Source organism: Adlercreutzia aquisgranensis (assembly GCF_943193145.1).
GTDB classification, from domain to species: domain Bacteria; phylum Actinomycetota; class Coriobacteriia; order Coriobacteriales; family Eggerthellaceae; genus Xiamenia; species Xiamenia aquisgranensis.
On the sequence record NZ_CALPDA010000003.1, the window covers coordinates 172,282 to 224,018 of the forward strand.

Consider the following 51,737-nt stretch of genomic DNA (forward strand, 5'->3'; position numbering starts at 1 on the left):
GGACAGGAACGTGATGGTTCCCGCCATGACCTCCGTTTTGACCGTGGTCCCGTGCTCTTTCAGCTTGAAGAACTTTTCCATGATCCTCCTTTGCAGGTAGCGTGGGATTGCCGCGCTTTCCGTGCCGTAGAACCCGCCGGCGATTGCGCGCCAGTCCCGTCAACAGTGAAGAGCAGCATCATTGTATGCGCAAATCGGCTGCGCAGGCGCGGAAACTTTCAAGCGCAGCGAACGCGGGCGTGCGCGGGCGGCGGGCTTGGGCCGCTGGGCGCCGATGCGGGCTTCCGTAAGGTTTGGGGAACATGGCCGCGCGGGGAGTTTCGCTGGATTGGGGTGGGGTACAATAGCGCGACCGCCGCCTGAACGTGCCTGCGGGCTGCACGGGCGGTTCGGGATTCTCGCAACTGCGCCACCGTCGGGTCGGATGCTCGGCGGACGCACGATATCGAAGCGGAAGGCGGCATCCATGAAGGCACTCATACCTGCGGCGGGTCTGGGAACGCGGTTTCTGCCCATCACCAAGAGCATTCCGAAAGAGATGCTGCTGGTGGTGGATAAGCCGGCCATCCAATACGTGGTGGAGGAGGGCCTGGCGTCGGGGGCCGACGAGGTCGTCATCGTGAACAGCCGCCAGAAGCAGGCCATCGAGGACTACTTCTCGCCTGCGCCCGAGCTGGCGGCCGAGCTGCGCGAGCGCGGTAAGGACGCTTACGCCGCCCTGGTGGAGCAGGTGGCCTCCTACCCGGTGAGCTACGTCTACCAGGAAGAGGCGCTGGGGCTGGGCCATGCGGTCCGCTGCGCTGCCGAAGCCTGCGGCGACGAGCCCTTCTACGTGCTGCTGGGGGACGTGCTGGTGCCGGGCAACGCCATGCTGCCGGCTATGAAGCGCGTCTCCGACGAGCACGGCGGCGCCAGCGTCATCGCCGTCATGCCCGTGCCTTCCGACCAGGTGAGCCGTTTCGGCGTCATCGCCGGCGCCCGGGTGCAGGAAGGCTCCGGCGGGGACGTGTGGAAGGTGGACGGCCTGGTGGAGAAGCCGGCTGCCGAAGCTGCGCCCTCGAATCTGGCGGTGTTCGGCCGCTATCTGCTCAGCCCGCGGGTCATGGAGCTTCTGGCCGAGGTGCGCCCGGGGGTGGGCGGCGAGATCCAGCTGACCGACGCCCTGGACGCGGTGCTCGCCGAAGAGGAGATGTACGCGCTGGTGGTCAGCCCCGACGACGGCTACGACACCGGCACCGTGGAAAGCTGGCTTGACACGAACAACCGCCTGTACGCCCAGCGTTTCGGCGAAGGACGATAGCCAAACGCGATGGCCGCGTCGCGCGGGCGCGGCTTCGCCTCCGCGCGTCTGCGACCTTTTTAGAAGCAAGGAAAAAGACGGCCCGGGGAGAGGGGAACTCCACCGGGCCACAAGGAGGGGATGATGCGGCGCTTTCGCACCGCTCTGCTTCATAAGGGGATAAAGCAGAAGCAAACTGAAGGAGGGGAATCTTTCGTTTGCTGAGACAGATTATAATAGTTGACATTGCAGATGATATGTGCCACCCATGCACGTTTTGTGAATCGAAAGGATTTCCCCATGCCCGACATTCAGCTGCGTTTCGCCAAGGACATGCTGGTTTTGTCGTCGCCGGTGCAGGCGGCTCTTGAGAACCAGGGCTTCGATACGGCCAAGGACCTGGGGTACGCCTGCTTGGTGGAGCCCGAGCTGGTGCGCGGAGCGCTCATGATGAACAAGGTGGCCGGCGCCCAGGTGATGGTGGCTCCCACGGCCTATCTGACGCCGGCTCGCCTGGCCCACCAGCACCTGGACGGTCGGGCCCAGGAGGTGGCCGAAGCCGCCGTGGCCGTCGCGCGCAAGACCGAGCCCCAGCATCTGCTGCTGGAGATCGCCCCCTGCGGGCTGCCCTTGGACCCGTCGAGCAAGGCGTCGCTGAACGAGAATCGCGCCCAATACGCCGAGGCCGCTCGGGTGCTGGCGCCCTTCGACGCCGACGCGCTGTTCCTGAACGGCTTTGCGAGCGTCGACGACCTGAAGTGCGCCCTCATGGGCGTGCGCCAGGTGTGGGAGGGGCCGCTGTTCGCCTCGGCGGACGTGCGCGGCGACGGCATGCTGGAGGGGGGTCGCCACAGCTTCGAGGAGGCGCTGGAGGCCATGGTCGACCTGGGCGCCGACGTGGTGGGATTGCAGACCGGCGCGCCCCTGGCCGACGCGTTGGCGCTGGCGGGCAAGGCGGCGGCGTGGAACCGCCCGTCGTTGGTGCAGCTTTCCGTGGGCCCGCGCGACGACCGCCAGGGCGCTCCCACGGCGGAAAACCCCTACTACTGTCCGGATACGCTGGTGGAGGCCGCTACGGCTCTGCGCGGCTGCGGCACGCAGTTCCTTCGGGCCTGCGGATGCGCCACCCCCGCCTATACCGGCGCCCTGGTGGCCGCCAGCGAGGGCTTCGACGTGGTGGTGTCCGAATAGGGCGCCGAACCGTCGCGATTATCTGAAGGCTTCGAATCGCTGGGGCGCCGCTGCGCGTTCCGGACGGAAGGACGTTCATGGCGCCAACCGCATCGGGTCGCGAGCCCAGCCCCTACTATGGGGCGTTGCAAGACATGGTGGACTCCCTGTTCCCCGCAACCGACGACGATCCGGCCGCGGCGGTGCTCGCCCAGGCAGGGCTGGGGCCGCAGGTGCGCCGTCTGGACATCGTCATGGCCGCCGAAGCAGCCGACCTGCCCGACGAGCTGCGAGAGGTGGTAAACCTGCTGCCGCCCGGCGACTACACGCGCCAGCGGCTGTGCGTGCAGCTGAACTCCGCCATAGGGGGCCACGCCTGGGGTCAGGTGTACGGCACCGTCGAATAGCCTTGTCCCCGGCGCATCCGCACGTGGCTGCGGCTTGTCCCGAACCCAGCGCGCAATGCGGCGGTTGCGGCATGCAAGGGCCGGTCGGGCGCGAGGCCGCGGGTCTACGGCGCGGGCTCGGCGAGGCAGGCCGCCAGCCTCGCCGCGGCGGCAAAGCTTACGGATTCGCAGCCAATGTGAATAATCGATGAACCCCCCGGCGCTATCCTGCGAAAACGCGGCGATCGCATATGTCAAGCCTTGTCTGCGAACTTTTCTGCAAATACTATATGTGCGCTCTTCAACGAACGAACCCCACTATATATTGTGGATTGCGGGTGGCATTTTCGGGCACGCCGCGTAGCTCATCGGCGCGCGAAAACCCAGATGGTCACGAAGAAGACGACGGACGAAAAACAGCAGGCGAAGCGATTAGGAGATTGGACCTATGGTCACCACCATCATCAAGCGCGACGGGCGCACGGCTCAGTTCGACGAGGGCAAGATCGCCGAGGCGGTGGAGAAAGCGTTCCAGGCCTCCGGCGCCATGCAGAGCCGCAGCGCCGCCGACGAGGTGGCCGCCTGCGTGGTCCAGAAGCTGGAAGACGGCGCCATCGAGGGCATCCCCACCGTGGAGGGCGTGCAGGACATCGTGGAGGAGACGCTGGCCGAGATGGGCTTCGTGCAGACCTCCAAGGCCTACATCCTCTACCGCGCCGAGCGCTCCAAGGCCCGTGACGTGAACAGCCGTCTCATGCAGACCCTGAAGGACATCACGTTCTCCAAGGCCGCCGACTCCGACATGAAGCGCGAGAATGCCAACATCGACGCCGACACCGCCATGGGTACCATGCTCAAGTACGGCAGCGAATCTGCTAAGCAGTTCTACGAGATGTGCGTCATCGACCCGAAGTTCGCTCGGGCGCATCGCGAGGGCGACATCCACATCCACGACATGGACTTCTACACCCTAACCACCACCTGCTGCCAGATCGAGCTGCGCAAGCTCTTCCGCGGCGGCTTCTCCACCGGCCACGGCGTGCTGCGCGAGCCCAACGACATCTCCTCCTACGCGGCCCTGGCCTGCATCGCCATCCAGTCCAACCAGAATGACCAGCACGGCGGCCAGTCCATCTGCGACTTCGACTACGGCCTTGCCGAAGGCGTGCGCAAGACCTACCGCCGCCTGTACAAGAAGCATCTGGCCGAGGCCCTGGAGCTGACCACCGATCTGGACGACCCCCGCGGAGTGGCCCAGGCCGCCTGCGCCGAGGCCGAGGCGAAGACGGGCACGTGGGCTTCCATGGACATGAATTCCGAGTACGAGGACGTGGTCCGCGGCGAGCTGAAGATGCTCGGGCTTGACAAGTCCCACGCCGACAAGGCCATGGGCTATGCCGTCCGCCAGGCCCAGGCCGACACCGACCGCACCACCTTCCAGGCCATGGAGGCGCTGGTGCACAACCTGAACACCATGCACAGCCGCGCCGGCGCCCAGACGCCGTTCAGCTCCATCAACTACGGCATGGACACCAGCCCCGAGGGCCGTCTGGTCATCAAGAACATGTTGTTGGCCACCGAGCAGGGCCTGGGGTCGGGCGAGACCCCTATCTTCCCGGTGCAGATCTTCCGCGTGAAGGAAGGCGTGAACTACAACCCCGAGGACCCCAACTACGACCTGTTCAAGCTGGCCATGCGCTGCTCGGCCAAGCGCCTGTTCCCGAACTTCAGCTTCCTGGACGCACCCTTCAACATCCAGTACTACAAGGGCACGCCGGAAACCGAGATCGCCTACATGGGCTGCCGCACCCGCGTCATGGGCAACGTGTTCGATCCGTCCCGCGAGGTGACCCCCGGCCGCGGCAACCTGTCCTTCACCTCCATCAACCTGCCCCGTCTGGCTATTCGCGCCAAGGGAGACATCGACCTGTTCTTCGACCTGCTGGACGCCAAGCTGGCCCTGGTCACCGCGCAGCTGGACGAGCGCTTCGAAATCCAGGCCCGCAAGCGCGTCTACAACGCCCCCTTCCTCATGGGCCAGGGCGTGTGGATCGACTCCGAGAAGCTGGCGCCCGCCGACGAGCAGCGCGAGGTGCTCAAGCACGGCACCCTCACCACGGGCTTCATCGGCCTGGCCGAGTGTCTGGTGGCGCTTACGGGCAAGCATCACGGTCAGTCCAAGGAGGCCCAGAACCTGGGCCTGGAGATCGTGGGCCACATGCGTAACTACACCGACCGCGTTTCCCGTGAGCGCGGCATGAACTACACGCTCATCGCCACGCCGGCCGAGGGCCTTTCCGGTCGCTTCGTCCGCATGGACCGCGCCCGCTACGGCGTCATCCCCGGCGTGACCGACCGCGACTACTACACCAACGGCTTCCATGTGCCGGTGTACTACGACATCTCCGCCTTCGACAAGGTGGAGACCGAGGCGCCCTACCATGCGCTCACCAACGGCGGCCACATCAGTTACATCGAGCTGGACGGCGACCCCACCGACAACCTGGAAGCTTTCGAAGCGGTCATCCGCCACATGAAGGAGTGCGGTATGGGTTACGGCTCGGTGAACCATCCGGTGGACCGCGACCCGGTGTGCGGTTACAACGGTATCATCGGCGACGTATGCCCCAAGTGCGGTCGCCGCGAAGAGGAGCACGGAACCTCCTTCGAGCGCATCCGCCGCATCACCGGCTACCTGGTGGGCACACTGGACCGCTTCAACGACGCCAAGCGCGCCGAAGAGCACGATCGCGTGAAGCACCAGGTGAAAATGGACTAACCGTCGCTGGCCGCCCGCTGGCGGCAAGCTGCAGGCACGGGGAGGGCGAGGGCGCGCATGCCTTCGCCCTCTTCTTTGAATCGGGAGGAGCGGGTATGAATCAGTGGGTGGACGAACAGGACGCAGGTCAGCTGCCCTGTCTCCTGTACGGGCTGGAGGCCGACTCCATCGTGGACGGCCCGGGACTGCGCTTCGCCGTGTTCGTGCAGGGCTGCACCCACGGCTGCCCTGGATGCCACAATCCCGAGAGCCAGCCTGGCGGCGAGGGGCGCGGAACTGCCTCCACGGTGGAGGCCGTGTGCGCCAAGATCGCCGCGAACCCGCTTACCCAGGGCGTGACGCTTACCGGCGGCGAGCCCTTCGAGCAGGCGCCGGCCTGCGCCGCCATCGGGCGATGGGCCCGGGCGCACGGGCTGAACGTGTGGACCTACACCGGCTACCTCTACGAGGACCTGCTGGCATGCACGGCGGGGGAGCGATTGCTGCCCACCGTGGACTCGCAGGGCGCCAAAGCGCTTCTGGAAGCGACTAATGTGCTGGTGGACGGCCCCTTCGTGCAGTCGCGGCACTCCTACGACCTGAAATGGAAGGGCTCGGCGAACCAGCGGGTGATCGACCTGGACGCCACGCGGGCTGCAGGCAGCGTGGTGCTGTGGGAATCCCGCGACGTGTTTCCCGAAAAGCCCGCTTCCTGGTAGGCCCTCTGCGCGCACCCCGTCCGACGCCGGCGCAGCGTTGGGGCGCTGCGGGCGATGGCGGGCGGAATCCGGCCGGGTGCGGTAACTCCGAGCTGACAATCTTTTGGAGCTTGGGGCCGCTGCGCGCCGTCGTGCTACCATAGCTGTCATGGAATCGCTCATGCAGCATATCGAGACCATCATCCACACCGACTGGATGCTGACGGCCTTGGCCGTGGTGGTCATCCTGGCCATCACGGCCGTCGCGTCGCGGATCGCCACTCACGCCATCCGCAAGATCATGAGCTTCAACAAGCAGAAGAACCTGCCGGCGTCCTCCATCTTCGTGAACCTGGCCCGCGCCACCATCTGGGTGCTGGGCGTGTGCATCATGCTCTCCACGTGCTTCAACGTGAACGTGTCCGCCGCCATCGCCGCCCTGGGAGTGGGCGGCATCGCTATCTCGCTGGGCGCCCAGGATACGCTGGCGAACCTCATCGGCGGCCTGCAGCTGGCGCTGTTTCAGATCGTGAAGCCGGGCGACAATATCACCGTGGGCACCGTCACCGGCAGGATCTTGGACATCACCTGGCGTCATACGCGCCTGAAGAGCAGCGACGGCGACATCATCATCGTGCCGAACAAGATGATGAACACCTCCACCCTGGTGAAGACCGATCCAGCTGGCTTCATCGAGCTGTCCGTGATGCTGTCGGTCTTCAACAATCTGGACACCGTGGCCCAGGCCATTGAAGAGGTGGCGCTGCACGAGGCTTCCCAGGTGGGGCTCGTGGAAGAGGTGCCGCATCTGTATTTCACCAAAATCATCGACGATGCGGTGGTGGGTGTGCTGGAGGTCAAGATGACCAAGCAGGAGTACGTGGACGACGCCACCGACCGCATCGTACGCGCCATCGCCCCGCTCACCCGCCAGGAAACGGCTCTGCAAAGCTCCCAGGACCAGATCGGCGCCCTGAAGGACTTCATGGATAATTACGAGGCCGAGGAGAAGAAGGCCACCACCCGCAAGCGTGCGCGTCGCACAGCCGCCGACAAGCGACAGCCACGGTCGGCCGAATGGAAGGTGCTGCACAAGCTACGCCTGAAGCCGGTGAAGGAATCTGCAGCGCGCAAGGGATCGAGCGGCTCGTAGCAAGAGAGCAGATCGAAGTCTTGCGGCGAAGGGGTGCCGGCACGCTCGAGGTTTCGGGCGGATTGAGGGGCGTTGCTCGCAAGTAGGAAGGAATCAGCATATGGAACGAAGTGTGGCGTGGAAGGGGTACGGCGAGGCCGACCTGGCAGCCGTGGAGGCGCTGGCGGCGGATTACATCGACTTCATCTCCTGCAACAAGACCGAGCGCGAGTGCGTTGCCGCTGCCGTGGGGATGGCCCGGGGTGCCGGCTACGTGGACCTGGCGGCCGCTATCGCCGAGGGGCGGCGCCTGCAGCCGGGCGACAAGGTGTACGCCGTGGAGCGGGGCAAGGCCGTCATGTTGGTACAGCTGGGAAGCGCCCCGCTGGAGCAGGGAATGAACATCCTGGGCGCGCACATCGATTCGCCCCGCATGGACCTGAAGCAGAACCCCCTGTTCGAGGACGGTGACTTCGCGCTGCTCGACACCCATTACTACGGCGGCATCAAGTACTACCAGTGGGTGACACTGCCCCTGGCCATCCACGGTGTGGTGGCCAAGAAGGACGGAGCCGTGGTTGAGGTGACGGTGGGCGAGGACCCGGCTGATCCGGTTTTCTGCGTGACCGATCTGCTCATCCACCTGGCCAACGACCAGATGGGCAGGAAGGCCACGGAGGTGGTGGAGGGCGAGGCCCTGGACGTGCTGGTGGGCAACCGGCCCCTGGTGGTGGCCGAGGGCGAGGAGGCTCCCAAGGAGCCGGTGCGCGCTTTCGCCATGAAGCTTCTGGAGGACAAGTACGGCATCGGCGAGGAGGACTTCCTTTCCGCCGAGCTGGAGGTGGTTCCGGCGGGACGTGCCCGTGACCTGGGTTTCGATAGGTCCATGGTCATCGGCTACGGTCAGGACGACCGCGTGTGCGCCTACACGTCGCTGGCAGCGCAGCTGGCCTTGGCGCCCCAGGGCCTGGCACGCACCAGCGTGTGCATCCTGGTGGACAAGGAGGAGATCGGCAGCGTGGGAGCTACGGGCATGACTTCGCGCTTCTTTGAGAACACCGTGGCGGAGATCATGGAGCTGGCAGGCGAGAGTGGCCCTCGTGCCCTGGCGCGGGCCCTGCGCGCTTCTCGTATGCTGTCCTCCGACGTGTCCGCCGGGTTCGACCCAGGCTATCCCAGCGTGTTCGAGAAGAAGAACAGCGCGTTTTTGGGGCGCGGCCTGGTGTTCAACAAGTACACGGGCGCTCGCGGCAAGAGCGGCAGCAACGATGCGTCGGCCGAGTACGTGGCCCAGGTGCGTCGCATCATGGACGACGCGGGCGTGGCGTTCCAGACCGCCGAGTTGGGGCGTGTGAACGCCGGCGGGGGCGGCACCATCGCCTACATCCCGGCCGAGTACGGCATGGACGTGATTGATTCCGGTGTGCCGGTGCTTTCCATGCACAGCCCGTGGGAGGTTACTAGCAAGGCCGATATTTACGAGGCGTTCAAGGGCTACAAGGCCTTCGCGCTGTCCTAGGCTTCGGGGTTGCGCCGCCCCCCCACAAGAGCGACGTGTTACGAAAAAGCGCCCGCAACCTGGTTGGTTGCGGGCGCTGTGCTGCTAAGGGGCTCCGCTCGACGAAACGTCGGTCGGCGTCGGGATGAGGGGCTCCCGCCCCGCAAAGCGGCAGGCTGGGGCCTGGGGTCTTCGCCAGGTCGGCGAGTTCTTTCCGGGGCGGCCTTTCCTTAAGCGGCTTCGCCCTCGTCCTCCACCAAGGCCACGGCGGCGTCTGCCATAGCGGTGGCGAAGGCGCGCATCTGCTCTTCGCGGGTCTGCTCGCCCATCTTGTCGATGGTACGTCCCATGCGGGCGAACTTGTGCTTATCGGATTCGGCCATGCCCTGGTCGGGGTTGCAGCGACGCTCGTACTGCGGGTCGGACTGGTCGTGCCACAAACAATCGGCCACCGGCGCCCATTCCTCGCAGCGCTCGCGGGTCTTGGCGCACAGGTCGCAGGCGGCTTCCGGATGCTGCAGGTCGGTGCTGTGGGCGCCGGCGCGCTCCACCATCTCGGTCAGGCGACCGGAGTTCTCAAGGATGGGGCAGGGACGCAGCAGGTTGTCGTTGAAGGGCTGGCCGTAGTAGTACTCCATGAAGATGGGGCTCTGCAAAGCCTCCAGCAGCGACACCTCGCGGATGTTGGCGTTGCTGTAGTGGGCGAACACGCAAGGGTCCACGTCCCCGGCCGCGTTGATGTGCAGGTAGCGGCGTCCGCCTGCGATGCATCCGCCCACGAACTCGCCGTCGTTTTGGAAGTCAAGGGTGAACAGCGGCTTCTCCAGGCGCATCTGGCGCACGAAACGGTACAGGTGCTCGCGCTGCTCGGCGTTGGCCATAAGCTCCTTGGGGGCATCCACGCCCACGGGGAAGTAGGAGAAGATCCAGCAGAACAGCACTCCCTGGTCAACCATCCAGTCGAAGTACTCCTCGCTGGCGATGGAGCTGGCGTTCTCGCTGGTGAAGCAGCACGACACGCCGAAGGGAAGCCCGTGCTCGCGCAGAAGTCCCATGGCCCGCTCCACCTTGGCGTACACGCCGTCGCCGCGGCGGGCGTCGGTGGCGTCCTCGAAGCCCTCCACGCTGATGGCCGGCACGAAGTTGCCCACGCGCACCATCTCCTGGCAGAACTCCTCGTCGATGAGCGTGGAGTTCGTAAACGACAGGAAGGCGCAGTCCTGGTGCTTCTCGCACAGCTTGATGAGGTCGGTCTTGCGCACCAGCGGCTCGCCGCCGGTATAGATATATATGTGGCAGCCAAGGGCCTTGCCCTGCTCGATGATGGAGTCGATCTCGTCGAAGGTGAGGTTGAGCTTGTGGCCGTACTCCGCCGCCCAGCAGCCGGCGCAGTGCAGGTTGCAGGCGCTGGTGGGGTCCAGCAGAATGGCCCAGGGGATGTTGCACTGGTACTTGTCGCGCATGCGTTCCTGCTCGGGCCAGGCCATCAGGTTGCCGTCGATGGCGAAGGTTTTCACCAGCTTGTTGCGTACGGCCGGGTTCAGGTCCATGATCTTCATGATCAGCTGGTACCAGTTGTTCTTGGTGTCCAGCGCCGTGCGGAAGGCCTCGCGCTGGCTGGGGAACAGGCCCTCCGGCGCCACCTTGTCCAGGGCGTTCATGATCTTGGTGGCGTTGGTCACGGGGTCGGCCAGGAAGTAGTCGAACGCCTTCTCGTAGGCCATGTGCTTCAGCTGGTCTGTCGCCTTCATCGCATCCTCGCTCTCTGCGGCACCGGCCACCGGTGCCTGTCGGTATCCCTTTTCTGGGCCGGCTTCGCCTTCCGTCCCACCCCGCCCCGGGGTCTCCTGGGCAGGGGAGGCGGTGCCGCGCCAATCGGCACCGTCGTCTCTGGGTGCGAGGCTCCCGAAAACGAGGTCAAGTTGCTCCCCAAATGTGGAGTAACTGGCTTGAGTGGATTATAGGCAATAACGGTGACCTCGTTGCTTTCAGTTTGGAAACAGGCGAAGATGGGCAACACGGAACCGAGGAAGTGGGGAGAAAAACCATGGAAGCTGTCGCACGCACAACCGGACGCGTGGTCGTCCCCGCCTGCCCGGCGCGCCCGGTGGGAGGGGATGTCCTGCGGGACGGCAAGGCGGTTGGGGCGGGGGATTCGGCCAGGGCACGCGCCTTGAGTCCCGCACCCGCGCGGCTCGATGCTGCTGCGGGCGAAGCGTGCAAGCCGGCGCCAGCGGCCGGGGGCGACAGCGTCCGCCCCGTTCGCGCTCGCAAGGAGGACAAGCGCGCCCGGCGCAGCAAGGCGGCTATACGCTCGTCGCTGCTGTCCCTTTTGGAGGAGTGCGACTTCGACAAAGTGTCCGTCACCGCCGTGGCCCGAAAAGCTGGGGTCGACCGCAAGACCTTCTATAAGCACTACGGGTCGGTGGACGAGGTCTTCGACGACGCCGTCCGCGAGCGGGCCCTGGCCATCGCCGAGGCGCTCTCGCGGCAGACTGCCCGCCTTAATCGGCGCATGGACGTGACCGAGATGTTCCAGCTTCTGTCCTACGTGCTGGTCAAAGAGGCGTGGCTGACTGACCGGGCGCTCACGCAGATGCCTTCCGACCTGCTGTTGGACAAGGTCGAGGACCCGCTCATCCGCGTGTTCACCGAACAGGACATACTGGGGCTTTCCGCGCAGATGGGGCAGAACGCCGAGTACGGGGTCGCCTTCTTCGTGGGAGGGCTGCTCGCCTCGTTTCGGCGCTGGCTGGCCGCAGATTCGGAGCTTCCCTTGGAGCAGCTGTCGAGCGCCGTGGGAGCCGCCGTCGCCTCGGGTCTGGAGGGCATCGCCCGCCCGTGACGGGACGGTCCGCGCCGGATGTTTCCGCGCTGTGTGTTTTGGCTGGAAGCCCCCGTCCCTGCGCCGGCTGCGCAGTGGCGGGGGCTATACTGAGCATCCGGTTTTCGAATGCCGTAGGCGGGTAGGGGCGGCGCCAAGTTCCGAACCTGGTCAGGTCGGGGACGAAGCAGCCATAAGGGACCGCTGGCGAGCGTCCCTTCCCGCCTACGGCATTGTTGTATTCTCGGGCGCAGGGCAGAGCTGCCGCCGTGGACGTGCGCCCTTCAGGCCGAAAGGCAGTGCTCATGGCAATCATCGACTTCTTCGTCAACCTCCTGCGCGACCCCCGCGGGTTCATCGCCTCCTGGATTATCGCGCTCGGGCCCGTGTGGGTGTACTCGCCGCTGTTTCTCATCGTGTTCGTGGAGACGGGCCTGGTGTTCTTCCCCTTTCTGCCCGGCGACTCGCTGCTGTTCGCGGCCGGCGTGTTCTCGGCCGACGGCGGTGGGCTGCACCTGGGGGCCACCCTTGTGGTGTTCTACGCCGCGGCCATCCTGGGCAACACCTCCAACTACTGGATTGCCCGCGTGTTCGGCAGCCGTATCATCGACTCGGGCAAGGTGGGGGCCCTCACGCCCGAGCGCATGGCCAAGCTCGACCACTTCTTCGAGCGCTATGGCGGCCTTACCATCGTCATCACGCGCTTCATGCCCTTCTTCCGCACCTTCGCCCCGTTCATCGCCGGCACCGGGCACATGAACTTCGGCCGCTTCACCCTGTGGAACGTCATCGGCGGCGTCTCCTGGGTGAGCCTGTTCGTGTTGGTGGGGTACTTCTTCGGCGGCGTGCCCTTCGTTCAGGAGCATTTCGAGGTCATCGTGATCGGCATCGTGGCGGTGTCGGTGGCGCCGGCCGTGGTGGGGGCCGTGAAGGCGGCGCTGTCCTCCCGCAAGGCCAAGGAGGGCGACCCGGTGGCCCAGGCCGAGGAGCGCGTGCGCGAGGCCGAGTACGACCGCGACGTGGTGCGCGAGAAGGTGATGCGTGCCGAGCATGCCGCCCGCGACGAGGCCCGCGCCAGGGTGCTGGCCGAGCACGGCGCCGAACGGGACGTCCAGCGCGATGCCGAGCAGGCAGCCGATAAGGAGCGCCTGGCGGCTCGGCATGACGACCCCGAGCCGCAGCCCGCGCCTGCGGACAGCGATGCTTCGGATGCCTCGAATGCTTCGGATGCCGCCGAAAGCACAGCCCCCGACCGCGAAGGAGACGCGTAGCCCATGGCAGAGGCCCTCTACCGCAAGTACCGGCCGCAGATCTTCGAGGACGTGGTCGGGCAGGAGCACATCGAGCGCACCATCAAGAACGCCATCGAGCAGGACAAGGTGAGCCACGCCTACCTGTTCTGCGGCCCGCGCGGCACCGGCAAGACCACCACGGCGCGCCTGCTGGCCAAGGCGCTGCTGTGCGAGAGCGGCCCCACGGCCGAGCCCGACGGCACCTGCGAGATGTGCGAGCTGGTTGCCAAGGGCGAGCACCCCGACGTCTACGAGCTGGACGCCGCCAGCCGCACCGGCGTGGAGAACGTCCGCGAGGAAATCATCGGGCGCGTCCATTACGCCCCCACCCGCGGCCGCTACAAGATATACATCATCGATGAGGTGCACATGCTATCGGTCCCCGCCTTCAACGCGCTGTTGAAGACGCTGGAGGAGCCGCCGGCCCACGTGGTGTTCATCCTGGCCACCACCGATCCGCAGAAGGTGCCCGAGACCATCCACTCCCGTTGCCAGCGGTTCGACTTCCGCCGCATCGATTCGGAGTCCATGGTGTCGCGGCTGGGGGCCATCTGCACTGCCGAGGAGGTGGAGTGCGAGCCCGAGGCGCTGGAGCTGATCGCGCACCGGGCCGACGGCGGCATGCGCAACGCGCTCACGTCGCTCGAGCAGCTCATCGTGTTCTGCGGCGGCAACATCACCCTGGATGCCGCCGAGCGTATGCTGGGGGGCGCCGATTCCGACGGTGTGGCGAAGCTTATGAAGGCCGTGGGCGCCCAGGATGCGGCCGCGTGCTTCCAGTTCGTGGACGAGCTTGCCGAAAGCGGATCCGACGTAGCCACCTTCGTGCGCCAGATGGCCCAGTTCGCGCGCAACCTCTACGTGATGAGCCTGGCCGGTGCCAAGGTGGAGCTGCCCTTGGGGCCCTCGGAGCGACGCGAGCTGGAGGCGGTGGCCCCGGCCTTCGGCCCCGACCGCGCCTCCCGCATGCTGGGAGTGCTGGGCGATCTGCAGGTGGAGCTCAAAACCTCCACCAACCAGCGGCTGTCCTTGGAAATCGCCCTTACCCGCATGGTGCGGCCCCAGGCCGACCTGACCATGGAGGCGCTGGCCCAGCGCCTGGAGACCCTCGAGCGGGGATTCGCCGCGCTGTCGTCGGGGGCGGCTGCTCCCGGGGCGGCTCCTGCCTCGTTTGCGGCCCCCGCGCCAGCTTCGGCGTCTGCCGCGCCTGCTTCCGCGGCCCCTGCTGCAGCCCCTGCTGCGCCGGCTCGCCCGGTTGCGCCGGCTTCCGCCCCCGCGTCCCAGTCGTTCGTTACCCAGGCGAGCGCCTCGGCTCCCGCTCAAGCTGCCTCCGCCCCTGCGCCTTCGGCGGTCCCTGCGCCCGCTTCGGCGCCGGTGCCGACGGCTGCCGCCCCCGCGCCCCAGCCGACTGGTGCCGTGCAGGCGAGCGTTCCGGCTCCTGCGGCCCCTGCGCCGGCCGAAACGCCGGTATCGGCCGCCTCTGCTCCCTCCGGCCTGGCGAACCCGGCCGTGGTGCAGCGGCTGTGGCAGGCGGTGCTGGGAGCGGCTCGGGCACAGGGCGGTGGATTGGCGACGTTCTTGGGTTGGGCAAGCGCCTCGTTCAACCCCGCCACCGGCGGCATCGTCGCCACCTTCGACGGCAGCCAGCAGTTCGTGTACAACCAGGTGCAGAAGCCGGAGAACGTCCGGTTCGTGGCCCAGGCGCTGCAGACGACGTTCGGCCAGCCCGTTCCCTTCGCTTTCGCGCTGGGGTCGGCGGCAGGGGCAGCATCGGGTGCGCCCGTGTCCCAACCCCTGCAGCAGCCTGCGGGGATGGCCGCGTCTGTGCCTGCGGCCCGCCCAGCGCAACAGCCTGCACCTGCTCCAGCGCAGCCCGTCCAGGGCGGCGCGACTCCTCGGCCTGCCGCGCAGGCGGCCGCGGCGAGCTCGCCTGGCATCGTAGCCCCCACGCCGGCTTCCGCACCTGCGCCCGCCCCCGCCGCCCAGCCTGCAGCTGCCCAGGGCGCGCCTGCGGCGGCGTCGGCAGCGGCCGACACCCCGCCCTGGGAGGGCGGCCCGGCCTCTGCGACCGGGCAGGCGGCCCCAACCGCCGCTTCGTCGCAGCCTGCGCAGGCGGCCTCGGCCTCGCCGAGCGCTCCCGCCCAGACGCCGCAGCCGGCCGCAGCCGCTTCGCCGAGCAGCATGCCGCAGCCAACCGTGCCTGCAGGAGCGCCTGCGCAGCCCAGCGTCCCGTCGCCAAGCCCGCAAGCGCAGCCTGCTCCGACCGCGCCTACTATGGCCATGCCGGCTGAGCCGCCGGATACCACGTCGGCGGCCAGCGCCGCCCGAAGCGCGGCCGTGGAGGTGTCGGGCGAGGGCGGTGGAGCGGAGTACCTGCAGTCGGTGCTGGCAGCCGGCGGTTTCGGACAGGCCATAACCGTGTCCGACGTGTCGGGCGGCTCGGCAGGCTGACGCTGACGCCGCTGCGGCTCGGCGAACCGGCACCGCTTCGGCAGTCTGGCTGTCGGGCGTTTCAGTACCAGAGCAATCCATGGCGGCGCGGGCGGGAACCGGCCCGTTGCCGATGCGGAAGAGCAAACCACGAACCGAAAGGACCCCAGGATGGCAAAACGCGGAGGATTTCCCGGCGGCGGCATGGGCAACATGAACGCCATGATGAAGCAGGCGCAGAAGATGCAGGCGGAGCTGGCTCGCGCCCAGGAGGAGATCAAGGACATGACCTTCGAAGCCTCCGCCGGCGGCGGCATGGTGAAGGCCGTGGCTCTGGGAGACGGCTCCATCAAGTCCATCACCATAGACCCGGAGGCGGTGGACCCCGAGGACGTGGAGATGCTGCAGGATACGGTGCTCGCGGCGGTGAACGAGGCCATTCGCGGCGTGAACCAGCTGGGTTCCGACCGCATGAGCTCGGTGACCGGCGGCTTGAGCATCCCGGGGCTTATGTAGCATGCAGGCGGCTTCCTCCATACAGAAGCTGCTCGACGAGCTGGAGCGGCTGCCCGGCATAGGCCCGAAATCGGCCCAGCGCATCGCCTACTGGATCCTGAACGCCGACAAGGCCACGGCGCTGCGGCTTTCCCAGGCCATCGCCGAGGTGAAGGAGCAGGTGCGCTTCTGCAGCCGCTGCTACAACTACGCCCAGGACGACCTGTGCGACATCTGCAAGTCGCCCCGGCGCGACGCGGGTATCATCTGCGTGGTGAGCGAGCCGCGCGACATCCCGCCCATCGAGCGGACGGCGGTGTTCCAAGGGCTCTACCACGTGCTGGGCGGCGCGCTTTCCCCGCTGGAGGGCATAGGCCCCGACGATCTGCGTATCCGCGAGCTTATGGGCCGTCTGGCCTCCGAAGACGTTCGCGAGGTGGTTATCGCCACGAACCCCAACGTGGAAGGGGAGACCACCGCCACCTACCTGGCCCGGCTCATCAAGCCCTTGGGCATCCCGGTCACGCGTCCGGCCAGCGGGCTTCCGGTGGGAGGCGATCTGGAGTTCGCCGACGAGGTGACCTTGGGGCGGGCCTTGGAGGGGCGCCGGCCGCTTTAGGTCGAGCCGTTCGGGAGGGGGGTGCGTTTGTCGCGCGGAGGCTTCGATGGCCGGATGCCCGACAGCTTCGGCGCCTCGCTGTCCGGCCCTTCGATATCCAGGTGGTCGATACCGCCGGTTTGCCGTTGTCCGACGCTCCTGCGTACGTTCGGCATACAATGAAAGAGGCGAGCCCGAAAGCTCGCCTCTTCTCTTGCTAGAAGAAGAGTCCTGTCCCCTCCAAAAACAGGACCCCTTTCTTCGAGTGAAGTCAAAGGTTCGTGCGTTTTCCGAAAAAACGCATGGGCTAGTATAGCACCGTCGCCGCCCAGGCTTCAACTACTTTTTCGCGCCAGCCCGGGTCCCCGAGGCTGCACGCCCCGGCCAGCGAATCGTCCGCCAAAAGCCCTAGGTCCACCCGTCCGAAAGCCCGAGGCTGCCCCGCCCCAAGCCCCTAGGCTGCCAGTAGCCCATTGTCTGCCAGGACCGCTCGGCGCGGTTCGGGGCGAGTCGCGCCCTTCGACTGCGGCCGCCAACGCCGCAGCGGTTTGGAGGGGCTCGGCGATTTTGGGAAGCGGTGCGCGCGAACGGGTGCGAAGGACCCGGTTGTCTGCTATACTTCGCGGTTATTGCCAAGGGAGGGGACCTCGCAATGAGAACGAGCCATATCGCTATACCCAGCCCGGCCATCGCTGTGGTGGGACGTCATAATTCGGGGAAGACCACGCTGGTGGAAGCGGTCATAGCCGAGCTTTCCGCCCGCGGGCTGGACGTGGGCAGCATCAAGCACCACGGCCATGCCGGCTTCGACATCGACAAGCCGGGCAAGGACTCCTATCGCCATAGGGCAGCCGGCGCCACCGAGACCGTCGTGGCGGCTCCTGGGCTGGTTGCGCGCATGAAGACCATCGAGGGCGAGCTGGAATGCCGCGAGCTCGTGGCCTCCATGCCCGGGCACGACGTGGTGGTGGTGGAGGGGTACCGCAAAAGCGGGCTGCCCACTATCGAGGTCATGCGCTCGGGAAACGAGGCGGACCGCTCCGTGGCCGAGCTGTTCGCCCGGGGCGCCCGCGAGGGGTGGTCGCTCGGCGAGGACTTCTCGCAGCTGGCTCGGGGGGCGTCCCGGGGCGATGCCTCTGAAGCGCCGGCCGACCTGCGCGTGAAGATGCCCGATTCCAACACCGTGGCCGTGGTCACCGACATCGCCGAAGCCGCCCAGGCGGGCAAGGCGTTCGGCATTCCCGCCTTCGACATCAACGCCATCGCGGCCGTGGCCGATTTCGTGCAGGCCCACTACGCCCGCCCGAAGCTGACCGTCGTCATCCAGGCGGGCGGCCAGAGCCGGCGCATGGGGCGCAGCAAGGCCACGGTGCCTTTTGCCGGCCGCCCGCTCATCAGCCACATGGTGGAGCGCATGCTGCCCGTGGCCGACGAGCTGGTCATCACTACCAACGAGCCCGATAACCTGGCGTTTCTCCACGACGAGTACCCTCAGGCGACGCTGCGCCTTGTCACCGACGTCGTGAATCGCCGCGGCGCGCTGCCCGGGTTTCTGACGGCGCTCTCCGCTGCGAGCAACCCGTTCGTGGCGTTGGTGGCCTGCGACATGGCGTTCGCTTCGCCGGCGCTGGTGGCGGCGGAGGCCTCCAAGATGGCCGAATCGGAAGCGGACGCGGTGGTGCCGGTGAACAAGCACGGCTTCGAGCCGTTCCATGCGGTGTACCGTCGCGACGCGTGCCTTCCCCATGTGCGGCAGCTCGTGGAGTCGGGGTGCAACCGCATGCAGGAGCTCTACGATCGCGTGAGCATCTTCCCGTTTCCCCAAGAGCTGGTTCAGCGCGCCGAGCCCATGGGCGGATGCTTCATGAACGCCAACACTCCCGAGGAGCTGGCTATGCTGGAGCAGTTCTATCTCGAGCGCTAGCTTCGGGCGGCCTTCCGCGGAGGGCTTGCGCGGCGATGGCGGAAGTCGGGCCTGATGGTGTACACTGTGCCTTCGAGATATCGCTGCTTTGGCGCGTTGCTAGCGCCAAAGCTTCCGGATAGGGAGAGCTGCCATGCCGAACCTGGCCGACATCATGGAGGTCGCCGAAGCCCTTGAGACCAAGGGCGTTCTCACCATCGAGGACCGCTGCACGGTTGTGCGCAACCGCCATTCGAAGTGCACCAAGTGCTCGGACGTGTGTCCCACCGATGCCGTCTGGGCGCAGAAGAACAAGCTGCGGCTCAACCACGACCAGTGCGTGAAGTGCGGAGCCTGCACCACCGTATGCCCCACCGAGGCCCTGGTCCCGTTGGCGCCGCTGGATGTGGACCTGGCCGAGTCGGTGGCTTCCAGCATCGCCACAACCAAGGCCGAGGCGCAGGTCAAGATGGAATCCGCCTTCGCACGCGGCGACTACCGGCCCCAGCGCGGGGCTGCGCCGTCTGCTGCTTCCGGGTTGCAGGACGCGACGGACGAGCTGCACCCCGGCGAAGTAGCGCCCACCGACCAGGAGCTCTTCGAAGCCGCCCTGGCTGCCGAGGAGGGCACGGCGGTGTTCGCCTGCGCCCGCATCGCGTCCAAGCACGTGGGCGATCCGGGCAAGTTCGCCGAGGTGCCGTGCCTGGCCCGCATGGAGGAGAGCCTGCTTCTGGCCATCGCCGCCCGAGGGGTGCAGGACATCGTGTTCGTGGACGGCAACTGCGCTACCTGCAAGTTCCGCGCGTGCAACAAGGGTATCGACGACACTGTGGAATCCGTGAACGGCCTGGTGGAAGCCATGGGAGCCACGCCGCGAGTGCGTCGGGCCTCTCAGTTTCCTGCCTGCGCGCTCGTGGAGGACGTGGACGGCCTTCTGGGCGACGCGCGCCGCGATTTCTTCTTCCATACGAAGGACCGCGCCAAGGACGCGGTGGCGAAATCGGCCGAGGTGCTGGTGTTCAAGAGCAACAATCCCCAGATCGCGTCGTTGCGCGAGCGCATGATGGTGTCGGCTGAGGGGACGCTTCCGCAGTTCGACCCCGAGCGGCACCCCCGGGCGCTGGACGCCCTCTACGAGCTCTCTCAGCCCGACGGCCCGGCGGAAGACGAAGTGTTCACGCGCCTGTTCGGCAGCGTGTCCATCGATTCGTCGCTGTGCACCTCCTGCAACATGTGCACGGTGTTCTGCCCCACGGGTGCCCTGCGCAAAAGCGACGAGGTGCCCGACCGCGACGGCGAGGAGGAGGGTGGCATCGGCAGCTACCTGGAGTTTTCGGCGGCCGACTGTGTGCAGTGCAACCTGTGCGCCGACGCTTGCCTGAAGAAGTGCCTGGACGTGAGCCCTTTCGTGCCCACCGATGACCTGTTCAGCTTCGAGCCGCGCCTCATCTGGCGCCCCGACCCCCCCAAGCGCAAGGGAGTGCTCTCAAGCGTGCGCCGCTCGAAGTAGCCCCGGCCGCACAACCGGCAACTCGTGTAATTGATCTGCAAGCCCCTCACCAGGTGAAACACTGCATTATGCCTGTTCGGAGGACATGGCGGAAAAGCCTGCTGTGCGGCCTTTTTCGGGTATGCGACGGGAGGTGCACGAAGTGCGCGGCCGGTGGCGCCCTGCGGCTGGCGAGGGCAGCGGCGAGCTCGGGGTAGATAGGCGCCGGTTAGCCGGGTGGCCGGCGGGAGGTGCAGGGGAAAGGAGCCGGGGTTCTAGCTGAAGCGTCGCTGGCGGCCGCTGAGGCGGAACGCCGCCAGATAGACCAGCATGGCGGTGACCAGTCCGTTTATCGGCCCTATGAAGAACGGGATGTCGAGGATGCCGACAAGGGGCGCCCCGGCGAAGGCGCCGCCGGTCATGCAGCCCACCAGAAGGCCTGCAGAAAGCGACAGGATGCCGGGTGCCGACACGCCGGGCTGCACCCGCACATTGGCGGGCCGACCGCGCCGCACCAGCCAGTAGTCGGCTATGAAGGTGCCGGCCAGTGCAGGGCCCGTCGCCGAGAGCACGCTCAGGAACGACTGGAACGCGTCCAGGATGCCGCCTACGGCCAAAGCGATGCCCACCACGCCGGAGATCGCCGTGGGCAGCAGCGTTCCCTTCGACGAGGTGCTTTCCGGTTGACCGCCGGCTCCGTGCAGCATCACCGCGAACCCAAGCCCCGCCGAATAGACGTTGCCGGCGTTGACGGTCCAGGTGGAAAGCACGAGCGCAATCACACCCAGGCCCGGGAAGCCGACGGTGTTCATGAGCGCCGCCACGTCGCCCTCGCCGGTGAGGATGGCCAGGCAGGCCGCGGTCATAAGGGCCACGAACACGGCGGGGATCACGCCCGCGATGGTGGAGATAACGGCATCGGCTCGCGTGCGGGCGTAGCGGGCGAAGTCGCCCGAGGTGGCGCCACCGAAGGCGAACAGGCCCACGGCCATCTGCACGCCGGCGATGAAGCCCACGGCGTCGGCCGGCAGCGGCACATAGCCCGTCAGCAGCGACAGATCGCCGCTAGAGGCAAGCGACGCCCCCACGCCGTAAAGGCACACAGCGATGAGCAGCGGCGCCGCCACCGATGAAAGCCATGCGAGCCCGGTGAACCCCAGAAGAGCCGTGGCCAGCATGAGCAGCCCCAGCCCAAGCGAGCAAACCCAGGCGGGAACGTCCAGGGCGAAGGTGTCTGCCAGCATGATCTGCAGCGACGAGCCGCATACGGCCGTCTGCACGCCGAACCAGCCGATGGTCACGATGCCCACGATAAGCGCCACCAGGTAGCGGGCGCCGGTGCGCCCAAGGGACGGCTCGGCCAGGTACACCGTGGGAAGCCCCATGTCGCTGGCTTGCGCCGACACCAGGCACATGTAGGCCACCACGAACCCGTAGCCCAGCAGCACGGCCGCGGCGGCGCCGGGAATGGAGAGCCCCAGGCCCAGGGCCGCTCCCACCATGAGCGTGGGCGCGCTGAACATCCCTCCGGCACGGATGATGGCGATGGGCTTCCAGTCTTTAAGCTCGTCCGGGGCCACGCGAGCCGCCGAGTAGTCGGGCGTGTATTCGTTTGCGATACGCTCCATGCGCCGTGCCTCTCCCATGAACCTGACTGTGTTTTCGAAGGCGAAACTGCAGCAGTGTAGCACTGCGGCTTGACGCAAGATGCGACTTGAGGGTTATCGGCAAAGGGGGCGGACGGGCGGAACGGGGAGGGGCCGCACGCCCCGCCTTCTCCGTGCGCATTTCGAGGCCTTGGGTCATCTTGCAAAGTACCTGGTATTTCACTGGGTTACAATGAGAACGACTATGTGAGAAAGGTTTCCCCATGCGATACATGACAGCGGGCGAAAGCCACGGGCCCTGCCTGACGGCCATCGTCGAGGGAGTTCCTGCCGGGCTTCGGGTGTCCGAGGACCAGATCAACCAGGATCTGGCCCGGCGTCAGTCCGGCTATGGCCGCGGCGGTCGCCAGACCATCGAGCGCGACCGGGTGTCGGTGACCTCGGGCGTGCGGTTCGGGCGGACGCTCGGCACGCCGGTGGCGCTCGCGGTTGCCAACCGCGATTGGGAGAACTGGACCGAGCGCATGGCGGCCTTCGGCGAGGCTCCGGAAGGGCTCGTGCGCGAGGTGACGCCGCGCCCGGGCCATGCCGATCTGGTGGGTGCCCTGAAGGTGGACACCGACGACTGCCGCGACATCCTGGAGCGGGCGAGCGCCCGCGAAACCGCCGCCCGCGTGGCCGCCTCGGGCATTCCCCGCGAGTTTCTGGCCGAGCTGGGCGTGGACGTGCTTTCCTTCGTCGCCTCCATCGGGCCCGCGGCCATGAAGGAGGACGATCCTCTGGCCGCTGCCGCCTCCTACGACCAGCTGGCCATCGAGCAGAGCGAGGTGCGCTGCCCCGACCCGGAAGCCACCGAGGCCATGAAGCGCGCCATCGACCGGGCGAAACGCGAGGGCGAGAGCCTGGGCGGCACCTTCCGTATCGTGGTGAAGGGCCTCGTGCCCGGGGTGGGCGGCTACGCGACGGCCCGCGACCGGCTGACCTCGCGCCTGGCTGCGGCTCTGTTCTCCATCCCCGCGATCAAGGGCGTGGAATTCGGCCTGGGCTTCGAAGCGGCGCGCCGTCCCGGCTCCCAGGTGCACGACCCCATCGTGCGCGACGCCGTGTTCGGCTTCTCCCGCACCTCCAACAACGCCGGCGGCTTGGAAGGGGGCATGACCACGGGGCTTCCCCTGGTCATCACCTGCGCCATGAAGCCCATCCCCACGCTCATGACGCCCCTTCGCACGGTGAACCTGGACACGTTGGAGCCCGAAGACGCCTCCAAGGAGCGCTCGGACGTGTGCGCGGTGCCGGCCGCCGCGGTGGTGGCCGAGGGCGAGGTGGCTTTCGTGCTTGCCCAGGCCTACGAGGAGAAGTTCGGCTGCGACACCATGACCGACATCCGGGGCGCCCTGCGCGCCTACCGCGAGCGACTGAAGACGATGTCCCGATGACGGCCGTATCGCTGAGCGCGGGGGGAAGCGGATCGCGCGCCCCCATAACCGTGGGCACGCTTGCCAAACCGGTCTTCTTCGTGGGGTTCATGGGCGCCGGAAAGACCACGGTGGCCCGGCGGCTCGCCCGCAACTGCGGCGTGGCGGCCGTGGACATGGACACCTTCATCGAGCGGCAGGCGGGCAAGCGGGTGAAGGAGATCTTCGCCGAGGTGGGCGAAGAGGGCTTCCGCGCCGTGGAGACCGATGTGCTGCGTCAGCTCGCCGGCGGCGAAGGGCGCCTGGTGTCGTGCGGCGGCGGCGTGGTGAAGCAGCCCGAGAACCGTGAGCTGCTGGCCGACCAGGGCTTCGTCGTGTACCTGCGCGTGAGCGCCGACGAGGCGGCCGGGCGCATCAGCGACCGTTCCAGCCGCCCGCTGTTCCAGGACTTGGACGCCGCCCGCATGCTGAACCAGGAGCGCGAGCCGCTTTACGCGGAGGTGGCCGACGTGGTGGTTGACACCGCGGGCAAGTCGGTGGGCGCCATCGCTTCCGAGGTCCGGCGAGCTTTGTTGAAGGAGGGCGTGCTATGCCTGCAACAAAAGTAGTGGTGAACATCCCTGGCGAAGAGGCCTACGACGTGCGCATCGGCCAGGGGATCTTGCAGAGCCTGGGGGAGAAGCTTGCCCAGGTGCCGGCGCTGTCGAAGGCGAAGCGGCTGCTGGTGGTCACCGACGATACCGTGGCGCCCCTGTACCTGAAGCAAGCCAAGGATGCGCTCGGCGCTTTCGGCGCTCCCGTGGCCGACATCTCCGTGCCTGCCGGCGAGGAGGCGAAGTCGCTGGCCGTGGCTGGCGAGCTGTGGGAGGCCATGGCCATGCTGGGCCTCGGCCGCGACAGCGCGGTGGTGGCCCTGGGCGGCGGCGTGGTGGGCGACCTTGCCGGTTTCGTCGGCTCCACCTTCATGCGCGGTCTTCCCGTGGTGCAGGTGCCTACCACCTTGCTCTCCATGGTGGACTCCTCGGTGGGCGGCAAGACGGCCGTGAATCTGGAGGCGGGGAAGAACCTGGTGGGAACGTTTTGGCAGCCTGCCTACGTGTGCGCCGACACCGCCACCCTGGCCACGCTGCCCGAGCGCGAATGGGCCTGCGGCTGCGCCGAGGTTGCGAAGTCCGCCGTCATCGACTCCGACGACTTCTTCTTCTGGCTGCTCGGCAACGCCGACGCCATGGCCGCCCGCAACGCCGACGTGGTGCAGCAGGCCATTGCCCGCTGCGTGGTGTTCAAGGCGAACGTGGTCTCTCAGGACAAGACCGAGAGCTGCGGCGTACGTGAGTGCCTGAACTACGGCCATACCCTGGCCCACGGAATCGAGAAGCTGGCCGGCTACGGCACCTTCTCGCACGGCGCCGCCGTGGCAGAGGGCATGCGCTTCGCGGCCCGCATGGCCGAAGTGCTGCTGGGCACCTCGCCGGAGTTCGTGGAAACCCAAGGTCAGCTGCTGGACGCGCTGGGGCTGCCCGCGTTCGAGTGGCGCGCCCCTGCGGCAGACATGCTGGCCGCCATGAAGCACGACAAGAAGACCCGCGGCGGTTCCATCCGCTTCGTGCTGCCGCGCGACGTGGGAGACTGGGTGGTGCAGGCGGTGGAGGATGCCGTGGTTCTGGAAGCGCTCGAGGAGTGGGTGGCGGCGGTTTAGGCTGCTGCTTGCTTAGGCGCCCCGCGACTGGAGGCGAGGGGGCTTCGCTTATCCTCGCTTGCTTAGGCGCTTGGTTGTTGGCGGTGGGAGGACTTCGCTTGTCCGACTCGCTTAGGCGCGCTGAGGCCGAGAACTGAGGGGCTTCGCTTGTCCTCGCTCGTTTGCGCTTTGCTGTTGCGGATCTTTGCTGCTGCGGAATCGCTCAGCCCCTCCGTTCTCGGCCTCAGCGCGCGTGCGGGTTTTGCTGATGCGGAACTTTGCTGATGCGGAATCGCTCAGCCCTCCCACCGCCAACGGCCGAGCGCGTGCGGGTTTTCGCCGCAGTGGAACTGTGCGGCTGCGGAATCGCTCGGCTCTCCCGCGACCAACGGCCGGGCGCGGGCGAAGCGATTTTGCAGCGGCGGGTGCGGCGGTTTGTGGCGGATGCGTCCTGGTAGAAAGGAATGCTGTGAAGAAGTATTTGCTGATGAACGGTCCTAATCTGGATATGCTGGGGGTTCGTGAGCCGGGTGTTTACGGGGACCGCAGTTTGGCGGACCTGGAGGCGTTCGTGGGGGAGTACGCGGCGTCGAAAGGCGTGGGGCTGGACTGCTTCCAGTCCAACAGCGAGGGGGCGCTGGTGGATGTCATCCACGGTGCTTTGGGCGTCTACGACGGCATCGTGTACAATCCGGGCGCCCATACCCATTACTCCTATGCGCTGCGCGATGCGCTGGGCGGGGTGGACGTGCCCTGCGTCGAGGTGCACATCTCCGATGTGGACGCCCGAGAGCCGTTCCGTGCGGTCTCGGTCATCGCCCCCGCCTGCGTGGCCCAGGTGAAGGGGCGCGGGTTCCAGGGCTATTGCGACGGGCTGGATATTTTGCTGGGCGGCGCCACCGAGCGCTTGGGCGAGGGGTACGAGCAGCGCTGCGCCCCCGGACAGGTCGTCGTGGCTGCCCCTGCCCCTGCGGCGGCCTCGAGTGCGGGCGCCGGCGCACCGTCCGGCGATGCCGGCGAGCTCGGCGATGTCGACGAGGACGACCAAACAGGCCTCTTCGACGCCAACGCCTCGCGCCGTCGCCTGGCCCGCATGCGCGAGCGCATGGATCAGCTGGGACTTGGGGCCTTCCTAGTCCGCGACACCTCCAACATCCGTTACCTCACCGCCTTCGACGGCGTGTTCGACGATGAGCAGGCCCACGGGCTGCTGGTAACCCCCGAACAGGCGATTCTCCATACCGATTCGCGCTACAGCGAAGCGGCGGCTTCGGCGGCCCGTGCGTGCGGCAACGCGGTGACCGTGGACTCCTCCCGCCAGGGGCACGGGGCCTTCGCCTTGGGATGCATCCGCGAGCTTTGCCATAGCATCAGGCCCGACGCAGTGCAGTGCGGCGCCAGCTTCGTCCTGGGCATCGAGGACTCCATGGCCCTGGCCGAGTTCCGGGCGCTGGAGAAGGCGGCTTCCAACATCTCCGAGCCGGACGAGGTGCCCTTGGCCGTGTCGCTTCGGGAGACCGACGACGCGGTGCTGCGGCTTCGGGCCGTGAAGGATGCCGTCGAGATTGCCCGCATGAAGGCGGCCCAGGCCATCACCGACGCGGCGTTCGCCCATATCGTCGAGTACATGCGTCCCGGCATGACCGAGCGTCAGGTGCAGCTTGAGCTGGAGTCGTTCATGCTGGCCCGCGGTGCCGAGGGGCTCGCGTTCGGCTCCATCGTGGCGTGCGGCCCCAACGGCGCGAGCCCCCATGCCATCCCCGGGCAGACAGTGCTGCAGGCAGGCCAGTGCGTGGTGCTCGATTTCGGCGCGCGGACCTTCGGGTACTGCTCGGACATGACGCGCACGGTGTTTTTGGGCCGGCCGACCCCTCGCATGGAGGCGGCTTACCGGGCCATCCGCGCGGCCAACGAAGCGGTGGAGGCGGCCATCCGCCCGGGCGTGACCGGAGCGCAGATGCACGAGCTTGCCGAGCAGGTTCTGGCCGAGCACGGCTTCGCGGGGAAGATGGGCCATGGGCTGGGGCATGGCGTGGGGATCGACATCCACGAGCTGCCGAACCTCTCGCCGCGCAACCCGAACCCCCTTGCGGCCGGCAACGTGGTCACCGTGGAGCCGGGCGTGTATCTGCCGGGCGAGTTCGGCATGCGCTTGGAGGACTTCGGCGTGGTGACCGAGGACGGCTTTTCGGTGTTCACCGCCTCCACCCACGATATGGTCGTGATCTAGGGATTTGGGTGCCATGGAGAGCGTGCGCATCCTGGCCGTAGAGGATGACGAGGCTATCGTCTTGCGCGGGGCCTGATTTGGCCGGTCCAATCGTGCATACCGGGCAGGTTCGTGCGGAAAAGCGCTCCAACCTGCTTGGTATGCACGACTTCCGACCCAATAGTGGCGGCATTGCGCGCAACGCTCCAGCCGCTGGCACCGCGAGCCCCTTCGCCCCAACCCCCAGCCCGCATCCCGCCGACCCGACCCCTCGTCGCCATCCCGCTACCTGATCTTCCCCGCCCCAATCCCGCATAATCGGCAGGTTGACGAATTTTTCTGCACCAAACTGCCGATTATGCGGGATTGGGTGCGGGCGGTTCGGATGCGATGCGGGAGGTTGTGGCTCTCTTCTGTCGGACGCTGCGCCCCCTCGTTCCTTGCGGCTCGTCCCTGTCGGACGCTGCGCCCCCTCGCTCCTTGCCGCTCGCCAGTCGCCAGTGGCTGCACGTCCCCTCTTCCGTAGTTTTTGCGCAGGTGGGCGCGGGCGGCTATAATAGGGCGGTTGAATTGGACGCGGCATGGCCGGTGGGCCTGCAGCGTGAGCGAAAGGAAGCATCCGTGGCTATCTCTACCGCCGATTTCCGCAACGGCATGTGCATCGAGTACAACGGCAAGCTGTGCACCATCGTGGAGTTCCAGCACGTGAAGCCGGGCAAGGGCGGTGCGTTCGTGCGTACGAAGCTCAAGGACATCAAGACCGGCCGCGTGGTGGACTACACCTTCAACTCCGGCACCAAGTTCGACACGGTGCGCCTGGAGACCAAGAAGATGCAGTACCTGTACAACGACGGCGCCAACTACAACTTCATGGACAACACCACCTACGAGCAGCTGGAGATTCCGGCTGAGACCGTGGGCGACGCGGCGAAGTGGCTGAAGGAGAACGACGAGGCCAGCCTGCTGTACGCCGGCGAGGAGCTCATCTCCATCGAGCCCCAGATGTTCGTGGAGCTGGAAGTCACCCACACCGAGCCCGGCTTCAAGGGCGACACCGCCACCAACACCACCAAGCCCGCCACCCTGGAGACGGGCATCGAGCTGCAGGTGCCCACGTTCATCGAGATCGGCGACGTGCTGCAGATCGACACCCGCGACGGCCGCGTCATCAAGCGCGTGTAGCCGCCGGTCGCGCATCGCTTCGCAGAATCGAACGGGCCCGCCAAGTCGCGGGCCCGTTTCTCATTCTGCGGCGAAAAAGCTTTCGAGGGGGTGCATAGTAGAACGGGGCAGTCGGCGAGGACGGCCCCGTTCTACCAAATCGACGGTGCAGTCCGGAGGGGAAGGGCGGCACCGTCTTTGAAACAAGAGTTTCCTAGAAGCCGTCCTCCACGTCGCCCAGCTTGTAGGGGGCGAAGCTCAGGCCATAGGTCTCGTCCACGTACGCCACGGCATTCTTGCCCGCCATGCGCCCGCCGGTGTGGAGCCACCCCTGGGCGGTGCCGCCGAAGCCGTTGTAGGTGCGGTTGGGGCAGTGGATCACGCCCATGGAGTCCAGGCCGATGGCGTAGAGGCCGCGAATCTGGTCGCCGTTGGTGTCGATGACGGTCCAGTCCTTGTCCACCTCGAGGGCGCCGATGGTGCCGAAGGTGGCCTGATGGATCTTAATGGCGTAGAAAGGTCCTGTCACAAGCTTCTTTAGGAACTCGGGCGCCTTGCCGAACTCGGTGTCTTCGCCTGCGTCGCACATGGCGTTGTAGCTGTCCACGGTCTCGACAAGCACCTTCTCGTCAAGGCCGCACTGCTTTGCCAAATCGGCGATGGTGTCGGCCTTGAAGGCCATCTCCTCCACAATCGCTTGGTCAAGCGCTTCGTAGAGCGCAGGAATCGGCGTCTCCTTCACGATGGTGCCCTGGGAGTTGTAGCCGTCGAAGGAGGTGGTGTTGAAGCCCTCGTTCTTGATGACGTCCAGCACGTCCTTCGAGGCGATCATGTAGTACACAGCTCCGCCCTTGTAGTGGGTAAAGGGCTCGTCCTGGGTGCCTGCGGCGAAGTTGGTGTGGTTCTTTTCGTCCATGAAGCGCTTAGACGTCTTGCCGCCTACGGCGATGCAGGTGGCGTCGCCGGCTACGCCCATGGGGATGTTGTTCATGGTCTGCACGTTGTAGCGGCCGGTGCGGTACTGCAGCTTTTCCAGGGGCTTGAAGTCGTCGAACATCTCCAGCCAGTGGTCGGTGCCGAAGTGCATGGCGATGGGCATGCCGGCGTTGAACAGGTTCGCGCCCACGTTGCGGGCCGCCTGGATCATGGCGCCGGTGTCCTGGCTGAAGCCGATGCACTTGTAGAAGCCGCGCCATTGCTCGTCCAGAAGCTCGTTCATCATCTCGTAGTTGTGGGAGAAGCCGCCGGTGTTCATGATGACCGACTTGGCGTGGATGACGTACTCCTTGCCGGTCACCAGGTTGCGCGCCTTCACGCCGGTCACGGCGCCGCCCTCGGTCATGATTTCGTAGCCCTCGGTCTCCAGAAGCACGCGTCCGCCCTGGGACACCACTTCGTTCACCATGCTCTCCAGCCAGCCGACCACCATCTTGCGACGGTCCTCGTAGGTGCCCGGATCCAGGCGCGAGGAATTCAGGTTGTTGAAGTTGCACGAGTTCGGGGCGCCATAGGGGGCCTTCTCCTTGGTGGCAGGCGTGGTGCCGTAGTGCCAGCCGTGGGAGAACAGCCAGTCCACGGTGTCGCCGGAGTTGCGGATGTAGGACTCGATGCACTCGGCCTTGCCCACCATCTTGTCGTCCTGGGTGCAGTAGTCCATGTAGGCGGCCAGCACGTCCTCGGTGTCGGCGTAGGGAGTGCCGCCGTTGAACACCTCGGCGTAGCGGGTGGGGTTCACCATGAAGGACTCATGGGTCATGGACGACTTGCCGCCGATGCGTCCGGCCCGGTCGATGCCCACGATCTTCGCCAGGTTGCCCAGGCTGCCGGCGGTGCGGTTCTGGAACTCCTCCAGGGCGCTGCGCATGGCGAACACGCCGCCGTTGCCCAGGCCCACCACCAGCACGTCGGCCTCGATCTCCTCCACCTGGCCGGCTTCCACCTTCAGATCCACGGGCTCTTCGAACTTGGCTTCGGCGCAGGCAGGCTCGCCGGCAGCCTCGAAGGCCTGCTCGAGGGCCTTGCGCATGGCGTTGCGCACGCCCAGGCACGACTGGGTGGCGCCGGAGACGGTATCCACGTTGATGGACTGGTTGGCGATCACGCGGGGGAAGAAGCGGTCGATGACCGACTGCATAACCACTTCGGTCTCGCCGTGCTCGAAGCGGTCTTCCGGCGTTTTGATGTCCAGGATGGCGTTCTCGTTCACCGTGACGGTGACCGGCAGGTCGATGATGCGCCAAAAGCCGCTCTTAGCCGAGGCGGTGTAGGTGCCCGGCTTCATCTTGCGCTGGCGCAGGCCCTCTCCGATCATGGCCTTGCCGTAGGCCTCCTTGGCGGCGGAAAGAACGGCGCTTGCGGTGATGGTGGCGCCGGCGACGCAGTCCACGTCCACGGACTGGGCGTCAAGGATCGCCTGCTGCATCACGCGGATGGCGCGGCCGCCCTTGTTGGGGGTCTCCATGGGACCTTCGACGGACACGTCGGTGACGGCGCCCGTGTCGGTGTCCACCGTCAGGCTTACGGTCACGTCATCGGCGTAGCCGGCCTGGGTGGAGTCCGCCTCCACCACGCCGCGCCCACCAGTGCCCGCGCCCGCGTCCGGCTCTTCGGCGGACGCCGTCGGTTGGTCGTCGTCCTTCTTCGGCGTGGCGCATCCGGCCAGCCCCGCGGCGGCGCCCAGGCCCAGAAGCGACCCGCCCATGATGAAGCTGCGGCGGCTCAAGCTGCTGTCTTTCATATGCAATCCCTTCCTCTTTCGTGCGTGCGGCGCATCTCTTTGGCGAAAGCCTGGTTCGCGCCACAGCCGCCCTCTGCGGCATGGCCCCACTATGGGGTCGGAAGGGGAGAGGGGTCATCCTGCAAGGTGGTTGATTTTTGCGGAAACGGCTCTAGACCAGGCTGGTTGAGGGGCCCTCATCAGGGGAGACGCCCTCGATAAGCTCGATAAGCTCCTGCTGGCTGTGCACGCCGGTCTTCTGGTAGATGTGGATCATGTGGGTGTGCACGGTGCTTTTGGACAGGTGCTGGTCTCGGGCGATGGTCTCGCGGTTCTTGCCGCGGGCCAGCAGCTCCAAGATCTCGGTCTCGCGCGGGGTGAGGCCGCAGCGACTCGAGACCGCCTCGACGTGGCGGTCTAAGCGTGCCTCAAGACTCGCGGGCGCGGACGGCTCGGGCAAGGCTGCATCCGGCTGGGTAGTGGGGGATGCGATCTGCTTGATGGAGAACATCCAGAGGAACGAGACGAGCAGGAGCACCTCCAGCAGCCCTATGAAGAGGAAGAGCGCCGTCGGGTCGCTTCCCACGACAGGGACGATGACGTCCCCACTCATGGCGCCCAGGGCGCAGCCTATGTTCTTGGCCGCGACGAACAGTCCGAAGCCCAAAAAGGGCGACACCTTGCCGGCCTGTACGAAGCTGATGAGCAGGAAGAGCATAAGCACGTCGAAGAGCTTGTTGCCCGAGAGAAGAACGATGATGGGCGTGGTGCCGAGAACGGAGGGGTCGAGAACGAGCAGGAAGAGCCCCGCCGCCGTCACGGGCAGCAAGGCCTTGAGGAGGCTGATGGGCCTTACCGCTCCGCGCAGCAGGAAGATGGCTACCAGCAAGGCAGCTACGATGAAGTTCGCCACGAAGCGCGCTTGGAACACGTCCGCAACGGGCAGCAGGCTGTACGAGATGCTGGTTGCCGCCGACTGCACGAAGCAGAACAGCAGCATGGTGAGCGTTATGTTGGCGATAGCTCGCGCCGAACGCTTTCCGTCGGCGCTCGTGGAGCTGTCCTTGGCGCTCTCCAGCCGACCTCTAGTCTCCGCACGTTCCGTCGATCCGCCGTTCGGAAGCAGGTAGAGGACTGTCGCGACGCCGAGCAGGGCGAGGGATTCAACCATGAACAGTCCGCCGGTGACGAAGGAGGAGGTCGCTATGCCCAGCACGGCTGCCAGCAGGAAGGCTATGAGAAGGTTGCCGTAGGACTGCTTCTCGGGGTACGGGACGAACCTCTCGCCCCACCGTGCTTCGAAGTAGCCTCCGCACAGCCCTATGGCGACGAGGCCCGCATCCGTGTAGAGGGGGCTTGCCAGCAGCCCCCCGAAGAACGAGCAGCAGGTTCCCGCTATGCCAAAGCCCAGGAACAGCAGGTCGAAAAGCGACTCGCGGCGCCGGTAGGCGGCCGAGCGCAGGAGGCCTACGGTGGCGAGCGCCCCTGCCGCCAGGGCGAACATGAGTACGGTCGACCCGCCAGACCCGACGGCGACGGCATGGCGGGAATACAGAAGGCAGAGCACGATCCAGGCGCGCAGGAAGCCGTAGCCCAACAGGCTCGCAGAGAAAAGTTGCTTGAGATCCCTGGCTGTCACCGGGCATCCTTTCTGGGCGGCCGTCCAAGAACGCGAGTCGCTGTCGCCGGCTTCGACGGTAAGACATCCAAGCGATTATAAGGGTTCGCGCGAAAACCTCTGCGATGATTTGCCGGGCTGCCTCCGCTAGTGTGGCCAGCGCGATGTCTTTCGGTCCCCGCTCGCCTCTGCAAAGACCAGCTCCTAGGAGGCGAAACTTTTGCAGGCATACTCGGAAGAGTTCTCAGCGTGAGCGACTTTTCCTAGTATACAAGGAAAAGTCCGGGTCGATCAGACCTTGTCTCACCGGAGTCGGGAAAGCCTGCCCGGGATATGGGCGCAGCTTTCGGTGCGGGGGCGCGTGGATTGTGGAGGAGGGCGGCGGCGCGCGTGCGTATCGGGCGCAGCTGCCAAGGGACGCGATGCGCCGCCGTCCCTTGGCATGAATCTTGCAGAATGCTTCGTGAAGCATAAGACATGGTCGCTCTAGCCGCTGCGGCGTTGGGCGGGAAGGAGGCGCATTGTGGCGAAAACGTCGGAGATTCCCCAGTTCGGGCTTTTGTCGGGCTACCGGGTGGTGCTTATCGGGCTTTCCGTGGCCGCCCCCTTCGCCGCCGAGCTGTACGCGGAAAACGGCGCCGATGTCATCTGGATCGAGCATCCCACGGTAGTGGACATGGGGCGTACGTCCGGTCATGGCGGCAGCTGGCAGCAGGATCGCCGCAACATGCGCTCGCTGGCCATGGACTACCTGCACGGCGAGGGTCGCGAGGCGTTCCTGAAACTCATCGAGACCGCCGACGTGCTCATCGAGGCCTCCACAGGCGGGCGCTTCGAGCGCAACGGGCTGGGTGACGAGGCGCTGTGGGAGCGCAACCCGGGCCTGGTCATCGCCCATATCTCCGGCTTCGGCCAGACGGGCGACCCGGCCTACGTCAAGCGCGCCAGCTACGACCCCATCGCCCAGGCTTTCAGCGGCACCATGCGCATGAACGGCTTTCCGGGCATGCCCTCGCTGCCGGCCATGGTGTTCCCCGGCGACTACTCCGCCTCCTTCTACGCGTTCGGCATGACGCTTGCCGCCCTGCTCAAGCGCACCCAGACGGGCAAGGGCGAGTCCTTCGACATCGCCCAGTTCGAAACTCTGCTGCGCACCCAGTCCCAGTACCCCACCGACTACTGGCACTTCGGGGCCGACTACGTGAAGGAAGGCAGCCATAGCCTCATCTGCGCCCTTTACGGCACCTACGAATGCGCCGACGGGGAAGAGGTGTACGTGCTGTTCCTGGGACCGGGCGTGCTGAAGGCGGGCTTGCCCCTCATCGGCTTGGAGTACGGCGGCGATCTTTTCCCGGAAGGGGAGGGCATCATCCCCTACGGCAGCTATGCGGCGGACGTGGCGGAGGCGGCCTTCGCGGAGTTCCTCTCGAAGCATTCGGCGGCCGAGGTGGAGGACATCCTGGCCAACGGCGGCGTTCCCTGCTCGCGCATCATGGACTACGAGGCTTTGCGCAACCATCCCCACTGCCAGGCCCGCGGCATCGTTGCCGAGTGGCCCTCCAGCGACGGCAGCGACACCATCCCCGGCGTGAAGGTGGTGCCCGAGACGGCGAACTTCCCCGGGCAGGTGTGGCGCGGTGCTCCGTCCGTCGGCCAGGACAACGAGGACATCCTGGAGGAGCTGGGTCTTTCCGCCGACCAGGTTGCCGCTATGTACGAAAGCAACCTGCTGGGCAAGCGCCCCTACTTCCAACCCGGCGTGTAGACGGAAGCGTTCCCCAGCATGGCGGCGTGTCATTCGGCGTGCCCCTTCGCTACCCTGCGCCTCGATCGTTCCGAAAATTGTAGGTTGAAATTACCGAAAATTATAGGTTAAAATAGCCGAAAATTGTAGGTTAGAACAACCGAAAATTGTAGGTTGCAGATTTGAAACGCAGTTTCACCTGGACTGATACGGCGTGCTGGGTTAGCGTAAGGAGGGTTCTTGTGGTCGATGATCTTTCCGTGGAAGCCTATATGCCTCGCGTGGCGGATTCGCTGCTCGTCGAGAAGCTCTCCTACGCCGGCGCCGTCGAGATTCGGGGACCGAAATGGTGCGGCAAGACGGAGACGGCGCTTCGCCATGCGGAAAGTGCCGTGATGATGCAGGACCCAGACGAGCGCGCGAACAATCTGATGGTCGCGGAAAGCAAGCCATCCCTCTTGCTTCGAGGGGAAAAGCCCCTGCTTATCGACGAGTGGCAAGAGGCGCCCCAGCTCTGGGATGCCGTCCGCTTCGCCGTAGACAGGGAACGAATGCCGGGCCAGTACATCCTTACGGGGTCCGCAACCCCTTATGCGAAGCCACGCCATTCAGGAACGGGGAGGTTCTCGTTCCTTGACATGTACCCCATGTCTTCTGCGGAAGCGGGCGATTCTACTGCCGAGGTCTCTCTCGGCGCCCTTTTTGAGCGCCCTGGTGAGATAGAAGGTGTATCCCGGTCCGACGTCGAGGCCGTATCGCATTTGATATGTCGAGGAGGATGGCCCGGGGCAGTTACCGCTCGAAACGGCGAAGCCTCTTTGGAGATGGCCCACGATTACGTGATGGCCATAGCCGAGGAGGACATATCCCGCGTGGACGGCGTGTCCAGAAGCGCCCAGTACGCCCGTATCGTTATGCAGGAGTATGCGAGGTGCACTTCTACTCAGGCGGCACATCTGGCCATGAGGAAAAACCTTAAGGCGAGGAACACGGAGCTGTCTCGCGATACGGTGGATGCATACATTGCTGCGCTGAGGCGTCTTTACGTTATCAGGGATTTGCCGGCGTGGGAGCCCTCTCTCCACGCAAAGGCGCGCGTGGCTAAAACGCCAACCAGGCATTTTGTGGACCCGTCCTTGGCTGCTGCGGCGCTTGGGGCAAGCCCTCGGTCGCTCTTGAGGGACTTGTCCCTTTGCGGAATGCTGTTCGAGAGCCTGTGCGTCCGCGATCTAAGGGTGTATGCCCAGGCTCACAAAGGCGAGGTGTTCCACTATCGTGACGAAAGCGGGCTCGAGGCTGATGCCGTTGTGGCCCTGCGAGACGGAAGGTACGCTTTGTTCGAGGTGAAGATGGGGGCGCGCTTTGTTGACGAGGGGGCGCGCAACCTCATCAAGCTTTCGGAAAAGATAGACCGCTCGGTTATGGGGGAGCCTGCATTCTGCGCGGTTCTTACCCCAGGAGGCTACGCCCTGAAGAGGCCTGACGGAGTGTATGTGGTGCCGATAACCTGCCTCGCACCCTAACAGCGGCAGCCCTGCGGCCTTCGTCGACCTCGGTTTCGTTTCCCGGAAAACCGTTTCCCGGCGGAATTGCGCCCTTCGCTCCCGAAAAAGATACCGTTCGCCGTGATATTTGGCACGGAAGTTGCTTGGAGGAATAGCAGCCGGGCAGCAGGAGATGCCGACGGAAGGGGAGCGCAGAGGGAAGGCGCGTCTCCGGAAGAAGTTGGCATGAATGTTGCTTGCAAGGATCAGTGCGTCGTTTAGGTGCGACGGAGAGAGGGGATTCCGCATCGGGCGTCCCGTCCAATTACCAAGGAGGTAGCCTATGAAGTCAGCTGATCGTCCCAAGTTCGGCAACCTGCAGAGCCTGAAGGTTCTCAACGCGGGTGCAGTCATCGCCGCGCCCTTCGTGTGCGAGCTGTTCGCCGAGCAGGGCGCCGACGTTATCGAGCTGGAAAGCGTGATGGCTCCCGACATGTACCGTATGTACGGCGATGCCTGGTCCGTCGACCGCCGCAACCAGCGCATGATGACCCTGAACATCCCCTCTCCCGAGGGCAAGGAGATCTTGCTTCAGATGGTGAAGTGGGCCGACGTTCTGGTGGAGTCCTCCAAGGGCGGCACCTGGGCCAAGTGGGGCCTCACCGACGAGGTGCTGTGGGAGGCCAACCCCGCACTCGTCATCCTGCACATCTCCGGCTTCGGCAACTGGGGCGACCCGGACTACGTCCGCAAGGCGTCCTTCGACCCCATCGGACAGGCCTTCTCCGGCTACTCCAACCTCAACGGCTTCCCGGGCTGCCCGCCCAACGTGACCAAGCCCTTCACGGGCGACTTCGCCACAGCTCTCATGGGCGCGTGGGCCACGCTGGCTGCGGTCATCCGCGCCCGTGAGACCGGCGAGGGCGAGTCCATTGACTGCACGCAGTTCGAGTCGTTGGTGCGCATTCAGGGCGCCACGCTCTCCGACGGCATCAACCACGGCATCCAGCCCATGCGCATCGGCAACGAGGACCTGGTGGGCGCCTGCGCCGGTGCCCAGAAGTGCCTCGACGGCTACTGCCAGGTGGCCGTGGGCGGCGCCGGTCCCGTGCGCAAGCTGGTGGAGTTCTTCGGCTTTGCCGACGACCCGGACTTCCAGCCGCTGGGTTCCTACGCCTCCATCACCCGCGCCCCGGGCTGCAAGAGCCTGGACGACCCGCTGCCGCCGCGCGCTGCGAAGTTCCGCAAGGCGCTCGACGAGTGGTGCGAGGCCCGCACCGTCGAAGAGGTGAACAGGACCTTCTCCGAGATGGGCATCCCGGTTTCCCCGCACATGACCTACGCCATGATGCTGGAGGACCCGCACTACAAGGCCCGCGAGGTATTCATCGAGGTGCACGACGAGATCACCGACAAGGACGTCAAGCAGGTCAACATGATGCCGAAGTTCTCGAAGCATCCTGGCCAGGTGGTCCGCGGCGGCGCGAAGTATAACGCCGATACCGATGACATCCTGGAGGAGTTCGGCTACTCGCCCGCCGAGATCGAGCTGCTCTACGAGAAGGGCGTCATCAAGAAGGGCGAATAACCCTTTCGGCATGGAAAATATAGTCTTGTAATTTCCATGCCAACTGCTTAGCCTTACGGTGCGGGCTGCTTCGAAGGGGGCGCCCGCACTTGAGAGGGTAATGAGCAGAAACGGTAGCCGGTGGGTTCGTTGCAGAGGGCCTGGCGGCACGGTTTTTGCTCGTCGCACAGCGTGCCTGCGGGGTGCGGGCACGCAAGAGACAAGGAGAAAGAATGGGATCTTCACAAGTTAAGGGCAGCAATTACGCCTGGGCGATCGCGATCTCCTGCATCGCGTTCTACGCCGTGCCGCTGGGCTTCGCCGCCAACCATGCGGGCCTGTTCCTGACGCCCGTCATCAACGAGTTCGGCTGGTCTCAGACCGAGGCTTCGCTGTTCATGTCCATCCAGCCCTGGGTGGCCGCCATCTGCACGCCGTTCGCCGGCAAGCTGATCATGAAGTACAACCCCCGCTGGATCCTGGGCGCCGCCGTTCTGGTGTTCGGCCTGGCCAACCTCGCCTGCGCCTGGTTCACCGCTCCGTGGCAGTGGAACGTCTACGGCGTGCTCTACGGCGCGTCCGCCGCGTTCTGGATGTACATCGCCACGCCCACGATGGTCAACCGCTGGTTCGCCAAGAACAACGGCTCGGTCATCGGTGCCATCGGCGTGTTCGTGTCGCTGTTCGGCGCCATCATGAGCCCCATCATCGGCGGTTGGATTGCCACCTGGGGCTGGCAGCAGGCTCGTATCATCTGCTCTGTCATCGTGCTCGTCGCCGGCGCTGGTGTCACCTTCGCCCTGCTGCGCGAGTCTCCCGAGAAGATGGGCGTGAAGCCCTGGGGCTACGACGCCGCCGAGGCTGACCGCGCCAAGAGCGCCGAGGCCAAGGTCACCGAGGTCAAGGAGACCCAGGGTCTGACCCGCGGCGAGGCTCTGAAGCAGCCCGCTCTGTGGCTCCTCATCCTCATGGCCGGCATGTTCGTTATCTCTGCTTCCTTCGTGCAGCAGCTGGCCCGCTACGCTTCCACCAACACGCTGTTCACCGACGGTGCCGCCGTGGGCGCTCTGGCCGTGTCCGTGGCCATGGTGACCTCCATGATCGGCAAGTTCGGTCTGGGCTGGATCTCCGACCACTTCGGTGCCAAGATGTCCGGCATCGTGGCTGGCGTTCTGGGCGCTGCCGGTGCCGCCGTGGCTCTGGTGTCCGGCGGTTCCGAGATGATGTTCTATGTGGGCGTTGGCCTGTTCGGCATCGGCTACTCCGCTCTGAACGTGGTTCCGCCGCTGACCTGCCAGCAGGCTTTCGGCGACAAGGACTACGCCAGCGTGTTCTCCGTAGTCGCTACCGGTCTGAACGTGTTCTCCGGCTTCTCGGCCCTGATCTACGCCCAGATCTTCGACATCACCGGTTCCTACGCCGGCGCGTTCTGGATGAACATCATCTTCTACGTGCTGATCGTCGTCCTGGCCCTGATCATCGTTCCCATGGGCCGTCGCGCTTGGGCGAAGTAAGCTTCGCGTAAGGCACACTGCTCGGGGCTGCAAACTCGAGCTGCGGAAAAGCCCCTGCTTCGGCAGGGGCTTTCCTTTTTTGCGCCGACGCGCTATGGGGATGCGGAGAAAGCGGTTTCTCGGCGGAATGTTGCGTTCGGGCATGCGTTGGTCGCCGGGCGCTCGTCCCGAACCCGGTCATGCCCAGCAGCTTGCTTCGAGCCCGTATCTGCCCGTCGAGCTATCGGCCGAATCGCCTGCTACTGCTTGTCGAACCACGCCATGACGGCGTCGTAGACCGGCTTGTGGCTTTCGTAGATGGCGTCGAATGCCTCGCGCGCCGCGTTGAGCTCGGCCATGGTCTCGGGCGTAGCCTCGGGCGGCATGACGTTCAGGGCTTTCTGCAGGCGCCGCCGGGCTTGCTTGTACTCGCGGCTCTGCATGGGGTTGAGCTTCTTCTTGGCTACGGCGTAGCGCTCGTAGGCGGCATCCATGAGCGCGTAGCCCACCAGCATCTCGTCGATGCACCGCTCCATCCACTGGTCGTGCTCTGCGGCGGCTTCGGCTGCGGTCTTGGCGGCGGCTGCCTCTTCGGCGCTCACGTGCGACCGTTCGACGTGGGCCAGCATTTCCGTGCGCTTCTTGTCCAGGTTGTCGGCGTTGACGGTGAGCGTCCCGTCCTTGGCTATGGCGAAGCTGACCTCGAGCTTGGGCTTGCCCGCGCCGGCCCACTTCACATCGCGGATGCGCACCCGCCCCAGCTCTATGTTGTCGCGGACGAGCGGCCGCGTGCCTGCTACCAGGTGGAATTCGGCGGCAAGCTGGTAGGGGTCAACAGTGGAGAAAATCTGGGTGGTCTTGTAGGGAAGCTTCACGCCGGCGGGGATGACCTCGTGGGCGCGACCCCCCGGTATCTCGATGCAGATGGGCAGGGGCAGCGTGCCGTTTTCCGGTTCCAGGACGAACGCGACCTGGTCGCACTTGTCCATGGCGGGGGTTTTCGCCGAGTTCTTGAAAAGAGCCATGCTGGTAACCGCTTTCTCGAAGGTGTGTTGCTCCGTTGCTCACAGTGTAGCAAACAATCGGCCCCGGCGGCCTGGATGCGCTCCCGTCGATGCCGGACGATGCCCTCTTTCCATGCAAAAGAGATGCCAGCGTGGCACGGCTTTTGCTTGAAGGTTTTCCAGGTTCCCCAACACAACAAGGAGGAAGTGCATGAAAACGCAAGATTGTCCCAAGTTCGGACCGCTGCAGGGTGTGCGCGTCGTGAACCTGACCATGGCCATCGCCGGCCCCTTCGCCTGCGGACTTTTGGCCGATATGGGCGCCGACGTCATCGGCATCGAGAGTCCCCTTGGGCGCGATACCTCCCGTCCGCAGAACGAGAAGCTTCAGGGTTGGGGCACCCAGATGGAGCGCCGCAACACGCGCAGCCTGTGCATGAACGTGAAGGAGGGCGAGGGGCGCGAGTACTTCTTCAAGCTGCTCAAGGACGCCGACATCCTCATGGATGGCTTCCGCGGCGGCCAGATGGCCAAGTGGGGCATGCCCGACGAGGTGCTGTGGGAGGTCAACCCCAAGCTCACCATCGTGCACATCTCCGGCTTCGGCCAGACCGGCGACCCGGCTTACATCGGCCGCGCCTCCTTCGACGGCATCGGCCAGGCCTACGGCTGCTTCATGGAAATGAACGGCTTCCCGGACCGTCTGCCCGTTCTGGCGTTCCCGCAGGTGAGCGACTACTACGCCGGCTTCATGGCCGATCTGGGAGCGCTTGCCGGCTACATCAACGCCCAGAAGACCGGCAAGGGCGAGAGCGTCGACGTTGCCCAGTACGAGGCCATGCTTCGCTGCGAGGGCTTCTACGCGGTTAACTACCTCAACACCGGGGCCCTTCCCGTGCGCGAGGGCAGCCATTCCACCTCCTCGGCCGGCTACGGCACCTACATCTGCAAGGACGGCGTGCCCATCTACGTGCTCATCCTGGGCCCCGGCGTGGTGAAGAAGGCCGTCCCCGCCTTCGGCCTGGAGTACGGCAGCGACCTGTTCCCCGTGGGCACCCCCGTGGTGGCCTTCGGCACCGAGGCCGGCGACGTCCTGGAGGCGGCCATGGAGAAGTTCTTCTCCGAGCACGACGCCGAGGAAGCCGAGAAGATCATGCTGGAGTGCGGCGTGCCTTGCAGCCGTATCTACAACTTCGCCATCGCCGAGAAGGACCCCCACTACATCGCCCGCGAGAGCTTCACGGAGTGGAAGAACTCCTACGACGAGGGCACCATCCGCGGTGTGAACATCGTGCCGAAGCTCAAGCAGAACCCGGGCCAGATCTGGCGCGGCATGCCGCTCGTGGGCGCGGACAACGAGGATATCCTGGAAGAGCTGGGCGCCACCGCCGACGAGGTTGCGGCCATGTACGAGAGCGGCCTTCTGAAGAAGGAAGAGACGCCGTTCGGCTAAGGCGCCGGGAGGGTCGGCTCCCCGTTGCGTCCTGGTGCGCGGCGAGGCGTCGCAGAGGGCGCTTTGCGGGATAGGGCCGCTAGGCGCTTGCGAGCGCAGATGATGATCGCGGGGCGGGGCCACGGGCTTCGCCCCGCCTTTCACGAGGGAAGGAAGCGTTTCTATGGCGGGTCGGAAAGTCCATTACGCATGGGTCATCCTGGTGGCGTGCATCGCCTTCTACGCCGTGCCCGTAGGCGTCATCGGCAACTGCCAGGGCGTGTACGTGCAGCCCATCATGGACGAGTTCGGCTGGTCCCGGACCCAGACCACCCTCTACCTCATCGTTCAGCAGCTGGTCGCCGCAGCCACCGCCCCCTTTGCCGGCAAGGTGCTCGCCCGGTTCAACCCGCGCTGGGTGCTTACGGCCACCTCGGTGGTCTTCGGCGCAAACGCCATGGCCTGCGCGTTGTACACGCAGCCTTGGCAGTGGGTCGTCTACGGCGCCGTCTACGGCGTGTGCGCCGGATTCATCCTGTTCCTTGCGCTTCCCACCATCGTCAACATCTGGTTCAGGAAGCGAAACGGCCTTGCCATCGGCGTGGCGAGCGCGTTTATCGGCGTGTTCGCTGCAGTGTGCAGCCCCATCACCCAGGTGATCATCGACGCGTCGAGCTGGCAGACGGCCCGCGTGGTCATGAGCGTCGCCTGCATGCTGCTCTCCGCGCTGCCCACGGCCTTGCTGCTGCGGCGCAGCCCCGAGTCCATGGGCGTGCTTCCCTACGGGGCGAATCCCGAGCGGGCCGAGCGTGCGAAGGAGGGTTCCCAGGGGGCGAAGGCGTCGGTCACGTTGGTCGAACAGGGCGCGACGGCTTCCCAGGCCCGCCGCTCTCCGGCTCTTTACCTGCTGATTTTGGTGGCGGGCGGCTTCGGCTTCTGCGCCACGCTGGTGCAGCATCTTTCCGCCTACTGCTCCACCGGCGAGCTGGGAGCCATGGTGGGCGCCTACGCGGTGTCCATCGCCATGGTGGGCTCCATCGTTGGCAAGCCCGGGTTCGGCTGGCTTGCCGACAAGGTGGGAGCCGTGCGCGCCGGCATCACCTCCAGCGTGTTCGGCGCCGCCGGCGTAGCCATCATTCTCGTCTCCGGCGCGAACGCCGCGCTGTTCTTCCTCGGCACGGCGCTGTTCGGGCTGGGCTATTCGGCCCTGTCCATTGTGAGCCCGCTGCTGGGCAGCCAGGGCTTCGGCTCGGCTCATTTCTCCGAGATCTACTCCTGGGTGTCCTCGGGCATATCGCTCCTGTCGGCCCTGGCTGGCTTCGCCCTGTCCTTCCTCTACGACGTCACGGGCAGCTTCACGGCCGATTTCGTGCTGGTCATCGCCATCTACGTCCTGTGCGCCATCCTCTGTCCGGTGGTGGTGCGCTCCGCCCGCAGGCTCTGGGTGTAGCCCGCCTTCACCAAGGGCGCTTCCCGGCCACCGTGTTTCTGCCGGTTCCGTCATCGGCAGGCCGCGGCGAGGCTTTAGGCGCCGCTTTTCCGTCGACGGTTGGCACGATATTTGCTCAACTTACCGCTAAGGAATCCGCCTCGCAGCGAGGCGGGAATGACAGTTGCGGCTGCGGCTGCGCAGCGCAGAGGAACGTCAAAGGAGGGTACATGAGCTCTTCCAAGAAGGGAACCGTTTGGGCCTGGCTCGTCGTTCTCGGGTGCATCGGGTTCTACTCAATTCCCACGGGCGTCATCGCCAACACGTCCGGCATCTTCGTGGCGCCGGTCATGGACCAGTTCGGGTGGACGCAGACCGATACCACCATGTATCGGACCATCCAGCCCATCGTGTCCGCCATCGTCGCCCCGTTCGCCGGCCGCATTCTCCAGAAGGGCAACCCCCGCTGGATCTTGGCCATCGTCTCGGCTGCTTTCGGCTTGGCCTCCTGGGCGAGCGCCTATGCCACGGAGCTGTGGCAGTGGAACCTCTACGGTGTGGTCTTCGGCATCACCGCCGGCTTCTTCATGTACCTTGCGGCTCCCGTTCTCGTGAACACGTGGTTCAAGAAGAATGCTGGCATCGCCATCTCCATCACCGCGGCGGTGCTCTCCTTGATCGGTGCGTTCGCCAGCCCCATCGGCCAGCAGCTCATCTCCATGTACGACTGGCAGACCGCCCGCTCCATCATGTCCATCTTCACCACCGTGGTCTCCGTGGCGCTCACGGTGCTGTTCGTGCGCAAGAGCCCCGAGGTCATGGGGCTGCTTCCCTACGGCGCCGGCGACAAGCCCGGCGAGACCAAGGCCGAGGCGATGAAGGAGGCCGACGAGTACGAGGGCCAGGGCGCTACCATGGAGCAGGCGCGCCGCTCCCCGGGCCTGTACATGCTCGTGCTGGTTGCCGGCATCTTCGTCATGTGCGCGGCGTTCTTCCAGCAGATTCCCGCCATCTGCACCCGCGGCGAGCTGGGGGCCGCGGCCGGCGCCATGGCCGTGTCCATCATGATGGTAGGCGGCATCGTGTTCAAGCTGGTCCTGGGCGCCCTCAACGACATCATCGGCGTGCGCTGGACGGGCATCATCTCCGCCGCGGCCGGTGCCATCGGCATCTTCCTTGCCTACATCGCCGGCGGCAACGTCATGGTCTTCTACGCCGGCATGGTCATCTTCGGCGGCGGCTACGCGGGCCTTACGGTCATCGCGCCCATGCTCGCCCGCACCGCCTTCGGATCCATCAACTACTCCCAGATCTACTCCTGGGTGTCTACGGGCATCTTCGTGTTCACCGCTATCTCGTTCGTGGTCTACGGCATGATCTACGACACCACCGGCAGCTACGACCTGTGCTTCCTAGTGGTTATCGCCATGTACGTGCTGGCGGTAGTCTTGGTGCCGCTCACCATCAAAGTTTCGCAAAGGGCGTGGAAGAAGTAGCTTCGGCTCACCGCGGCTGGGGCGGGCTTTCGGGCTCGTTGCCGGCCGCTCGATCGATAATGGAACAGAAAGGGAAAGGCTGTCCGCATGAGCAAAGAGTACCCCATCCTCGGTTCGCCGTTGAAGGTCAACGGCGTGACCATGCGCAACCGTATGATCACCACCTCCATGTCCCCGGGTATGGGCTACGTCGATGGGGAGAACCATCCCACCGAGATGCTGGCCAACTATCTTGAGGAGCGTGCCGCCGGCGGTACGGGCATGATTATCCAGACCATCTGCCCTTGGAAGCGCACCAACATCGAGGGGCTGCATCCGCTGCCCTGCGCCTACGACGACAGCTGCGTCGACGAGCTGAAGACCTACATGGTGGACCCGGTGCACAAGCACGACGGCCTCATCTGCGCCCAGATCTACTGCGTTCACGACCTGAAGTTCGAGGGCGAGGACAAGGAGAGCGCCTACGGTCCCTCCGACATCGCCGTCATCCCTATGATGGGCGGCTTCAAGGCCATGACGCTCGAGCAGATCGCCGAGTTCAAGAAGATGTTCGTCAACGCCACCCTGGTCTGCAAAAAGGCCGGCTTCGACGCCGTTGAGGTCATGGCCGGCGTGGGCGGCGTCATGAGCCGCTTCATGAGCCAGGCCACCAACAACCGTACCGACCAGTACGGCGGAAGCCTTGAGAACCGCGCCCGCCTTACCCTGGAGATCATCCGCGAGGTGCGCGAGGCCGTGGGTCCGGATTACCCCATCGTGGTGCGCTGGTCGCCGGTGGACTTCATCAAGACCGCCAACGGCAGCGGCCTGTCCATGGAGGAGTCGCTCCAGATCGCCCAGTGGATGGAAGAGGCGGGCCTGGACATGCACGACCTGTCCGTGGGTTGGCATGAGACCAGCGTGCCCCTGACCACCAAGGGCATCGAGGACGGCCACTGGATGTACATCTCCGAGCAGATCAAGACCGTGGCGAAGAAGCCGGTGGGCCAGGGCTACCGCAACACCGACCCCACGGTGATGGAGCAGAACCTGCAGGACGGCAAGTGCGACGTCATCGCCGGTCTGCGCTACTCCATCGCCGACCCGGCGCTGCCGCTGAAGGTCATGGAGGACCGCACCGCCGAGATGCGCAAGTGCATCGTGTGCTGCCGCTGCATCGACGACGTGGTCTCCCGCGGCAAGGACCTGGTCTACTGCGGCGTGAACCCGCACCTGGGCGCCGAGCTGCTGCACCCCATGTACCCCAAGACCGACCATCCCAAGAAGGTCATGGTCATCGGCTCCGGCCCGGCCGGCCTGAACGCCGCGCTGACCGCCGCCCAGTGCGGCCACAAGGTGGACCTCTACGAGGAAGGCCCCCGCATCGGCGGCTGCGTGAAGATGAGCGCCATCTTCAGCCCCTACCATGAGCGCTATCTGGACTACCTGGCCCATCAGATGAAGGAGCACCCGGAAATCACCGTGCACCTGAAGACCAAGGTCACGCCCGAGCTGGTGGCCCAGGTGAAGCCCGACGCCGCCATCGTGGCCGTGGGCGGCAACCCCGTCGGCATCGACGTGCCCGGCTCCGACGGCAAGAACGTGGTCATGTCCCACGACTTCCTGGAAATGCTCAACGGCCATGCGCCCAAGGGCAAGAAGGGCCTGTTCAACAAGATTATGTGGAAGGGCGGCTCCTGGTTCCTGAAGGCCCACTACACCCCGTCGTTCGCCCGCGAGATGACCGCGAAGATGACCTGGCCCATCTCGCGCGAGGTGGCCATCATCGGCGGCGGCCTGCCCGGTTGCGAGCTGGGGCACCTGTGCATGGAGACCGGCCGCACCACCGGCATCATCGAGGAGGGCAAGAAGATCGGCTACGACGTGAGCCCCTCCGAGCGCTTCGGCCTCACCAGCCAGTTCAAGAAGGCCGAGAACGTGAGCCTGCATCCCCTTACCCGCGTGGTGGAGATCACCGAGCAGGGCGTGAAGTGTATCACGACCGTGCCCGAGAAGGACGCCAACGGCAAGCCGCTCAAGGATGAGAACGGCAAGCCGGTCACCCATGAGGAAGACCTGTTCGTGCCCGGCAAGACCGTGGCCGTGACCCTGGGCCTCAGCGAGAACCACGAGCTGTACGAGGAGCTTCTCCGCCAGAACGTCGAGGTGTACATGGCCGGCGACTGCAACGAGCCCGCCCGCATCGCCGACGCCACCAAGGCCGGCTACGTGGCCGCCTGCGCGCTGTAGCCATTCGCGCGAAGCGATTCCGAAAACGGTCCGCCTCCTTCGGGGGTGCGGACCGTTTTTCCGTATACATGCGAGGTTGGCACGAAATATGCAAAAGAAGGTCGTGCATGGATTTTCCGAACGGAAGGAACGACCGATGTCCGACAAAGACGTTGTGTACGCCGACGCCCCCGTAGACGGCGTCCAGGTGATCTACCTGAACCAGCCCGCCAAGAAGAACGCCATCTCCGCCGCCATGATGATCAAGCTCGACGGCCTACTGGCCGCCGCCGATGCCGATGACGACGTGCGCGCTGTGCTGCTGCGCGGCGAGGGCGACGTGTTCTCCAGCGGAGGAGACCTCAGCCAGTCCGACCACAAGCCCACGCCCGAAGAGGCCCGCGCCACGTTTCTGAACTACGTGCACCTCATCCAGCGCATGCGCACCATGGCCAAGCCCATCGTCGCCATGGTGGACCGTTACGCGGTGGGCGGCGCCTTCGCCATGACCCTGGCCTCCGATTTGGTGGTGGCGACCGAGCGCACCTCCTTTGTGCCGGCGTTCTGCCAGATCGGCATCATCCCCGAGATGGGCATGATGGACATGCTGCCCAAGCTGGTGGGCATGCAGCGCGCCAAGGAGATCCTCTACATCGGCGGCAAGATCCCTGCGGCCAAGATGCACGAGTGGGGCCTGGTGAACCGCCTTACCACCCCCGAGGAGCTGGAGTCTGCCGCCATGGACCTGGCCCGCACCGTGGCCTCCATGCCCGCGCCTTCCATCCAGATCACCAAGGGCATTCTGAACTCCCTGGCCGACGGCAACCTGAACGCATGCATGCAGGCCGAGTCCACGGCGTCGCCCTTCTGCACCACCACGGCGGCCTACGCCAAAACCATGGAGCGCTTCAACAAGTAGCTGGACGTTTCAACCGCGCAGGGTAAAGTGGGGGCGGGACGCAACTCCCGTCCCCGCTCCCGGCGCAGAGTGTGCGCGGGCTGCCGCGCCGCGCTTTCGAAAGGCGGATTTCTTCGCATGGATACGAACCGCTTCTCCAACGTTGCCGAGCCGCTGCTGGCGTCCGTCCGCCGCGTACCCGACCGCACGGCCGTGGTCTTCAAGGGACGGGAGCTGACCTACGCCCAGTTCAACGACGAGGTCAACCGAACCGCCAACGTGCTGGCCGACCGCCTGGGGCTGAAGGCCGGCGAGCGCGTGGCCTACCTGCTCCCCAACTGCATCGAGATTTTGGAGACCTACTACGCGGCCCAGAAGCTGGGAGCGGTGGTGGTGCCCATCAACTTCAAGCACATCGCCCGCGAGCTGGCCTACCTGCTGCAGTCCTCCGGCGCCTCGGTGCTCGTGTTCGCGGCCGACTTCGCCGAGAAGGTGGCCGAAGCGGTGGAGCTCATGGACGACCCGATCGCCCTTGCCTGCACGCGGGCCGGAAACGCCAAGGCGCCGGTGGCCAAGTCGCTGTGCGGCGTGGAGGTGGTCGATCTGGACCGGGCGCGAGGGGAGGCTTCCGCCGTCGAGCCCGAGCTGTTCGCCGACGCCGAGTCGTTCTCGCGCATCCAGTTCACCGGCGGCTCCACCGGCCTGCCGAAGGGCGCCTGCCGCACCCACCGCGCCGATTTGGTGGAGCTGGCCGGCGTGTTGGACTCCAACGCCATAGAGTCCTGCGAGCACCCCGTGGTGCTCATCCAGTGCCCGCTCGAGCATCATGGCGGCCATAGCTGGTTCACCATGGCCTTCGCCGCCGGAGCCACCCTGGTCATCTGCGCGGTGTTTTCGGCTGAGAACATTCTGGCCGAGATCGAGCGGCGTCGCGTCACCCACATGATCCTGCTGCCGCCCATCACCTACCTGCGGCTGCTCCATTGCCCCACCATCGACGACTACGACCTGTCCTCGGTGCAGCTGGTGCAAAGCGCCGCCGGCGCCACGAGCCATCGCATGATCGGGTCCATCTACCGCCATTTCCCCAACGCCGTGCTCAACTACGGCTGGGGCCAGTCCGAAAGCGGCCTAGGCACCACGCTGGTCATCACGCGCCAGATGCTGCAGGACAAGTCGCCGCTGCTGGAGAGCGTGGGGCGGCCCATGACGGGGCTCGATCTGCGGGTGGTGGACGAGGAAGGGCGCGAGGTGGGACCCGGCGTGGCCGGCGAGGCCCAGGTGCGCTCCGGCGCGGTGATGGCCGGGTACTGGAACCAGCCCGAGCTTACGCAGCGCGCGTTCACCGAGGACGGCTGGCTGCGCACCGGCGATATCATGGTGCGCGATGCCCAGGGCTACTGCACGCTGGTATCCCGCAAGCGGGACATCATCAAGTCGGGCGGCGAGAACGTGTTCATCGGCGAGGTGGAGCGCGTCGTGTCCGAGCATCCCGGCGTGGCCGACGTGGTGGTGCTGGGCACCGCCGATCCGGTCATGGGCGAGGCCGTGGCCGCCGTCGTGCAGCCGGAACCGGGCGTGGAGCTGTCCAAAGCTGACATCCAGGACTGGTGCAAGAGGTCCCTCGCCAGCTACAAGAAGCCCCGCTACGTGCTGTTCGTCGACGACATCGGCCGCGACGATGCGGGCAAGGTGCGCCGCGACGAGGTGGCCGAACGCTTCGAACAGGCGAAGGCGGAAGTGGCCCCGAAATCCTATACCCAGGTGGTCGACAACCCGTCCGTCTACTGCATCTCGGTGCCTACGGGACTCAAGTCCCACGATCCCACCAACGCCTACCTGGTGGATTGCGGAGAGCGGGCGCTGCTGGTGGATACGGGCGTGTGCGAGGAGCGCTCCCTGGAGGCCATCACCCTGGCCCGCCGCCAGATCGGCTTCGCTCCCGAAGACGTGGACGTGTTTTTGACTCACCACCACTTCGACCATCGCGGTCTGGCCTTTTCCGTGGGCGGACCCGGCGGCCGCATTTTCATGACCCGCGCCGACGCCGACGCTGTGGCCTACGAGCAGACCGAGGCGTTTCGCCGGGAGCTGCTGGAAAAGATGGAGCGGCTGGGCCTTGGGAGCGCGGAGATGGCCGAGCTTGCGGCTTACGTCGCCGTGGCCGAGCAGGGCGGCGGCCGCTTCGACCGCGACCGGGTCACCTTCGTGGAGGACGGGGAGACGATCTCGGTGGGCAGCCAGGACTTTCGCGTGGTAGGGGTTGCCGGCCATACCGTGGGCCATGCGGCGCTGCTGCACGAGCAGAGCCGTTCGGTGTTCTTCGGCGACGCGGTGCTCATGGAGGTGAACCCTTGCGTCATGGGCTCCTTCGACGGCAGCGACGCCGATCTGGTGCAGGCGCAGCTGGACACCATGGAGCGCATCGCCTGCCTGGACTTTGACCGCGGCTTCGTGGGCCACGGGCCTGCCCGCCGCGTGCTCGCCCAGCAGCAGGTGAGGGAGCGCGCGCGGGCCATAGCCGACAGGGTGCGCTGCCGCTTGGAAGAGATTCAGGGGGCGATCGCGGCCAAGCCCGGTGCGGTTGGCACGGATGTTGCTAAAACCATTCCATGGAGCACGCGCACCGATTCCTGGTCGTCCGTTCCGTTCATGAAGCGGTTCATCATGTACTGCGAAGTGGACGCCTACCTGGAGCATCTGGTCCGTACCGGGGAAGTGGAGCGCGCGCTCGTAGACGGAGTGTGGAAGTACGCCGTGAAGGCGTGATTGAGAGAAGGGAAAGGAAGCCGCATGGATTTCAGCCTTACCGACGAGCAGGAGCTGTTGCTGGAGAGCGTCGACGAGCTCATGGAGCGCTACGGCACCGAGGAGTACTTCAAGCAGTGCGACGAAGAGCATCGCTGGCCCCAGGAGTTCACCGACGCCCTTCTGGAGAACGGCTTCCAGATGCTGGGCGTTGACGAGGCCTTCGGCGGCACGCCCGTGGACGTGCAGACGCTCATGCTGGTCTCCGAGCGCATCTGCAAGAACGGCGCGCCCATCTACGTGTACGGCAACCTGTGCGCCCTGAAGGACATGACCGAGTACGGCTCTCCCGAGCAGCAGGAGCAGTGCTTCGCCGAGGTCATGGCCGGCCGTCCTGGCTTCGTGCTGGGCTTCACCGAGCCCGGCGCCGGTTCCGACAGCTCGGCTGTGGCCACCACCTTCAAGCGCCGCGACGGCAAGGTGTACCTCAATGGCTCGAAGTCCTTCATGACCAACGCCGTGAACTCCAAGTACATGCTGTGCGTGGCCCGCGATGCCGACGACGATCCGGCCGACCCCAAGAACCGCAGCCGCGTGTCCATGTGGTGGGTGCAGCTGCACGACGACGAGGGTAACGTCATGCCCGGCATCAAGATCGAGCCGCTGGAGAAGATCGGCTGGAACATGGGCAACACCTGCGAGATGACGCTGACCGACGTCGAGCTTGACGAGAAGGACCTCGTGGGCGTCGAGGGCAACGGCTTCATGCAGGCCATGGTGAACTTCGAGGTGGAGCGCCTGATCGCCTGCGCCCAGTCGCTCGGTGCCGCCGAGTGCGCCTTCGAGGATGCCGTTACCTACGCCACCCAGCGCATCCAGTTCGGCAAGCCCATCGGCAAGAACCAGCTCATCCAGGAGCACATCACCGACATGTACATGAAGATCGAGAACATGCGCAACTGGGTGTACCGCACCGCGTGGAAGATCGACAACGGCGAGCCCGTGCAGATCGACTCCGCCGTGGCGAAGCTGTACTGCGGCCGCGCGGCCTTCGATGTCATCGACACCGCCATGCAGGTCATGGGCGGCATCGGCTACACCAAGGACTGCCGTATCTCCCGTCTGTGGCGCGATCAGCGCGTCTACCGCATCGGCGCCGGCACCGACGAGATCATGATCCACATCGCCGGCCGCGCCATCCAGAAGCCCTACGCCGCCAAATAACCAGCGCGGGCTTTCGGGGCGGCGAGCCCATCCGACGCCGCGAGCTTCGCAATCCTTCGCGGAGCTCGGCGTGCCGGATGCTGCGGAACTCGCCTTGCTCGGACAGTCCTCGCATCCCGTCCGTCCCGCCGAGCCCCGCGTTGCTCCGCGACGCGCCGGCGGACGGCCTCGCTGCCTCGGAGTCCCTCTGGCTGGCGGGTTAAGCCGAAGCGTTGCTGTTTGTACCATTGCAAAAGCGAACGAAAGGAACTGTCATGGCTGAAATCTTCTCTCCCGTCGACGACCTGATCGCCGAGGCGTCCACCATCGACGCCCTCGTGCAGGACTTCACCGAGGAGGACTGGAACCGCCAGGCCGCCTACTGCGACACCTGGACCCTCAAGGACGTCATCACCCACATCGCCTTCTTCGACTACTGCGCCGCCGAGCTTCTGTGCGGGCGCGGCGAGTCGGTGAACGCCGTGGCCGACGCCGCCTCCGAGCAGGACGAGCACTACCACGTGCTGGCCTACCAGGACAAGACCGGCGCCGAGATTCTGAACTGGTGGCGCGAGCAGCGCACCATCATGTGCGACAAGTTCATGGAGGCAGGCCCGAAGGGCCGCGTGCCCTGGGCCGCCGGCATCCCGCCCATGTCCGTGCGCTCCCTGGCCT

Annotated in this window: 37 protein-coding genes, 1 other RNA gene and 1 pseudogene (1 of these 39 running past the window's edge); 33 read left to right on the forward strand and 6 right to left on the reverse strand. The window is 65.8% G+C overall.

The features are described from left to right. A protein-coding gene (locus NFR41_RS02835) for an NCS2 family permease (protein ID WP_251230639.1) crosses the window boundary here: on the reverse strand, window positions 1-81 show its start. The gene continues 1,275 nt to the left of window position 1, outside the view; 81 of the gene's 1,356 nt are visible here — the first part of the coding sequence; its start codon is at window positions 79-81; its stop codon lies off the left edge, out of view. Between the two features lie 385 nt (window positions 82-466). Between NFR41_RS02835 and NFR41_RS02840 the strand changes: the two genes are divergently transcribed. From NFR41_RS02840 to NFR41_RS02870, 7 genes are all read left to right on the forward strand, one after another. Further along, window positions 467-1,300 carry a UTP--glucose-1-phosphate uridylyltransferase gene (locus tag NFR41_RS02840; RefSeq protein WP_160212696.1) on the forward strand — a complete coding sequence of 278 codons (834 nt, stop codon included), beginning with the start codon at window positions 467-469 and terminating at the stop codon, window positions 1,298-1,300. Window positions 1,301-1,579: 279 nt separating this feature from the next. Next, the gene (locus NFR41_RS02845) at window positions 1,580-2,470 is read left to right on the forward strand and encodes a homocysteine S-methyltransferase family protein (RefSeq protein ID WP_251230640.1); all 891 of its coding nucleotides are present in this window, start codon (window positions 1,580-1,582) and stop codon (window positions 2,468-2,470) included. 77 nt (window positions 2,471-2,547) lie between these two features. Then, on the forward strand, window positions 2,548-2,856 hold the full coding sequence (locus NFR41_RS02850) for a hypothetical protein (protein WP_251230641.1): 309 nt from the start codon (window positions 2,548-2,550) through the stop codon (window positions 2,854-2,856). A gap of 427 nt (window positions 2,857-3,283) precedes the next feature. Then, a complete protein-coding gene (locus NFR41_RS02855) occupies window positions 3,284-5,614 on the forward strand; it encodes an anaerobic ribonucleoside triphosphate reductase (protein WP_160304947.1) in 2,331 nt (776 codons plus the stop codon). 95 nt (window positions 5,615-5,709) lie between these two features. Then, window positions 5,710-6,312, forward strand: a complete 603-nt coding sequence (locus NFR41_RS02860; RefSeq protein WP_251230642.1) for a 4Fe-4S single cluster domain-containing protein — start codon at window positions 5,710-5,712, stop codon at window positions 6,310-6,312. Window positions 6,313-6,472: 160 nt separating this feature from the next. Then, window positions 6,473-7,444: a mechanosensitive ion channel family protein gene (locus tag NFR41_RS02865; protein WP_251230643.1), complete on the forward strand. Its 972-nt coding sequence runs from the start codon at window positions 6,473-6,475 to the stop codon at window positions 7,442-7,444. Between the two features lie 100 nt (window positions 7,445-7,544). Next, the gene (locus NFR41_RS02870) at window positions 7,545-8,942 is read left to right on the forward strand and encodes an aminopeptidase (RefSeq protein ID WP_251230644.1); all 1,398 of its coding nucleotides are present in this window, start codon (window positions 7,545-7,547) and stop codon (window positions 8,940-8,942) included. 209 nt (window positions 8,943-9,151) lie between these two features. Here the strand turns inward: NFR41_RS02870 and NFR41_RS02875 are convergent, their stop codons facing one another. Continuing rightward, window positions 9,152-10,672 (reverse strand): radical SAM/SPASM domain-containing protein, encoded by a 1,521-nt coding sequence (locus NFR41_RS02875; protein WP_251230645.1) that lies wholly within the window; start codon window positions 10,670-10,672, stop codon window positions 9,152-9,154. Between the two features lie 296 nt (window positions 10,673-10,968). Here NFR41_RS02875 and NFR41_RS02880 point away from each other — a divergent pair, with 296 nt between their 5' ends. The 8 genes from NFR41_RS02880 (at window position 10,969) to NFR41_RS02915 (ending at window position 19,973) form a co-directional block, all read left to right on the forward strand. Then, window positions 10,969-11,766 carry a TetR/AcrR family transcriptional regulator gene (locus NFR41_RS02880; protein ID WP_251230646.1) on the forward strand — a complete coding sequence of 266 codons (798 nt, stop codon included), beginning with the start codon at window positions 10,969-10,971 and terminating at the stop codon, window positions 11,764-11,766. 114 nt (window positions 11,767-11,880) lie between these two features. After that, window positions 11,881-11,976, forward strand: an RNA gene (ffs, locus tag NFR41_RS02885) — signal recognition particle sRNA small type. Between the two features lie 74 nt (window positions 11,977-12,050). Continuing rightward, a complete protein-coding gene (locus tag NFR41_RS02890) occupies window positions 12,051-13,016 on the forward strand; it encodes a VTT domain-containing protein (RefSeq protein WP_251230647.1) in 966 nt (321 codons plus the stop codon). A 3-nt stretch (window positions 13,017-13,019) separates the two neighbouring features. Continuing rightward, window positions 13,020-15,488, forward strand: a complete 2,469-nt coding sequence (gene dnaX / locus NFR41_RS02895) for a DNA polymerase III subunit gamma/tau (RefSeq protein ID WP_251230648.1) — start codon at window positions 13,020-13,022, stop codon at window positions 15,486-15,488. Between the two features lie 150 nt (window positions 15,489-15,638). After that, window positions 15,639-15,983, forward strand: coding sequence for a YbaB/EbfC family nucleoid-associated protein (locus tag NFR41_RS02900; protein ID WP_251230649.1), 345 nt, complete (start codon window positions 15,639-15,641; stop codon window positions 15,981-15,983). A 1-nt stretch (window position 15,984) separates the two neighbouring features. Further along, window positions 15,985-16,581 carry a recombination mediator RecR gene (gene recR, locus NFR41_RS02905; RefSeq protein WP_160212708.1) on the forward strand — a complete coding sequence of 199 codons (597 nt, stop codon included), beginning with the start codon at window positions 15,985-15,987 and terminating at the stop codon, window positions 16,579-16,581. Window positions 16,582-17,212: 631 nt separating this feature from the next. After that, complete coding sequence (gene mobB / locus NFR41_RS02910; protein WP_251230650.1) at window positions 17,213-18,484, forward strand: molybdopterin-guanine dinucleotide biosynthesis protein B; 1,272 nt, start codon at window positions 17,213-17,215, stop codon at window positions 18,482-18,484. Between the two features lie 133 nt (window positions 18,485-18,617). After that, on the forward strand, window positions 18,618-19,973 hold the full coding sequence (locus NFR41_RS02915) for a 4Fe-4S binding protein (RefSeq protein WP_251230651.1): 1,356 nt from the start codon (window positions 18,618-18,620) through the stop codon (window positions 19,971-19,973). A gap of 254 nt (window positions 19,974-20,227) precedes the next feature. Here NFR41_RS02915 and NFR41_RS02920 read toward each other — a convergent pair whose 3' ends face one another. Continuing rightward, the gene (locus NFR41_RS02920) at window positions 20,228-21,580 is read right to left on the reverse strand and encodes a cytosine permease (RefSeq protein ID WP_251230652.1); all 1,353 of its coding nucleotides are present in this window, start codon (window positions 21,578-21,580) and stop codon (window positions 20,228-20,230) included. 242 nt (window positions 21,581-21,822) lie between these two features. On the opposite strand from NFR41_RS02920, the gene aroC reads away from it, so the two are divergent. The 6 genes and pseudogenes from aroC (at window position 21,823) to efp (ending at window position 28,043) form a co-directional block, all read left to right on the forward strand. Then, the gene (gene aroC / locus NFR41_RS02925) at window positions 21,823-22,995 is read left to right on the forward strand and encodes a chorismate synthase (protein ID WP_251230653.1); all 1,173 of its coding nucleotides are present in this window, start codon (window positions 21,823-21,825) and stop codon (window positions 22,993-22,995) included. Then, window positions 22,992-23,582 (forward strand): shikimate kinase, encoded by a 591-nt coding sequence (locus tag NFR41_RS02930; RefSeq protein ID WP_251230654.1) that lies wholly within the window; start codon window positions 22,992-22,994, stop codon window positions 23,580-23,582. Before aroC ends, NFR41_RS02930 begins: the two co-directional genes overlap by 4 nt. Continuing rightward, window positions 23,564-24,673, forward strand: a complete 1,110-nt coding sequence (aroB, locus tag NFR41_RS02935) for a 3-dehydroquinate synthase (RefSeq protein WP_251230655.1) — start codon at window positions 23,564-23,566, stop codon at window positions 24,671-24,673. Before NFR41_RS02930 ends, aroB begins: the two co-directional genes overlap by 19 nt. A gap of 247 nt (window positions 24,674-24,920) precedes the next feature. Continuing rightward, a pseudogene (locus NFR41_RS10490) lies at window positions 24,921-25,532 on the forward strand (type II 3-dehydroquinate dehydratase); the annotation flags it as partial. A gap of 213 nt (window positions 25,533-25,745) precedes the next feature. Further along, window positions 25,746-26,882, forward strand: a complete 1,137-nt coding sequence (locus NFR41_RS02945; protein WP_251230671.1) for an aminopeptidase P family protein — start codon at window positions 25,746-25,748, stop codon at window positions 26,880-26,882. 600 nt (window positions 26,883-27,482) lie between these two features. After that, the gene (gene efp, locus NFR41_RS02950; protein WP_160212713.1) at window positions 27,483-28,043 is read left to right on the forward strand and encodes an elongation factor P; all 561 of its coding nucleotides are present in this window, start codon (window positions 27,483-27,485) and stop codon (window positions 28,041-28,043) included. Window positions 28,044-28,236: 193 nt separating this feature from the next. Here efp and NFR41_RS02955 read toward each other — a convergent pair whose 3' ends face one another. Next, entirely contained in the window at window positions 28,237-30,759 is a 2,523-nt protein-coding gene (locus NFR41_RS02955) for an FAD-binding protein (RefSeq protein WP_251230656.1), read from the reverse strand. Between the two features lie 151 nt (window positions 30,760-30,910). After that, window positions 30,911-32,377: a response regulator transcription factor gene (locus NFR41_RS02960; protein ID WP_251230657.1), complete on the reverse strand. Its 1,467-nt coding sequence runs from the start codon at window positions 32,375-32,377 to the stop codon at window positions 30,911-30,913. A 502-nt stretch (window positions 32,378-32,879) separates the two neighbouring features. Here NFR41_RS02960 and NFR41_RS02965 point away from each other — a divergent pair. From NFR41_RS02965 to NFR41_RS02980, 4 genes are all read left to right on the forward strand, one after another. Continuing rightward, complete coding sequence (locus tag NFR41_RS02965) at window positions 32,880-34,121, forward strand: CoA transferase (RefSeq protein ID WP_251230658.1); 1,242 nt, start codon at window positions 32,880-32,882, stop codon at window positions 34,119-34,121. 221 nt (window positions 34,122-34,342) lie between these two features. Further along, window positions 34,343-35,623: an ATP-binding protein gene (locus NFR41_RS02970; protein WP_251230659.1), complete on the forward strand. Its 1,281-nt coding sequence runs from the start codon at window positions 34,343-34,345 to the stop codon at window positions 35,621-35,623. A gap of 304 nt (window positions 35,624-35,927) precedes the next feature. After that, window positions 35,928-37,172: a CoA transferase gene (locus NFR41_RS02975; RefSeq protein ID WP_160212716.1), complete on the forward strand. Its 1,245-nt coding sequence runs from the start codon at window positions 35,928-35,930 to the stop codon at window positions 37,170-37,172. Between the two features lie 212 nt (window positions 37,173-37,384). Next, on the forward strand, window positions 37,385-38,665 hold the full coding sequence (locus tag NFR41_RS02980) for an MFS transporter (RefSeq protein WP_160212717.1): 1,281 nt from the start codon (window positions 37,385-37,387) through the stop codon (window positions 38,663-38,665). Window positions 38,666-38,904: 239 nt separating this feature from the next. Here NFR41_RS02980 and NFR41_RS02985 read toward each other — a convergent pair whose 3' ends face one another. Beyond that, window positions 38,905-39,669, reverse strand: a complete 765-nt coding sequence (locus NFR41_RS02985; RefSeq protein WP_251230660.1) for an Hsp70 family protein — start codon at window positions 39,667-39,669, stop codon at window positions 38,905-38,907. A 190-nt stretch (window positions 39,670-39,859) separates the two neighbouring features. Here NFR41_RS02985 and NFR41_RS02990 point away from each other — a divergent pair, with 190 nt between their 5' ends. From NFR41_RS02990 to NFR41_RS03025, 8 genes are all read left to right on the forward strand, one after another. Next, complete coding sequence (locus NFR41_RS02990; RefSeq protein WP_160212719.1) at window positions 39,860-41,101, forward strand: CaiB/BaiF CoA transferase family protein; 1,242 nt, start codon at window positions 39,860-39,862, stop codon at window positions 41,099-41,101. A gap of 163 nt (window positions 41,102-41,264) precedes the next feature. Continuing rightward, the gene (locus NFR41_RS02995) at window positions 41,265-42,530 is read left to right on the forward strand and encodes an MFS transporter (protein WP_251230661.1); all 1,266 of its coding nucleotides are present in this window, start codon (window positions 41,265-41,267) and stop codon (window positions 42,528-42,530) included. Between the two features lie 209 nt (window positions 42,531-42,739). Further along, on the forward strand, window positions 42,740-44,005 hold the full coding sequence (locus NFR41_RS03000) for an MFS transporter (RefSeq protein WP_160212721.1): 1,266 nt from the start codon (window positions 42,740-42,742) through the stop codon (window positions 44,003-44,005). Window positions 44,006-44,092: 87 nt separating this feature from the next. Next, window positions 44,093-46,234 (forward strand): oxidoreductase, encoded by a 2,142-nt coding sequence (locus tag NFR41_RS03005; protein WP_251230662.1) that lies wholly within the window; start codon window positions 44,093-44,095, stop codon window positions 46,232-46,234. 136 nt (window positions 46,235-46,370) lie between these two features. Then, entirely contained in the window at window positions 46,371-47,132 is a 762-nt protein-coding gene (locus NFR41_RS03010; RefSeq protein WP_251230663.1) for an enoyl-CoA hydratase/isomerase family protein, read from the forward strand. A gap of 117 nt (window positions 47,133-47,249) precedes the next feature. Continuing rightward, window positions 47,250-49,880, forward strand: coding sequence for an AMP-binding protein (locus NFR41_RS03015; RefSeq protein ID WP_251230664.1), 2,631 nt, complete (start codon window positions 47,250-47,252; stop codon window positions 49,878-49,880). A gap of 24 nt (window positions 49,881-49,904) precedes the next feature. Then, a complete protein-coding gene (locus NFR41_RS03020; protein WP_160212725.1) occupies window positions 49,905-51,083 on the forward strand; it encodes an acyl-CoA dehydrogenase in 1,179 nt (392 codons plus the stop codon). 254 nt (window positions 51,084-51,337) lie between these two features. Continuing rightward, the coding region (locus tag NFR41_RS03025) for a maleylpyruvate isomerase N-terminal domain-containing protein (RefSeq protein ID WP_251230665.1) at window positions 51,338-51,737 on the forward strand (400 nt) is incomplete at its 3' end.

Bases quoted from the DNA above. Each gene is read 5' to 3' on its own strand.
- NFR41_RS02840 (WP_160212696.1), top strand. From the start codon at position 467: ATGAAGGCACTCATACCTGCGGCGGGTCTGGGAACGCGGTTTCTGCCC.
- NFR41_RS02845 (WP_251230640.1), top strand. From the start codon at position 1,580: ATGCCCGACATTCAGCTGCGTTTCGCCAAGGACATGCTGGTTTTGTCG.
- NFR41_RS02850 (WP_251230641.1), top strand. From the start codon at position 2,548: ATGGCGCCAACCGCATCGGGTCGCGAGCCCAGCCCCTACTATGGGGCG.
- NFR41_RS02855 (WP_160304947.1), top strand. From the start codon at position 3,284: ATGGTCACCACCATCATCAAGCGCGACGGGCGCACGGCTCAGTTCGAC.
- NFR41_RS02860 (WP_251230642.1), top strand. From the start codon at position 5,710: ATGAATCAGTGGGTGGACGAACAGGACGCAGGTCAGCTGCCCTGTCTC.
- NFR41_RS02865 (WP_251230643.1), top strand. From the start codon at position 6,473: ATGCAGCATATCGAGACCATCATCCACACCGACTGGATGCTGACGGCC.
- NFR41_RS02870 (WP_251230644.1), top strand. From the start codon at position 7,545: ATGGAACGAAGTGTGGCGTGGAAGGGGTACGGCGAGGCCGACCTGGCA.
- NFR41_RS02875 (WP_251230645.1), bottom strand. From the start codon at position 10,672: ATGAAGGCGACAGACCAGCTGAAGCACATGGCCTACGAGAAGGCGTTC.
- NFR41_RS02880 (WP_251230646.1), top strand. From the start codon at position 10,969: ATGGAAGCTGTCGCACGCACAACCGGACGCGTGGTCGTCCCCGCCTGC.
- NFR41_RS02890 (WP_251230647.1), top strand. From the start codon at position 12,051: ATGGCAATCATCGACTTCTTCGTCAACCTCCTGCGCGACCCCCGCGGG.
- dnaX (WP_251230648.1), top strand. From the start codon at position 13,020: ATGGCAGAGGCCCTCTACCGCAAGTACCGGCCGCAGATCTTCGAGGAC.
- NFR41_RS02900 (WP_251230649.1), top strand. From the start codon at position 15,639: ATGGCAAAACGCGGAGGATTTCCCGGCGGCGGCATGGGCAACATGAAC.
- recR (WP_160212708.1), top strand. From the start codon at position 15,985: ATGCAGGCGGCTTCCTCCATACAGAAGCTGCTCGACGAGCTGGAGCGG.
- mobB (WP_251230650.1), top strand. From the start codon at position 17,213: ATGAGAACGAGCCATATCGCTATACCCAGCCCGGCCATCGCTGTGGTG.
- NFR41_RS02915 (WP_251230651.1), top strand. From the start codon at position 18,618: ATGCCGAACCTGGCCGACATCATGGAGGTCGCCGAAGCCCTTGAGACC.
- NFR41_RS02920 (WP_251230652.1), bottom strand. From the start codon at position 21,580: ATGGAGCGTATCGCAAACGAATACACGCCCGACTACTCGGCGGCTCGC.
- aroC (WP_251230653.1), top strand. From the start codon at position 21,823: ATGCGATACATGACAGCGGGCGAAAGCCACGGGCCCTGCCTGACGGCC.
- NFR41_RS02930 (WP_251230654.1), top strand. From the start codon at position 22,992: ATGACGGCCGTATCGCTGAGCGCGGGGGGAAGCGGATCGCGCGCCCCC.
- aroB (WP_251230655.1), top strand. From the start codon at position 23,564: ATGCCTGCAACAAAAGTAGTGGTGAACATCCCTGGCGAAGAGGCCTAC.
- NFR41_RS02945 (WP_251230671.1), top strand. From the start codon at position 25,746: ATGCGCGAGCGCATGGATCAGCTGGGACTTGGGGCCTTCCTAGTCCGC.
- NFR41_RS02955 (WP_251230656.1), bottom strand. From the start codon at position 30,759: ATGAAAGACAGCAGCTTGAGCCGCCGCAGCTTCATCATGGGCGGGTCG.
- NFR41_RS02975 (WP_160212716.1), top strand. From the start codon at position 35,928: ATGAAGTCAGCTGATCGTCCCAAGTTCGGCAACCTGCAGAGCCTGAAG.
- NFR41_RS02980 (WP_160212717.1), top strand. From the start codon at position 37,385: ATGGGATCTTCACAAGTTAAGGGCAGCAATTACGCCTGGGCGATCGCG.
- NFR41_RS02985 (WP_251230660.1), bottom strand. From the start codon at position 39,669: ATGGCTCTTTTCAAGAACTCGGCGAAAACCCCCGCCATGGACAAGTGC.
- NFR41_RS02990 (WP_160212719.1), top strand. From the start codon at position 39,860: ATGAAAACGCAAGATTGTCCCAAGTTCGGACCGCTGCAGGGTGTGCGC.
- NFR41_RS02995 (WP_251230661.1), top strand. From the start codon at position 41,265: ATGGCGGGTCGGAAAGTCCATTACGCATGGGTCATCCTGGTGGCGTGC.
- NFR41_RS03000 (WP_160212721.1), top strand. From the start codon at position 42,740: ATGAGCTCTTCCAAGAAGGGAACCGTTTGGGCCTGGCTCGTCGTTCTC.
- NFR41_RS03005 (WP_251230662.1), top strand. From the start codon at position 44,093: ATGAGCAAAGAGTACCCCATCCTCGGTTCGCCGTTGAAGGTCAACGGC.
- NFR41_RS03010 (WP_251230663.1), top strand. From the start codon at position 46,371: ATGTCCGACAAAGACGTTGTGTACGCCGACGCCCCCGTAGACGGCGTC.
- NFR41_RS03015 (WP_251230664.1), top strand. From the start codon at position 47,250: ATGGATACGAACCGCTTCTCCAACGTTGCCGAGCCGCTGCTGGCGTCC.
- NFR41_RS03020 (WP_160212725.1), top strand. From the start codon at position 49,905: ATGGATTTCAGCCTTACCGACGAGCAGGAGCTGTTGCTGGAGAGCGTC.